The following is a 56,539-nucleotide window of genomic DNA, read 5'->3' as shown; positions in this document are numbered from 1 at the left end:
GGGATACCAGGCAGTAGCCTCGCGCGGAAGCGCTCATGCCAAGGACATTGACGGGCCGTCTGATAGCGCAGAAGTGAACTACCCCCAACCGAGCGTGAGTTCGCCCAGGTGGGTGCGGGTGTATGTCGACGCTCGTCGGTCATCGCGTGTAGACAAAAAACTTCCGAGAAGTCGGCTCGCCGTCAGCCACCGGTCAGCCTACGGCCGTCGGTGCGTCAGTTCCGCGCCCGCCGCCGGACGGCCCCGATCCTGGCGCGGCGCGCCGCCAGACAGCCCCGTCCCCGGATGCGGCGCGCCGCCGGTCGCGTTCCGTGGGCCCGGCTCAGTACCGCGGGACGCCTCCGCCAGCCGGGTACACCGGGCCGGGGAAGACCGTGCAGCCCTCGACCGGGAGCTCCTCGATCTCCTCGTTCGCGGCAGCCGGCACGCCGAGCCAGTGGACGGCGGTGGCGACCGCCGCCCGGGCCTGGCGCAACCCCGGCTCGCCCCAGCCCAGCAGCTCGACCGCGAGCCCCGGCGCGACCAGCAGCCGCCGGTAGTGCCGGCCCGAGGCCGGATCGGCCGTACTCGGGCCGACCGCCCGCAGCGCCGCCGCCATCCGGACCCGGGCGCACTCGTGCCCGCCGTTCGCCGAGCCGACCCGGTCGTACAGGTAGCCGAGGTAGTACGGCCGGCCGATCACGGCCTGGGCCTCCTCCCCCGCCTCCCGGGCCAGGGCGGCGGCCGGGTCGCCGTCGTCCTCCGGCTCCAGCGAGCCGCCGGGCAGCGAGCAGATCCCGTCCCTGGGGTTGACCAAGGTCAGCACCCGGCCGTCCGGGGCGAACAGCCAGCCCCAGGACTGCTTCATCGGCAGCCCCTCCGGCACCTGCTCGCCCGGCCGCCACGGCCAACCCGCCGTGGGACGCCGGCGCACCTTCCCGAGCAGCTCGGCGATCTCCGCCGTGAACTCGATCCGGCCCATGCCGCGCGTCCCCCCTCTCGGTGTCGGGCTCGCCGGACCCTACGGAGCACGGTACGGAGCGGAGCGACCGGAGTGGCGGCGTGGGGTACCGCGCACTCCTGCTGTTGATCTTCTCCGATCTTCCCCGAACAGGCGGTCGATGAACAGTCCCCAGCGCCGCATGGTGGATGCGGCGGCCGCGAACGCCCTGATCACCCCAGCAGCCCACCCCCGCCCCCGGCCTCCGGGAGGCCCGGCAGCGGGAACCCCGGCTGCGGGACCGCACCGGGCGGGAAGGGCAGCCCGCGCGCCGCGTCGTCGGCCAGCTCGTCGAACACCTCGTGGGCGGTCATCGGCCGCAGCCGCCCACCGGCCAGCGCCCAGCCCCGCACCCGGGGCCCGCTCGGCGGAAGGTCCGGCGGAAGGTTCGGCGGAGCGCCCGAAGACCGGTCCGGGGATCGGTCCGCCGATCGGTCAGCCGCCCGGTACGGCGACGCGGCCGGATCGCCGTGCAGCAGCAACGCCCCCGCCCCGCCCGAGGCCACGCCGGCCGCGAGCGTGACGCAGAACGCCTCCACGTCCCGCCCGGCGGGTTGCAGGTGCCCCGCCTCCACGCAGACGTCCACCGCCGAGGTGAGCTGCTCGCCGCCCTCCGGGCCGTGGCAGCGGAGCGTCAGCAGGTGGCAGCCCTCCCCCGCGCCCTCGGCCAGCGCCAGGTACACGGACGTCACGTACCGCATCACGGCCGCCATCCGCCGCTGCCCGGCCAGGTCGTCGCCCAGCGCGTCGAGCAGGGCCGCGCAGGCGAGGGACATCCGCACCCGCGCCCGGTGGTCGTCCAGCAGCACCGGGAGGAGGTCGGCCATCGGCTCCCCCGCGTAGACGAAGGGCTCCCCGGCCAGCTCCGGATCCCCCGCGTACGCGACCCGGGCGGCCGCCGCCCGGGGATCGAGACCGAGCGCGGCGCAGTAGTCCTCGAAGTCACCCGCCTCCAGGACGCGCAGGTGCACCTCCAGCCCCTGCTGGTACAGGCCCCTGAGCTGCCCCTCCGCCCGGACCAGGTACTCCTGGTGCCCGAGCGCGCCGAACAGCCCGTACTCCGCCAGCACGGCGAAGTCCTCCGCCTCGACGGCCAGCGCCACCGCCACCGGCTGCGGCGGCGCCCCGCGGGCCCGGCCGCCGCGCCGCCCCCGCGCCCCGGTCCCCCCGGCCCCGACGGCCCGCGCACCCGGCGGTCGCCCCGCGCCCGGCGGCGCGGCCCCACCGGGCCCACCGGCCGGCCCCCGCCCGAACCCGGGGCCGGCCCAGTTCCCGGCCCCGTTCCCGCCCCCGGGCCCGGAGCCCGGCCTCCGCCCGCCGAACAGCAGCGCCCCCGGCTCCCGCAGCCGCTGCTGCCGCTGCCGCACCACCACGACACCCAACACCTCGTACACCGACTCCCGCACGGTCATGGTCTGCTCCTGTCCGTCGGCCTCCGACCCCCGGATCCGCCGACGCCACGGAACATACACAGAGCCACTGACAATCCACCCCGAGTAATCGAACACCGACGCCCGAGGCTCCGCGAAGGAGCAACATTTGCCCCCTGCGGCCACCCCTCATGGCCTACCAAGGGGCACAAATGTGCCCCTCGCCCGCAACGCAGCAGGTCAACGCAGAAACGGCTCGGACACTCTTCGGAGTGTTCCCAGCCGTTTCCGTGCATGTGCGACCACCGCGCTGAGTTCGCGCCGACCCCGGAGAGGCCCGGGAGGTAGTCCAGCTACCCGGCGGGCGGTCCGGCCGGAGCCGCCGGCGCTGCCGCGGCGGCTTCTCCGTCTCGTCGTCCACAACGTCGTCCACCACGTCGCCCACCACGGTCAGAGTCACGACCCATCCGAAGGTGAACGCCCACTCCTCACAATTCCGCATCTTCGGCGTGTGACCTGTTCGGAATCACTACCGCAGCTCCCCAGGGCGCTCGATCCGTGTCCTGGAACAGGCGGCAGGACATGGAGGAGCACTGTCGGCATCAATGTCAGTGCACCAGCGTGCCCCTGAGCGTCCATCACCTCGGCCGAGGAGTCGCGTGCTCTGCGGACCCGCGCATCCATTCGATGGGGGTGATGTACGCCTCCCACATGGTGCCTCCTCGGAGCGTTAGTCCCCCCTGTCTCCGCATTCGTACAAGACCTCCGACCTTGCCCGAATCGCCTGACTGTCCCCAGCGTCCTGGGCGTACCAATTCCTCAATAGAGTGTCTTGATATGCCTCGAGGTGGGATTTTATGCCATCGTGAAGCTCTGGGAGAATCAGGGCATCTTTCGCCTGATTGATGATCTTCTGTCGATTCTGATATGTGGTGTAGCCATTCGGCTCATACTTGACAAGTGCGCTCTTCATCCATCCGCAGGCCGTATCGTCCGATATTTCCGGAACAGCCCAGAACATCGCCACAAGCAGAACTGCGGCTGCTGTCACTCCGACTACTGAATTGAGGGTGTTTTTACTCAGTCGCCCGGTTGCACTGCTTGCACCGTCCTGGCCTTCGGGCTTCCCCTGCTCCTGTTCGAGCGTTTCGCGCGTGTTGACGGCGGCCACCGACGTGACAGGTGACGATCTATTGGGCAGTGATTCCTCAACCTGTCGTTGCCGCTCGAGCTCTATGGCTGCTCTCAAGAAAGCTTGGTGATCCTTCTTCGGTGGTAAGACCTTGGGCTCGGTCTGCGTTCCACCGGGGTTCTGCGAGTGGGGCGGTTCAGCGAGGAAGACCGAAGCTGTTGAAATGCCGAGCCGCTGTTCGGGCTTCTTCTCGAGCAGCAGGCGGACGACCGTTCTGAGCGGGTCACGGGCCTTCACGAGCGGTGGCGGATCATCCATCAGCACCGCGGACATGGATGCCATTGCCGTCTCCCTCCTGAACGGGGAGATTCCTTCGATGGCTTGGAAGAGCGTGACTCCGAGGGAGAAGAGGTCACTGACCGGCAGGTCGGCCCGTCCCCGGATTCGCTCGGGCGCCATGTACTCCGGGGATCCGATGACCGTCCCCGACGCGGTCAGCACCGTGTCGTTCTCGTGACGGGCGATCCCGAAGTCGGTGAGAAGGATCCTTCCGTCGGAAGCCATCATGACGTTGGCCGGCTTGACGTCGCGGTGCAGGACACCGGCCCGGTGAGCAGCGTCGAGGGCTTCCAGGAGTGCCCTGGCAACCTTGAGCGCCAGGTCTCGGGGCAACGGGCCATGCTGCCTGACGTATTCGTCCAAAGAGCAGCCGCTGACCAGTTGCATCACGATCCACGGGCGGCCGGCATCCACGACGACTTCGTGAACGGTCACGATGTTGGGGTGATCGCGGAGCTTCGCGGCGTTTCGGGCCTCACGTGCGGCGCGCTTGAGGCGCTCGTCGTACTCCTCCTCGAACTGCGCGGGCGGGAGCCAGATCTCCTTGATCGCTATGTCTACGTCAAGGTGCTCGTCGTGGGCCTTCCAAACCCGTCCGAAGCCGCCTGACCCCAGGCTGGAGACCAGCCGGTACTTCCCACCGATGATCTGGCCAGGGCTTGCCTCTCGAGCCATCGTCTCCCCCGGGGCCCTAGTGATGGCTAGCAGTCGGGTACGAGCGTACGCAGTGTGTACATGACCGGACTAGTCTCCCGTTGGCCCGGGCAGTCCACGATTCGGATCACCGCCGACATCTACGGGCGCCTCCCCGCATCTACGGGCGCCTCCCCGCTGATGCGGGTGAGAGGCTGAGGGCCGTGATGGACGAGGCTCTGTCGGTGGGTCCTGTGATACTCGGTACTGACCAGGCACTGGCCGCGTGACCCGTGCTGACTCGGTGCCGACTCGGAGGACATGGAAGTGGCAAACGTGCAGGTAGGAGCGCCGTAGTGAGACTGCTGCACACCTCCGACTGGCATCTCGGGCGCTCGTTCCACCGGGAGAGCCTGCACGACGCCCAGCGCGCCTTCCTGGACCACCTCGTGGACGTGGTCCGGTCCGAGGGCGTGGACGCCGTACTGGTCGCCGGGGACGTGTACGACCGGGCGCTGCCGAGCCTGGACGCGGTCGCGCTGTTCGACGACGTGCTGCACCGGCTGGCGGAGCTCCAGGTGCCGACGGTCTTCATCAGCGGCAACCACGACTCGGCCCGCCGCCTCGGGGTCGGCGCCGGCCTGATCGGGCGCGCCGGGATCCACCTGCGGACGGATCCGGGCGGGTGCGCCGAGCCCGTCCTGCTGGCGGACGCGCACGGCCCGGTGGCGGTGTACGGGCTGCCCTACCTGGAGCCGACCCTGGTCCGCGAGCGGTTCGGGCTGGCCAAGGGCGGGCACGCGGCGGTGCTCGGTGCGGCGATGGAGCAGGTCCGGGCCGACCTGGCGGCCCGCCCGGAGGGGACGCGGGCGGTGGTGCTCGCGCACGCCTTCGTCACCGGCGGAGCACCGAGCGACAGCGAGCGGGACATCGCTGTCGGCGGGGTCGCCGCCGTCCCCGCCTCGGTCTTCGACGGGGTGCACTACGCCGCGCTCGGCCACCTCCACGGCTGCCAGACCCTCGCCCCGCACCTGCGCTACAGCGGCTCCCCGCTCGCCTACTCCTTCTCCGAGGCCCGCCAGCGCAAGACCATGTGGCTGGTCGACCTCGCGGCCGACGGCGCGGTGACGGCCGAGCGGGTCGACTGCCCGCAGCCGCGCCCGCTCGCCACCCTGCGCGGCACCCTCACCGAGTTGCTCACCGACGAGAAGTACGCGGAGGACGAGCAGTCCTGGGTGCAGGCCACGCTCACCGACGCCGCCCGCCCGAGCGAGCCGATGGAGCAGCTGCGCCGCCGCTTCCCGCACACCCTCCAGCTGCTGTTCGACCCCGAGGACGGAGGCACCGAGCCGCCGCGGTCGTACGCCTCCCGGGTCAGCGGCCGGGAGGACCTGGAGATCGCCGAGGGCTTCCTGCGGCACGTCCGCCCCGGGGCCGAGCCGGAGCCGGACGAGCTCGGCTGGCTGCGCGAGGGCTTCGAGCACGTCCGCACGGACGCCGACCGGAAGGCGGATCTGCCCCGATGAGGCTGCACCGGCTCACCGTCACCGCCTTCGGCCCGTTCGCGGGCAGCGAGACGGTGGACTTCGACGCGCTCGCCGCCGGCGGACTGTTCCTGCTGCGCGGGGCGACGGGCGCGGGCAAGAGCAGCGTGCTGGACGCGGTCTGCTTCGCCCTGTACGGCGAGACGCCGAACGCCCGCCGGGCCAACCGGCTGCGCAGCGACCACGCCGACCCCAGACGGCTGACCCAGGTCGAGCTGGAGCTGACGCTGGGCGGGCGCCGGCTGCAGATCACCCGGCTGCCCGAGCAGCGCCGGCCGAAGAAGGTCGGCACCGGCACCACCGTCGAGCGCCCGCAGACCCTGCTGCGCGAGTGGGCCGCCGACGCGGGCGAGGGCTCCCCCGGCTGGCGGCCGGTCAGCAAGTCGCACCAGGAGGCCGGGGAGGAGATCCACCGGCTGATCGGCATGAGCCGGGAACAGTTCTGCCAGGTGGTGCTGCTGCCGCAGGGCGACTTCGCCCGCTTCCTCAAGGGGGACTCCGAGGAGCGCGGCAAGCTGCTGCGCCGCCTCTTCGACACCGAGCGCTACGGGCACGTCGAGTCCTGGCTGGCCGACCGGCGCCGCGCCCAGGAGACGGCCGTCCAGGCCGGACGCCGACGCCTGCGGGACCTCGCCAGCAAGGCCGAGCAGGCCGCCGGGCCCGGGGCCGAACCCGCCGGGGCGTGGGTACCGGCCGAGGACGGCGACGCCGACCTCGCCCCCGGACTGCTCGGCTGGGCCGCGATCCTGCGCAGCGGCGCGGCCGAGCAGCTCGCCGTCGCCGAGGCCGCGCTCGCGGGCGCCGAGGCCGCGCACCGGGCCGCCCAGCACGGGCGCGAAGCCGCCGAGGAGCTCGCCGCCCGCCAGCGCCGGTACCGGGAGGCACTGGCCGAGGCCGACCGGCTGGCCGCCTTCGAACCGGCCGCGGCGCGGGACCGGCAGCGGCTCGCGGCCGCCCAGGAGGCGGTCGGCGTGGAGTCCGCGCTGCGCCTGCGGGAGAGCGCGGCCGAGGCGCTCGGCCGGGCCCGGGAGACGGAGCAGCGGCGCCGGGAGGCGCTGGCCCGTACCGGGATCGCGGAGCACGTCCCGGCCGGGGCGGGGGCCGGCGCCGCCGAGCTGGCCGAGGCGGAGCTGCGGCTGCGCGCCGAGGTGGTCCGGCTGGAGACGGCCCGGGTGGAGGAGCGGCGCTGCGCCGAACTCGCCCGCGAGCAGCTCGCCCTGGCCGGGGAGCGGCGCGGCGCCGAGGAGCGGGCCGAGGAGGCCGAGGACTGGCTGGCCGAGTTCGACGGCGAGCTGGGCCGCCTGGAGGAGCAGCAGGAACGGGCCCGGACGGCGAGCGCCCGGGTCGAGCAACTGGACGGGCAGCGCGCCGAGTTGACCACCCGCCTGGCCGCGGCCCGGGAGCGGGACGGCCTGCGGGTCGAGATCGCGGCGGCCGGGCCGAGGGTCGCCGAGCTGCGCACGGCCGCGCTGGACGCCCGCGAGTTGGGCCTGGACCTGCGCGACCGCCGACTGGCCGGCATGGCCGCCGAGCTGGCCGAGCAGCTCCGCTCGGGCGAGGCCTGCCGGGTCTGCGGCTCGGCCGAGCACCCGGCGCCCGCCGAGGCCGCCGCCGGCGGCCGGGTGAGCGCCGAGGACGAGGAGCGGGCCGCTCGGGCACAGGCCGCCGCCGAACGGGCCTGGAGCGAGGCCGACCAGGCGCTGACCGCGCTGCGGGTGCGCGAGGCGACGGCCACCGGCACGGCCGGCCCCGAGGCCGCGGACGGGCTCGCCCGGTCGCTGGCCGAGCTGGAGCAGGAGCACCGCGCCGCGCTGCACGAGGCGGAGGCGCTCGGCCGGGTCGGCCGGGAGATCGCCCGGCTGTCGCAGGACCGCACCCGTCGGCTGGACGAACTGAACGAGGCCAAGGAGCGCACCGCCGTCCTCACCGACCGGCTGCGGGCCCTCGCGGACGAGCAGCGGGCGCTGACCGCCAGGGTGTCGGCCGCGCGCGGTGCGGCCGCCTCGGTCGCCGACCGGGCCGCGACGCTGGGCCGGCTCGCCGAGGCGGTCGCCGCGGTGGCCGGGTCCGCGCGGGCGGCGGCGGAGGCGCGGGAGCGGCTCGACGGGGCCGAGGAGGAGCTCGGCAAGGCCGCCGCGGCGGCGGGGTTCCCGGACGCCGGGGCCGCGCTCGCCGTCCTGCTGCCCCGGGAGGAGCGGGACCGGTTGGAGGCCCGGCTGGAACGGCACCGCGCGGAGTCCGCCGCCGTCCGGCACGAGTTGGCGCTGCCCGAACTGGCCGAGGCCGCCGCCCGTCCGGCGGTCGACCTGCCCGCCGCCGCGGCCGCGCTGACCGCCGCCACCGACCGCCTCGGCCGGGCGCACGCCGCCCGGTCGGCCGCCCGGGAGCGCTGCGCGGCACTCGCCGGGATCGGGCACCGGCTGAACGAGCTGGTCGCCGAGCTGGCCCCGGCCCTGGAGCGCTACGGGCGGATCAACCGGCTGGCCGCGCTGGCCGCCGGCACCTCCACCGAGAACCGGCTGCGGATGCGGCTGGAGTCGTACGTGCTCGCGGCCCGGCTGGAGCAGGTCGCGGCGGCGGCCAGCGACCGGCTGGTCCGGATGTCCGGCGGCCGCTACACCCTGGTCCACAGCGACGACCGCGGCACCGGCAACAAGCGCTCCGGACTGGCCCTGCGCGTCGTCGACGCCTGGACGGGCACCGAGCGGGACACCGCCACCCTCTCCGGCGGCGAGAGCTTCTTCGCCTCGCTCTCCCTCGCCCTCGGCCTGGCCGACGTGGTCACCGACGAGGCCGGCGGGATGCCGCTGGACACCCTCTTCATCGACGAGGGCTTCGGCACCTTGGACGAACAGTCCCTGGAGGAGGTGATGGACGTGCTCGACGGCCTGCGCGAGCGGGACCGCGCCGTCGGCATCGTCAGCCACGTCGCCGACCTGCGCAGCCGCATCCCGGCCCAGCTCCTGGTCCGCAAGGGCCGCCACGGCTCCACCCTCGCCCTGGCCGGACGGGAGGACGCCTGACACCCGCCCCCGCTCGGCTCATCCGGCTCATCCGGCCCATCCGGCCGAGCCGACCCGCTGAGCCGGAACGGCACACTCAGCCCGAGCAGCCCGCTCAGCCCGCTCAGCCCGAGCAGGCGATCCGCTGGGCCTGCTGCCAGGCGCAGGTCGGGCACAGGGTGCTGCCCGGCTGATCGGCGGGCAGCAGCGTCGGCTCACCGCACAGCACGCAGTCGGCCCGCGGCCCCTCCGCCCCCGGGTCCTCCCGCAGCGCCGCCTCCGTCGCCCCCACCGGCACCGGCCCACAGACCGCCGCGTCCCCGCCCGCCACGGCGCCGTCCGTCCTGGTCTCACTCATGCCGCCTTCCTACTCCCCGCCCCCACCCCGCCGCAAGGCGGGCCCGCGGCCTGGGGCTAGCGTGACCGGCATGGTTGGCACGGGTGGCACGGGTGGAACAGTCGGCACGGTCGGCGGGGCCGGGGATCTCCGGCGGCGGCTGCGGGATGCCCGGGCGAGTGGGCCGACGTACGCCGAGGTGGGGGCGACCCGGGGTGGGCGGTTGCCGGAGGGGTACGCGCACCTGCGCCGGCGGGTGCACCTCGGGCGGGGGCCGGAGGTGCTGGAACGGGCCGGGCGGTACGTGCTCGGGTGGGGCAGCCAGTTGGGGACCGGGTTCGCGGTGTACCCGGGCGGGCCGGTCCGGGACGGGGCCACCGTGCTGCTGCGGCTGAGCCCGCCGGGCAGCCGGTGGCCGAGGCTGGTGATCCCCTGCCGGGTGGTGTGGACGGTGGCCGAGCCGGACCGGATCGGGTTCGCGTACGGGACGCTGCCGGGGCATCCGGAGTGCGGGGAGGAGTCGTTCCTGGTGTCGATGGACGCCGACGGCGAGGTGTGGTTCGAGGTGGCCGCGTTCTCCCGCCTGTCCGCCTGGTACGCCCGGCTGGGCCGGCCGGTCGCGCTGCTCTGCCAGTACCTGGCGATCGAGCGCTACCTCGCGGCCGTGGCCGGCCACGTCGCGTAGCTCAGCTCGTGACTCAACCCGCACCTCAGCTCGTGGCTCAACCCATATCTCAGCTCGTGCCTCAACCCGTACCTCAGCTCGTGGCTCAGCCGAGGAAGGACAGCCGGACGGTGCGGCGCGGGTTGTCGCCGTTGGTGTCGATCAGCACCACGGACTGCCAGACGCCGAGGGCCAGTTGGCCGCCGAGCACCGGGAGGGTGGCGTGCGGGGCGACCAGGCCGGGCACCACGTGGTCCCGTCCGTGGCCGGGGCTGCCGTGCCGGTGGCGCCAGCGGTCGTCCGCCGGGAGCAGGTCGCGCAGGGTGGCGAGGAAGTCGTCGTCGCTGCCCGAGCCGGTCTCCAGGACGGCGATCCCGGCGGTGGCGTGCGGGACGAAGACGTTGAGCAGCCCGTCCCGCCCGGGGGCCCGCTCGTCGAGGAACGCGGCGCAGCGGTCGGTGATGTCCAGCGCGACCTCACGGTTGCCGGTGGTGATCTCCAGGGTGGTGGTCTGGAAGGACCCGGTCGCCCCGGTTGACGTGGAGTGGTTGTTGTCCGCCATGGCGCCATCCTGACCCAGGCCGACCGGTCGGGCGTACTGCCTCGCCGTCTGCCCACGCCGGGGCGGCCGCCTCGCGTAGGGTGAAAGGTTCAGACCAATGGGGCGGCCCGTTCCCGCCCCCGCCCCCCGGATACGCCGACGACCCGACGGGCCGGTGGTCCGCCGGGTCGTTCGTGAGCAGGCCACGGACCGAGGCCCGGTGCCCTGCCCGAGGGTCTCAGCCGCGCCCGCCGAAGAGGCTGCGGCGCAGCCGGCGCAGCGGCGCCAGCAGCGAGACCCTGGTGTGGCGACGGCGGGCCGCCGCCGGGGTGTCGGCGCCGCGCGGCGTCAGCTCCCTTATCAACCCGAGCGCCTCGGCGGTGTCCACCGCCGGGAGCGCGGGCGCGCCGAGCACGGCCAGGTGTCGCTCGATCCGGCGGCCGGTCGCGCCGACACCGCACTGGATCGCCGGCACACGGGGCCGAGTCCGCACTTGCATGTGTTCCATCAGTTTTCCCACCCCTACGAGGCGCCAGGGCCGTGAGGCGAAGACTATCCGTGAGGGACGGCCTTCGCGCAACCGTCCTCGGTGTTGTGCCACCGTACCGTGCGGCGTCAACTGACGATGCACCAGGGGCAGCTCGGGCGGTCACGACTAGGCATCAATGATGGTGCACGACCCGCCATCCGTCACCAGGGCCAGGAGGCGCGGCCCCGGCGCCCGTCCGCGCGCCGTGCGCCGGGCGCGGGCGGGCGTGAGCGGGCGTCCGGCAGTCGACCGGCGGGCGACCGGCGGGCATTCCTGCGGTGTCGACGAATCGCTCCCATATAGGGGACAGTCGCAAGGTCGACAAAACGATCACCGGCGGGTGGTCGACCCCGGGCGAGCAGATTCATGAAGTGAACACATACGAGGGATTGACTCGCGTCGATCCTCCAAGCAATATCTGAGGCAACGCACCGGTGCCCGCACCGCACGCGGGTGCGTGTTCGAGTCGTGAAGCGACTCGATCGAACTCCGGCTCCTGGCGGGCCACTGCCCGGTCACCTCGACGCTGCGGTGACCAGGCCCGCACGGTGCCCGGACCGGCGGTCGGCCGTAGAGGGTCGGCCCGGCCGCCACCAGACTGCCGGTGCCACCCCGTTCCGGGGCCAGGCACCGGCGGTCCCGGACCGGTGAGCACCCCCCGTCCGGCGCCCGTCCCTCCCCCGGCTCCACCCGAGTCCCGCCCCCGGGCCGCCCCGTGACGGCCCCCGATCCACCCCGTGGCCGCCCCCGTCCCGTCCGGCCGGACGTCCCCGCAGGTCGCACCGTGTGGATCGGTAGACTCGGCCAGCGTGTCCCTCCTCCTCAGCATCGTGCTCCCGGTCCACGGCGTGGAGCGGTACCTGCCGCGCTGCCTCGACTCGATCCTCGGCGAGACCCCCGCCGCCGAGACCCGCTTCGAGGTCATCGCGGTCGACGACCTCTCCCCCGACGGCTCCGGCGCGATCCTGGACGCCTACGCCGCCCGCGACCCCCGGCTGCGCGTGATGCACCTCACCGAGAACCAGGGCCTCGGCGGCGCCCGGGCCGCCGCCCTGCCGCAGGTGCGCGGCGAGTACGTCTGGTTCGTGGACAGCGACGACTGGCTGCCCGAGCGGACGGTCGGCGTGATCCTGGACGAGCTGGCGCAGGAGCGCCGCCGCGAGGCGCCCGCCGACGTGCTGCTCACCGACTTCACCCACGTCTACCCGGACGGCGGGAGCGAGCCCAACCCCTGGCGGCACGTGCTGGTCGGCTCCCCGCTGGTCGAGGGCTGCACGGTGGCCGAGCACCCGGCGCTGTTCCAGACCGTGATGTCGGTGTGGAACAAGGTGTTCCGCCGCGCGTTCCTGGAGGGCCTCGGGGTCTCCTTCGGCCGCGGCTACTACGAGGACATCTCGGTCACCTACCCCGCACTGCTGGCCGCCGGGCGGCTGCGCTACCTCGACCGCCCCTGCTACAACTACCGGCGCGGCCGGGACGGCGCGATCACCGCCACCGCCTCCCCCAAGCACGCCGACGTGTTCGCCCAGTACGACGCCATCTTCGCCTTCCTCGACCGGTGCGAGCGCCCGGACGGCCCCGGCCGGCCCGTCCCGCCGTCGCTGCGCACCCTGGTCTTCGACCGGACCGTCCGCCAGGCGCTGAACGTCTACGACACCCCCGGGCTGGTCCCGGTCGAGCGGCGCCGGGACTACTTCCACCGGGTCGCCGTGCACTTCGAGCGCCACCGCCCGGCCGACTACCGCTTCCCCGGCGGGGTGCGCGGCGTGCAGTACCGGCTGGCCTCGCGCGGCGCCCGGATCGCGTACGCCGAGCTGCGCCGCACCGGCCGGCTGCCGCGCGAACTCAAGCGCGGGGCACGGGCGGTGGCCCCGGCGGTGAAGAAGGGCGTGCGCAGCGGCGCCCGGTTCACGGCGTACAACGCGTTCCGCCGCCTACCGCTGGACGAGCACCTGGCGGTCTACGCCGCGTACTGGCACCGGGGTTACGCGTGCAACCCGGCGGCGATCTACGAGAAGGCGAAGGAACTCGCCCCGCAGATCCGCGGCGTGTGGGTGGTGGAGAACCGCCGGCAGGCCGACGCGATGCCGCCCGGCGTCCCGTACGTGATCGTCAACACCCCGGCGTACCTCAAGGCGATGGCGACCGCGAAGTACTTCGTGAACAACGTCAACTTCCCGCGCACGATGGCGAAGCGCCCGGGTACGGTGCACGTCCAGACCCAGCACGGCACCCCGCTCAAGGCGATGGGGATGGACCTGCGGGGCCGCCCCGAGGCCGTCGCCGAGGGGATGGACTTCGACCGGCTCCAGGAGGCCGTCGACCGCTGGGACTTCCTGGTCTCCTCCAACCCGCACACCAGCGAGCACTTCGCCCGGGCCTTCCCGGGCCGCTACGAGATGCTGGACACCGGCTACCCGCGCAACGACCGGCTGGCCGGCACCACCCCGGCCGAGGTCCGGGCCATGCGCGAGCGGCTGGGGCTGCGGCCCGGCACCACGTCGGTGCTGTACGCGCCGACCCACCGCGGCGGCAAGGGCGGCTACCTGCCGCTGCTGGACGTGGCCGAACTGGCCCGGCTGCTGGGCCCGCGGTTCACGCTGCTGGTGCGCACCCACTACTTCCACGCCGACGGCCCGGGCGACCTGACGGCCGGTGAGGACGCGGCGGAGATCGTGGACGTGTCGGCGCACCCGGTGGTCGAGGACCTCTACCTGGCGGCCGACGCGCTGGTGACGGACTACTCGTCGATGATGTTCGACTACGCGGTGCTGGACCGGCCGGTGGTCGTCTTCGCCCCGGACTGGGAGGAGTACCAGCGCGAACGCGGCGTGTACTTCGACCTGTTCGCGCAGCCGCCGGGCGCGGTCACGGTCGACGTGGCGGGGCTGGCGCGGGCGCTGCGCGCGGGCGATCCGGAGCCGGGGGCGCGGAAGCGGTTCCGGGAGAGGTTCTGCGTCTGGGACGACGGCGGGGCGGCGGAGCGGGTGGTGCGCCGGGTGTTCCCGGTGGCGCCGACAGACGGGCCGTAGGCAGACGGGCTGTAGGCGGACGGCGTGTAGACAGACGGGCCGGAGGACGAACGACGGGGCCTGTGGACGGGGCCGGTGCCGCCGGTACGGCGACCGGCCCCGTCCGCGCGGGCTCAGCGCTGGCGGGCGGCCAGGAACTCCTCGAAGTCCAGGTAGCCCTGGTGACGGGTGTCCATCGCGTGGATCAGCGCCTCGGCCATCGAGATGGTGACGCTGTGGTCGCCCATCTCGTTGGCGGCCAGCGCGTACTCGGCCGGGGTGATCTTGCCGTCGCCGTTCTTGTCGAAACGGTCGAACATCTCCTTGATGGCCGCGACGCTCTCCATCGTTCCTCCTGGGTACTGCAAAGTCTTGCTCGGTTCGGACGGCCGTACCCTACCCGGCCGTGGTGTTCGCCACGGTCGGCGGGAGTGGACGGGCGCCCGGGTGGGTGTCGTAGTCTGCGGGTCTGATTGCTGGCCCGGACTCCTCCGGGGCGGTCGTTCGTCCAGGGAGGGAACCCGTGCTCGACCTCGCCACCAGGCTGGTGCTGAAACCCGTTTCACGGGGGATCTGGCGCCCGGCCATCGAGGGCATCGAGAACGTGCCGCGCAAGGGCGGGGTGATCCTGGCCAGCAACCACCTGTCGTTCATCGACAGCGTGGTGATCCCGCTCACCGCCCCGCGCCGGGTCCACTTCCTCGCCAAGGCCGAGTACTTCACCGGCACCGGGCTCAAGGGCCGCCTCTCCAAGGGCTTCTTCGAGTCGATCGGCGCGGTTCCGGTCGAGCGCGGCACCTACCGCTCCGCCCAGGCCTCGCTGGAGTCGGCGTTGGAGATCCTGGAGGACGGCAAGGCCTTCGGCATCTACCCGGAGGGCACGCGGTCGTTGGACGGCCGGCTCTACCGGGGCAAGACGGGCGTGGCCTGGCTCGCGCTGACCGCGGGCGTCCCGGTCGTCCCGGTGGCCCTGGAGGGCCCGGAGCAGATCCTGCCGGTGGGCAAGCGGCTGCCGCGGATCAAGAAGGTGACCGTCCGCTTCGGCGAACCGCTGCACTTCGACGAACTGCACGGGCAGGCCCGTTCGTTGAAGGCCCGCCGCCAGGTGACCGACGAGGTGATGGCGGCGATCCAGCGGCTCTCCGGCCAGGAGGTCGTGGAGAGCTACAACGAGGTGCCGAAGGCGGCCTGAGCGCCGCGCCGAGTGCCGAACGCCGAACGCGCCGAGTGCCGAGCGCCGTAGCTGCTCCGCGCCACCGGCGATCCGCCCGGCCGGCGGTCCGCGCGGCCGGTACGGCTACGCGTGACCGAGGGCGGCGTCCGTCAGGGACGCCGCCTCCGGCGTCTCCCGGCGCAGCAGCGCCGCGTACCGTCCGTCCCGTTCCACCAGCTCCTCGTGGGTACCGAGTTCGACCACCCGGCCGCGGTCCAGGACGGCGATCTGGTCGGCGGAGCGGACGGTGGAGAGCCGGTGCGCGATGGTGATGGTGGTCCGGCCGGCGGCCAGGGTGTCCACGGCCTGCTGGACGGCGTGTTCGGTGCGGTTGTCGAGCGCGCTGGTGGCCTCGTCGAGGATGAGCACGGGCGGGTTGCGCAGGATGGTGCGGGCGAGCGCGAGGCGTTGCTTCTCGCCGCCGGAGAAGCGGTAGCCGCGTTCGCCGACCAGGGTGTCGTAGCCGTCCGGGAGGGCGGAGATGGTGTCGTGGATCTGCGCGGCCCGGGCGGCCTCGACCAGTTCGGCGTCGCTGGCGCCGGGCTTGGCGAAGCGCAGGTTCTCGGCGACCGAGGCGTGGAAGAGGTAGGTCTCCTGGGAGACCACGCCGACCGCGCGGGCCAGGGTGTCGAAGGACAGCTCGCGCACGTCCACGCCGTCCAGGGTGACCCGGCCGCCGGTGGCGTCGTACAGCCGCGGCACCAGGTAGCTGAGGGTGGTCTTGCCCGAGCCGGTCTCGCCGACGACGGCCAGCGACGTCCCGGCCGGGACCTTGAGCTCGACGCCGTCCAGGGTGGGGCGCTCCTGCTCGGGGTCGTACCGGAAGTCGACGGCCTCGAAGCGGACCTCGCCGCGGATGTCGGCCAGGGTGACCGGGTGCGGTGGTTCGGCGATCTCCACCGGCAGGTCGAGGTACTCGAAGATGCGCTGGAAGAGCGCGAGCGAGGTCTGCACGTCCACGCCGGTGGAGAGCAGGCTGACGGTCGGGCGGAACAGGCCCTGCTGGAGGGTGACGAAGGCGACCAGGGTGCCGACCGAGACGATCGGTGCACCGGCGGCGGAGGTCAGTCCGGCCGCCCAGTAGATCAGCGCGGGCATCGCGGCCATCACGATCATGATGGTGTTCATCCGCCAGCGCCCGGCCATGCTGGAGCGCACCTCCAGGTCGGCGAGCTGGTCGGACTGCTCGGTGAACTCCCGGGCCAGCGAGTCGGAACGGCCCATGGTGCGGCCGAGCAGGATGCCGCTGACCGACAGTGACTCCTGGACCGCCGAGCTCATCGCCGCCAGCTGCTTCTGCCGCTCGGTGGTGATCTTCTTGCGCTCCTGGCCGACCCGGCGGCTGATCCAGACGAACAGCGGGAGCAGGACCAGCGAGACGACGGTCAGCCGCCAGTCGAGGGCGACCATGGCGACGATCGAGGCGACCACGGCGGTGAGGTTGGAGACCAGGCTGGTCGCGGTGGAGGTCACCGTGGACTGCATGCCGCCGATGTCGTTGGCGATCCGGGACTGCACCTCGCCGGTGCGGGTGCGGGTGAAGAAGGCCAGCGACTGCCGTTGCAGATGGCCGTAGACGGAGGTGCGCAGGTCGTGCATGACGCGCTGGCCGACGGTGGTGGAGATCAGCGTCTGCAGCACGTTGAAGACGCTGTTCACCACGGCGGTGAGGATCATCCCCAGCGCGAGCAGGCTGAGCAGCCCGGTGCGGCCCTGCGGGATGGCGGTGTCGAGCACGGCCTTGAGCAGGAACGGCGACACGACGGACACCACGGCGGAGGCGGCGACCAGCAGCCCCACCGTGGTGAGCCGGCCCCGGTACGGGCGGAAGAGCGCGAGGATGCGGCGCCACTGGGCCGGCGGGCGGGGGTCGCCCTCGGCGCGTTCGGGCGGGGTCCAGTTGATGGCGGGCCTCACGTACGGGCCTCCCTGGGTCGGGCGCGCCGGGGTGCGGGCGCGGACGGGGGTGCGGCGGCCGGATGGACACCAGCATAGCGAGAGTAGCTCATAGTTAGGCAAGCTAATAGTGAGGGTGGCTCTATTCCCTCCCGCCGGAGCCGGCTCCGTCCGGCCGCCCCAATCCGTCCCGCCGTCCCGCCGTCCCGCCGTCCCGCCGTCCCGGTCCGCGCGCCCGTCTCAGTTCGTGCGGTACGTGCGCGCCGCCTTCGAGGACAAGCCGCCGAGCTTGCCGGACGGCAGCACCCGGGCGACCGCCACGGCCAGCTTGTAGCGCTTGCCCGGCACGGACACCGAGCGACCGCGGGCGAGGTCACGCATCGCCTCGTCCACCACCCGCTCGGCCGAGAGCCAGGACCAGGAGGGAATGTTGCCGGTCCCCATGCCCGCCCGCTGGTGGAACTCGGTCCGGGTGAAGCCCGGGCAGAGCGCCATCATCCGCACGCCCGTCCCACCGAGGTCGCGCAGCACGCCCTGGGTGAAGCTGACCACCCAGGCCTTGCTCGCCCCGTACGTGCCGCGCGGCAGGAAGGCCGCCACCGAGGCGACGTTCACGATCGCGCCCCGGCCGCGCTCGCGCATCCCCGGCAGGGCGGCCGTGGTCAGCCGAAGGATCGCCTCGATGTGCACCTTGAGCATGTCCAGCTCGTCCTGGAGCGGGACGGTCCCGAAGGCGCCCTTGTTGCCGAAGCCGGCGTTGTTGATCAGGAGGTCCACCGGGCGGGAGGCGTCCGCGAGCCGGGCCTCGACGGAGGCGATGCCCTCGTCGGTGGCCAGGTCGGCGGTCAGCACCTCCGTCTCCGCGCCGTACTTGAGCTGCAGGTTCGCGCTCGCCCGCTCCAGGCGCTCGGTGTCGCGGGCCACCAGGACGAGGCGGTAGCCGCTACGGGCGAGCCGGCGCGCGAACGCGGCTCCGATGCCGGCGGTCGCGCCGGTGATCAAGGCTGTGGTCATGCCCAGACCGTACCGACTCACCGAAGCCGCGCCCACACCCAGGGCAACGTCCCAGCTCAGCGAGGTGCGGATGCAGGCACCGGATCGTGCTCGTAGTGTCGAACAGGGGCATCGCCCGACCGGGTGATGAAAACCAGACGAGGAGGCGCATCTGATGCTTACTCAGTTCAGGACCGAAACCACTTCGGCGTCACGCAGCGCGACGCTCGCCGAGGCCGAAACACTCGCGAGCCTGATGGTGGAGGACGAGGCCGTCGTGTCCGACGCGCCCACGTACTCGCCCGAGGCCGTCGGTGGTGGGCTCCTGGCCCTGGGGCTGCTGCTGTCGCCGAAGCCGCCGAAGGAGAAGCCGTTCCGGTAACCGGTCGATCCGATCGCTGGGCCGGGCCGCACGCGGACCGGCCCGGCTCCCCACGAGGAGGCAGGACGGATGCCGTTCGCCGACACTTCACTGCGCGACGAGTACGCCGCCGCCGTCGAGCGGGTGGCCGGCCGGACGCTCGACGCCCTCCGGGAGGGTGGCGCGCCGACCGCGCTCGCGGACCCGGACACCACCGCGCCGCGGCCGTTGCTCGCCGCGGTACGGGTGGTCGGCGCCGACCTCTTCGCCCCACAACTGCTCAGCGGCGGCGAACCCGACGGTGCCACCGCCGCGATGCTGGCCGAGGCGCGGCGGGTCCTGCCCGCGCCCACGGCCCCGTCCGAGGACGCCGCCCTGGTGATCGGGTGGCAGGACTGGGCGGTCGCCCGGATCCTCGGCCGCACCCCGTACGGCGAGGCCGTCACGCGGCCGGCTCCGCCGCCCGGCCCCGACGCCGTCGGCTGGCAGACCTGGTCGGTGCGCACGGCCCAGCTGTCCCGCCTCGCACTGCCCGGCCTCGACGGACCGGTGCACGAAGCGGTCCGTTCGAACCTGCCGGCGCTCGCCCGTGGCACCGCCCGCTCCCTGCTGCGCAGCGACCTCCCCACCGCCGCCCGTCTCACCCGCTGGCTCGCCTGGGCCGCGGCCGAGGGCCGACGCCCGGGCCTGGAACTGGAGCCCGCGCTGGACCGGATCCGGCTGGCCGGTGACGGCAGCGCCCGCACCGGACTGGAGCTGGCCATCGCCCACCGGCTGCTCTCCCGCTCCCGCCCGCCGACCACCGACGGAGGGCAGCCGTCATGACCGACACCCAAGTGCTCACCACCGCCCAGCACCTCGGCACCCGCGCCCTGGCCTGGCTGCGCGCCGCCCACCGGGACGGCCTCGGCCGGCTCCAGGACAGCACCCTGATCGACATGACCGACGCCGACAACGCCTACAAACCGCTCGGCGAACTAGCGCTCGCCTCCTCGCTGGTCCTGCGGGACGGCGTCGCCGGCCCCCGCGACGGCCGCGCGGCACGTGAACTGCTCGACCAGTCCTGGGAGCAACTGCACGAGGGCGACCTGCTGTACGAGCGGCAGCTGCGAAACCCCACCATGACCGACCCGCTGGAGACCTACGCCCACTTCGCCCGGGCCGGGTACCGCCACCGGGCGCTGGAGGAACTGTTCGACTCCCTCAGCCGGCTACGAGCGGTGCACGCCGAGGAGATCCGCGCCAGTCGACGGCTGGGCGTCGCCAACGCCCGACGGGTGGTGGGGCTCGCCCACCGGCCCGACTGGGCCGCGCTCGCCGCGGGCACCTGGCTCGGCGCCCTGCCCGAACCGTGGGCCGTCAACTGGATGACCGGCTACGACATCACCCACACCGTCTTCCACCTCACCGACTGGGGCGCCCGACCGGACGACCTCCCGGAGCCGATGCGCGACTACGTGCGCGCCTGGCTGCCGGTCTGGCTCGACAGCTGGCTGGAGGTCGGGCAGTGGGATCTCGCCGGCGAACTGCTGGCGGTCGACGCGTGCATCGGCGAACCCGCCACCGGGCGGCAGGGTTGGGAGGCACTGGCCGCCGTCCAGCACGAGGACGGGCTGACCCCCCGCGACACCGACCCGGTGGACGAGGACCGTGAGCGGGCCTTCCACGACCACCAGCACACGGCCGTCGTGGCAGTGGTGGCCGCCGACCTCACGCTCGCCCGGGCCCTCGGTGCCACTGCGGCCGTCACGTGAAGGAACCGGCCGCGGAGATGACGGCGTTGGTGCGGGCGGCCCGGCCGTACGCCACCGCCGTCACGGTGGCGGTGGTACAGGGGGACCGGGAGTCCGTCCGGTGCCACGGTCGGCTCGGACACGGGGCGACCGCCCCCGCGTGCACACCCGAAAGCGTCTTCGAACTCGGCTCGGTGAGCAAGACGTTCACCGCGCTGCTGCTGGCGGCGATGGCCGCGCACGGTGAACTCACCCTGGACGACACCCTGGAGAGCCACCTGCCCGCCGACTGGCCTCCGGCGAGGGTGCGTTCACCCGAGCCGATCCGGCTGCTGCACCTGGCCACCCACACCTCGGGCCTGCCCCGGCTCCCCCCGGGACTGCTCGCGAGAGCCGCACCCGTCTGGTTCAGCAATCCGTACGCCGGCTACGGCGACGAGCAGTTGGCGGCGGCACTGGCCCGAACCACCGTGCGGGTCGCGCCCGGTAGCCGGTTCAGCTACTCCAACTACGGGGTCGGCCTGCTCGGCCGGGCGCTCGCCGAGACGGGCGGGCTGCCGTACGGAGACCTGCTCGCCGAGCGGGTCTGCCGACCGCTGGGGCTCGCCACCACGAGCTGCGCGCCGGACGCGCCGGGCCTGGCCGTCGGGTACCGCCGCGGACGGGCGCTGCCGCCATGGCTGATCCCCGGACTGCCGGGGGCGGGCGCGGTACGGTCTTCCGGGGCCGACCTGATGCGCTACCTGCGCGCCCATGCCGAGGGCCGGAACGGGCGGCTGGGCACGGCCCTGGCAGATGTCCGGCGGCTGCGGCTGCGGCTGCCGCGCTCGACGGACCGGCTCGGCCTGGTCTGGATGCACCGCGACTCCGGCGGCCGGGACCTCTACTTCCACTCCGGCGGCACCCGGGGGTTCACCGCCTTCGTCGGCTTCTCCCCCGCGGGCCCGACCGCGGTCGCCGCACTGGCCAACACCGGGCCCGCGCTGGACGGACGCTTCGTCCAGGCGGGTTACGAGGTGCTCCGGGCCGCTGCCCGAGGCGGTTAGCCGGCCGTGGTCGGGTGGCCTCGGCTAGACGGCCACCGCCTTGGCCCGGTCCGCGGCGATGTGCACCGCCAGACCGGCGAGCACCGTGCCCATCACGTACCGCTGGACGCGCAGCCAGGCCGGGCGGCGGCCGAGGAAACCCGCGATGCCGCCCGCGCTCATCGCGATCAGGCCGTTCACGCCGACCGCGATCACGATCTGGACCAGGCCCAGCACCAGGCTCTGCAGGGCGATGTGCCCGCGCTCGGGCGCCACGAACTGGGGCAGCAGCGAGACGTAGATGATGGCGATCTTCGGGTTGAGCAGGCAGGTCAGGAAGCCCATCGCGAACAGGCGGCGCGGCGGGTCCGGCGACAGCTGCTGCGGGGCGAAGACCGCCGTGCCCCCGGGCTTGACCGCCTTCCAGGCCAGCCAGAGCAGGTAGCCGGCACCGGCCAGCTTGATCCCGGTGTAGAGGGCGGGGACGACCGAGAAGACCGCGGCCACTCCGGCCGTCACGGCGACCAGGTAGACCAGGAAGCCGGTCGCCACGCCGGTCAGCGAGACCAGGCCGGCCCGGCGGCCCTGGGATATCGAGCGCGACACCAGGTAGATCATGTTCGGCCCCGGCGACAGCGCCATGCCCAGCGCCACGGCGGCGATGCCGAGCACGGCGTGGCCGTCCACGGCGGATGTCAACGTGTCCAACGTGTCCAACGTGTCCAACGTGTCCAACGCATCCAGCTCGTCCATGCGAGGAGGCTAGGGCGCGGAGCCGTCTCGATGCAATGATGGCTTTGCACTCGGTGCAATGACCGCCGCCCGGGGCGCGGAGGAGTTGGGGACCGATGGACGACTACCGGCTGATCGCGGACGAGGTCGCCGCCGACATCATGACCGGACGGCTACGGCCCGGCGGACAGCTGCCCACCCAACGCGCCTTCGCCCGCAGCCGGGGCATCGCCGCCTCGACCGCGACCCGGGTCTACCGCGAACTGGCCCGGCGCGGGCTGACCGTCGGCGAGGTCGGACGGGGCACCTTCGTCCGGGCCGGGCGCGGTACGGCGGCGGACGACGGGCGGATCCCACTCGCCGAACCGGCCGACGCGCCGATCGACCTGACGCTCAACTACCCGACCGCGCCCGGACAGTCCGAACTGCTGGCCGCCGCACTGGCACCGCTGCTGCGGGCGGACGCGCTCGGCGAGGCACTGCGGCCGGTCGGCGCGGCGGGGACGGCGGCCGCCCGGCGGGCCTTCGCCGACCTGCTGTCGACGGATGCGGGCGGCTGGGGCGCCCACCCGCGGGAGCTGCTGTTCGCGGGCAACGGGCGGCAGGCGGTCGCGGCGGCGCTCGCCGCGCTGGTGCCGCCCGGGCAGCCGCTGGGGGTCGAGGCGCTGACCTACCCGGTGGTCAAGGCCGTGGCCGGACAGCTGGGCATCCGGCTGGTGCCGCTCGCGGTCGACGAGCACGGGCTGCGGCCCGACGCCGTGGCGGCGGCCCACCGCGCGGCGCCGCTGAGCGCGGTGTACGTCCAGCCCCGGCTGCACAACCCGCTCGGCACCAGCCTGCCGCCCGAGCGGGCGGCGGCCCTGGCCGGGGAGCTGCGCCGGCTGGACCTGCCGGTGGTCGAGGACGCGGTCTGGTCCTTCCTGCGGCCCGGGTCGGCTCCGCTCGCCGCACTGGCGCCCGAGCGGACGGTGCTCGTCGACAGCCTCTCCAAGCGGCTCGCCCCAGGACTGACCACCGGGGTCGCGGTCGTCCCGGACGGGCTGCGCGAGCGGGTCGCGGGGGCGCTGCGGGCCGGCGGGTGGACGCCGAACGGCTTCGCGCTGGAGGCGGCGGTGCGCTGGATCGGGGACGGGACGGCGACCGCGGTGGCGGCGGCGAAGCGGGCGGACGCGACCGCCCGGCAGGCGCTGGCCCGGGAGGTGCTCGCCGGGCAGCGGCTGCGGGCGGACCCGTGCTCGTACTACCTGTGGTGGGAGCTGCCGGGGGCCTGGCGGGCGGAGACCTTCGTCGCCGCGGCCGCCCGGGCGGGCATCTCGGTCACACCCGCGGCCGCCTTCGCGGTGGACCCGCGGAGCACGCCGTCCGCGGTGCGGGTGGGGCTGGCCTCGCCGCCACCGCCGGTGCTGGGGTGGGCGTTGGGGGTGCTGGCGGGGATCGCGGGTGGCGGGTGACAACTGACAGCCAACAGATGACAGCTGACAGATTTCGAAAGTTGTCATCTGTTATCTGTTAGCTGTTACCCGTCATCTGTCAGTTGTCCGCTGTTGCCCGTTGGCTGTCAGCCGTGGGTCGTCAGCTGACACGCGCCGCCCGCCCCCGCCCGCCGTCAGTCTCCCGACCCCGCCCGCTCCCTCCGCACCGCCGTGTCGGCGGCGCCACCGGCCCCGACGGCTCGCAGGCGGGAGGCGGCCGTGGCCGCGAGCTGCGGGGCGAGCTTGGCGACGTCGCGGGAGCCGACCACGGCGATCAGGCTCGGCAGCAGCCAGCGCACCGGCTGCATCCCCCGCAGCCACGCCTGGGCGTACACGTGGGCGGAGCGCCGGGCGATCCCGGCGACGATCCGGTCCACGGCCGGCTCCAGCGGGTACGTCTTGTTGGCCGGCCACGGCAGCCGGCTGCGCATCTGCTTGAGCACGGCATCCTCGTCGGCGCCGCGCACCATGTCGGTGTCGGTCCAACTCAGGTACCCCACGCCGACCTTGACCCCCTGATAGGCGACCTCGGCACGAATCGAGTGGGCGAAGGCCTCCACCCCGGACTTGCTGGCGCAGTAGGCGCTCATCAGCGGCGCCGGGGTGAGCGCGGCGAGCGAGGCGATCTGCAGCAGGTAGCCGCGACTCTCGGTGAGGGCCGGGAGGAAGGCCCGCGCGGTGGCGACGCTGCCCAGCAGATTGACCTCGATCACCCGGCTGAACGCCCGGTGGTCGCTGTCGGCGAGCGGTCCGCCGATCGCGATCCCGGCGTTGGCGACCACGGTGTCGATCCGCCCGTAGTGCTCCTTGATCCGCTCGGCGGTGTCGCCGAGCGCCTCCAGGTCGGTGACGTCCACCTCCCAGGCGGTGGCGGCCGCGCCGCACTGCGCCGCGACGGCCTTCAACTCCTCGGGCTCCAAGCCCAGTAGCGCGACCTTGGCCCCGCGTCGGGCCAGCTTCCGGGCCAGCGAGGCGCCGACTCCACGGGCGGCCCCGGTGACCACCACGACCTGCGCGGACAGCGGCGGGATGGCGTTCATGCGACGGTGGTCCTCTCGACGGCGGGGTCGACGGCAGGAGCGGAGGCAGGAGCAGGGACGGAGGCGGTCTCGGTGGGCGCGCCCGCCAGGTGGGCGGCGGCCACCCGGTGGATCTCGGCCGCGACCTCCACCGGCCGCTCCAACGGCGCCATGTGACCGACCCCCGGAAGCAGCAACAACCCCTGCGGGTCGGCGAGTTCGGCGACCATCCGGTGGGCGTGCACCGGCGGGGTGAGCCGGTCCGCGGTGCCCACCACCACGGCGGTGGGGGCGGTGATCCGGCCGAGCCCGGCCCGTACGTCCAGCCGGTCGAGCACTCCGGCCCAGTGGTAGCGGACCGCCGTCGGGCAGGCGTGCACGATCCGGGCCGTCGCCTCGACCTGCCCGGCGGGTGAACTCGGCCCCATCGTGGCGTACTTGAGCGCGGCCCGGCTCATCCCCGAGACCGGACCGAGCGGCATCCGGGAGCGCAGCAGCTGCCGGTGCAGGAAGCGCCGCAGTCCCGGGGCGCGCACACCGTCCGGCAGGACGGTGAGCTCGGCGACGAGGTCGGCCGGGCCGGTGGAGATCAGGACGTTCGCGGCGGTGCACTCGGCGACCTCGGGGCGTCCGCCGGCGGCCATGATGGTCATGCCGCCCATGCTGTGCCCGGCCAGCACGGCCCGCTCCCCCGCCGGGACGGTCCGCGCGAGCACCGCGGCCAGGTCCTCGGCGAGCGCCCGGGTGGAGTAGCGGGCCCGGCTGGGCGGGACCTCGCTCTGCCCGTGGCCGCGCTGGTCGTAGGCCACCAGCCGGTAGCGGTCGGAGAGTTCGCGGATCACCGGGGCCCAGAAGGCGGTCGAGCAGGTCCAGCCGTGGGACAGCACCACGGTGGGCGCGCCGGGTTGGCCGTGCACCTCGACGTGCAGTCGGATGCCGTCCGCCGAGCGGATGCTCAACTCCTCGACGGGCGTGGGCGGAACGTACTCGGCGGGCAGCTGGACGGCGCTCATGCGGTGGCCTCCTGGGCGGCGGTGGAAGCGACGGGACGGGCGGCGCTCGGCCCGGTGCGCATGATCAGCTCGTACTCGCCCAGGTCGACCTTGCGGGTCGCGCGGCGGAAGGAGGTGGTGGAACCGGGCCAGAGCACGGTGTTCTTGCCGTTCGGGTCCAGGTACCAGCTGCGGCAGCCGCCGGTGGTCCAGACGGTGCGGTCCATCCGGTGCTGGAGTTCCAGGTTCCACTGCCGCTGGGCCCGGACGGTGGGCTGCATGGCGGCGGCGCCCACCGTGTCGAGCGTGGTCAACGCGTCGATCATGTAGTTCAGTTGGGACTCGATCATGAGGATCATCGAGCTGTTGCCGAGGCCGGTGTTGGGGCCGATCACGAAGAAGAGGTTCGGGAAGCCGTGCACAGCCGAGCCGCGCAGCGCCTCCATGCCGTCCTTCCACTCCTCGGCCAGGCTGGTCCCGTTCGCCCCGAACACCCGGGCGCCGATGGGCATGTCGGTGACGTGGAAGCCGGTGCCGAAGACGATGGCGTCGACCTCGTGCTCGCTGCCGTCGGCGGCCACCAGGGTGGAGCCGCGCAGTTCGCGCAGGCCGGAGGAGACCACCTCGGTGTTGGCCGCGGCGAGCGCCGGGTAGTAGGTGTTGCTGAGCAGGATGCGCTTGCAGCCGATCCGGTAGTCCGGGGTGAGCCTGGCGCGCAGCGCCGGGTCGGCGACGCCCTGGGCGATGTGGCGTTCGGCGAGCTGCTGGACGACGCGCAGCAGCCCGGGGCGGCGCACGAAGGCGTCGACCTGCATCTCGCGGAGCGCGAACAGGGTGCCGCGGCGGATCTTGGCGGTGACCGGCAGCCGGCCGTGCAGCCACCTCTCCAGCTGGCTGATCTCGCGGTCGCGGCGCGGCAGGACCCAGGCGGGGGTGCGCTGGAAGACGGTCAGCTTGCCGACCTTCGGCTGGATCGACGGGATGATCTGGGCGGCGGAGGCGCCGGTGCCGACCATCGCCACGCGCTTGCCGGCCAGGTCGAAGTCGTGGTCCCAGCGGGAGGAGTGGAAGACCTTGCCGGGGAAGGTGCTCAGGCCGGGCAGGTCGGGGATCTGCGGGTCGGCGAGCGGTCCGGCGGCGGAGACGACGGCGTCGGCGGTCCAACTACCGGCCGAGGTGGTGATCCGCCAGCGGGTCCGCTCGGCCTCCCAACGGGCCTCCTGTACCTCGGCGTTGAAGCGCAGGTGGGGGCGGATTCCGAAGACGGTGGCGACCTTCTCCAGGTAGGCGCGGATATCGGGCTGGCCGGAGAAGCTGCGCGGCCAGTCGGGGTTGGGCGCGAAGGAGAAGGAGTAGAGGTGCGAGGGTACGTCGCAGGCGCAGCCGGGGTAGCTGTTGTCGCGCCAGGTGCCGCCGACCGAGTCCGCGCGCTCCAGGACGACGAAGTCGGTGATGCCGGCCCGGCGCAGCCGGACGGCCGCACCGAGGCCGCCGAAGCCGGAGCCGATCACCGCCACCCGCACGTGCGGTACGGCCTCCGCCACGGCGCCGGGGTCGGGCGCCGGGGTCGCGCCGGGGCGGGGGCGCTTACTGCTGGATGCCATGCGGCTTCCTCCTGAGGGTGGGGCGGTGGTCTTCACGCTCTTCCGGGGGCGGCGCCCTCGGAAACCTCCGGGGCCGCGCCCCGGAACCCTGCCGATCGCGCCAGTAATCACTGGCATGGTTGGCAGGGTAGTCCTTGCTGACACCGGATGGAAGAAGCACGACAGCCCGGATCCACCGGAAATCCCCGGACTTCCCGGAGGGCCCGCCGCCGACGTGACGGACCTATGCTGATCGCCGTGGACAAGGTCAGAGCTGCTGCGGACGACAGAAAACGCGAGTACCGGGTGGAGGAACTGGCCGAAGCGGCCGGGATCACCACCCGCACCCTGCGCTTCTACCGTGAGCGCAAACTGCTCCAACCGCCCCGCAAGGAGGGCCGGATCGCCTGGTACGGCGAGGAGCACCTGACCCGGCTGCGGATGATCGGCGAACTGCTCGACCGTGGCCACACCCTGGGCGGGATCGCCGAACTGATCGGCGCCGGCGAGAGCGGGCGGGACGTCGCCGAGCTGATCGGGCTCGAAGCCGCGATCGTCGCCCCCTGGTCGGACGAGACTCCGGTGCGCCTGGAGTGGGAGGAGCTCAAGGCCGCCTTCGGGGACCAGCTCACCGAGGAGAACACCGCCGAATCCATCGCCCAGGGCTACATCACCGTCGAGGAGGACGGGATCACCCACGTCAGCCGCCGGCTGATGGACGCCACCACCAAGCTGGTCGCCGAGGGCGTACCGCTCTCGGCCGTACTGGACGCCAGCCGGCGCACCCGCGAACACGTCGACGCCATCGCCGAGATCTTCATCGACGTGGTCAGCGACCACCTGCTCAGCGTGCTCTCCGCCGACACCCCGCTGGCACCGGGCGAGGCGGCCCGACTCACCGAACGCATCCTGCGGGTACGCCCCCTCGCCCGCACCGTCGCCGACGCCCAGTTCACCCTCGCGATGGACCGCCGGGTGCGTGCCGAGTACGCCGAACTGCTGCGCCAGCGAAGGGAGTACGGCTCCGAGGCGTAACGGGACGGCTGGGCGGGCAGGGATTTCCGCGCCCCGTCAGTCCGTTGAGGAGCCGCCGATGACCCGCCCCCTCGGCCGTCGAGCCCACGACCGCAGAACTCTCGGTCGCCGTGCGGCACTCGGCCTCGCCGCCGGGCTCGCCCCCGGCCTCGCGCTCGCCGCCTGCGGGTCCGACTCCCCCACGCCGGGCGGTGGTTCGACCGGCTCCGGCGGCACCCGGGCCGTCCAGCACGCGCGCGGCACGAGCGCCGTACCGGACCGGGCCGCCCGGGTGGTGGCACTGGACACCGACGCCCTCGACTCGGTGGTCACCCTAGGACTGAGCCCGGTCGGTGCCACCACCGTCAGCGAGGGCGCGCCCTTCCCCGGGTACCTCCCCGCCGAGCGGCTGGCCGGGACGAAGCCGGTCGGCACGATCGGCCAGCCCAACCTGGAGGCGATCGCGGCGCTGCGACCCGATCTCATCCTCAGCAACCAGGTCCGCGACGACAAGCGGTACGACCAGCTGTCCAGGATCGCTCCGACCGTACTGTCCAGGACCACCGGCCCGACCTGGAAGGAGAACGTCCGGCTGCACGCCGAGGCGATGGGCCGCGCGACCGAGGCCGAGGCGGCGGACGCGGCGTACCGGACCAAGGTGCGGGACCTCGTGACCGCACTGGGCGGGCCGACCAAAGCGGCGGCCACCCGGATCGAGATGGCCCGCTTCCTGGCCGGCGCGCCCACCCGGCTCTACCTCGACGACACCTTCGTCGGCTCGGTGTTCAAGGACCTCGGGCTCGGCCGCCCGGCCAACCAGGGCAAGCCGGGGTTCTCACTGGAGATCAGCCCCGAGCAGGTGGACCAGGCGGCGGCCGACGTCATCTTCTACTCGGTGTACGGGGACCCGGCGAAGTCCGACCGGACCCGGATCACCGAGGGGGCGTTGTGGAAGAACATCGACGCCGTCCGCAACGGCCGGGTGTACCAGGTGGACGACAGCCTCTGGATGCTCGGCATCGGCTACACCGGGGCCGGGCTGATCCTGGACCAGATCGGCAAGAACCTGGCGTGACGGCCGACGGGTGAGGGCTGACAGTTCACAGCTGACGGCTGACAGATGACAGATGACAGCGAACAGATAACAGATGTTGAAAGCTGTCATCTGTCATCTGTTCGCTGTCATCTGTTCGCTGTCATCTGTTCGCCGTCACCGGCCGGCCGGCCCCGTCAGCCGTCCATCACCCCCGGCGCCAGCGCGGGCGCCGGGAAGACGTGCCGGGCCTCGCCGCCCGCCCACCACACGCCGATCGCGAACACCGCCGCCGCCTCCAGCAGCCCCGCCCGGTCCAGGCCGCCGCAGTGCACCGGCGTGCAGCCCATCGAATCCACCAGCTCGGCGGTCAGATCGGCGGCCGACCGATCGTCCGCGCAGTACGGGACACCGAGCGGCGCCCCCTCGAACCGGGGCCGCGGCAGCGACCAGATGCTCTCGTGGCAGATCCCGAACACCTTCACCACCCGCGCAGCCGGGGCCGCCGACGCGAGCCGCCGGGCCATGGAGTCGGCGGCTCCCCCCGTGGTCAGCGCCGGCCCGTCCGGGCCCGGGGCCATCGGGACGGTGCAGTCCAGCAGGACCCGTCCGGCCAGTTCGTCCGCCAGCGACGCGACCACCGGCACCGCCGCCCCGGCCGGAAGCGCGGCCAGCACCACCTGCCCGAACCGCGTCGCCGACGCGGGTTCGCCGCCGCCCGCGGCCCCGATCGCGTCGGCGAGCTTCCGCGCCGCTGCCGCGTCCCGACCGCCCACCACCACCTCGTGCCCGGCCCGTACCCACGCCCCGCCCAGTGCGCCCGCCATGGCGCCGGTACCGAGAATGCCGATCCGCATGGTCCATCCACTCCTCGTCACGTGCAATGCCGTGCTCCGGACGCTAGCCAGGTCGATGCACACCACCGGGTAGGCAACGGACGGGGCAGGATGGACCCATGCGGAACGAGGGCGTCAGCGACGAACGGTCGGACGGCGAGCCGGGCGGCGCCCCGGGCGGCGATGCGGAGGACTTCGCCGCGGACTGCCGCGCCCGACTGGCCTTCGAGGTGATCGCCAACCGCTGGGACAGCGTGGTGCTGTACGTCCTCGGCGAGCGCGGACCGCTGCGCCCGCGCACGCTGCTGGACCGGATCGGCGGGCTCAGCCCGAAGGTGCTCAACGAGACGCTGCGTCGACTGGAGTACAACGGCCTGGTGGAGCGCCACCGTTACGCCGAGGCCCCACCGCGCGTCGACTACGCCCTGACCGGTGCGGGCGCCGCCCTGCTCGACCCGATCCGCGCCCTCGGCGCCTGGGCCGAGACCCACGCGGAAGCCGTCCTCGCCGCCCAGGAGAGGTACGGACAGAACTGAAATTGACGAGACGTCAGCTCTGGTCTCGCTGTCGGTCCCGCGTGCCATCCTCCTCGTGCACCCACGGCACCCGGAGGCACCCGTGCACACCGATCTGGACGAACTGGAAGTCCTCACCCTCTTCGTGGCGGACGTCCCCGCCGCGAGGACCTTCTACCAGGAGGTCTTCGGCCTGCCGGTGGTCCACGAGGACGACGTCTCGGCCGTCCTCCGGCTGCGGAACCTGCTGCTCAACCTGCTGGCGGTGGACCAGGCGCCCGAGTTGGTGGAGCCCGCGCCGGTAGCAGCGCCCGCCGTGGGGGTGCGGGCGCTGCTGACCGTCCGGGTCCCGGACGTGGACGCGGTCTGCGCCCAACTGGCGGAGCGCGGCGTCGCGTTGCTCAACGGTCCGGTGGACCGCCCGTGGGGCCGGCGGACGGCGGCCTTCGCCGACCCGGCGGGTCATGTGTGGGAGGTCGCCCAGGACCTCACCTGAACCGCCCGCCCTACCTGCCCCGCACGACACGCACGACACGAACGACACGCACGACACGCACGACGGCGGGGGCGACGGTGGTCCGCACACCGTCGCCCCCGCCGTCCGACCCGGCCGTTCGGCACCCACAGTCCGACCGGGCCCCGCTCGGACGCGCCCAGGGTCGGGCCTGCCCAACTCAGGCCCGACCCGGTTCAGGCCCGAGTCAGTTGACGTTGACCGCGGTCCAGGTGGCCGCGACCGCGTTGTACTCGGCGCTGTTCGCGCCGTACAGGTCCGACGCCGCGCTCAGGGTGGCCGCACGGGCGCCCGCGTAGTCGGTCGTCGAGGTGAAGTACGCGGTCAGCGCCCGGTACCAGATCTGCGCGGCCTTGTCCCGGCCGATGCCGGCGAGCGAGGAGCCGTCCGCCGTCGGGCTGTTGTAGTCGAACCCGTTGATCGACTTCGCGCCGCTGCCCTCGGACAGCAGGTAGAAGAAGTGGTTCGCCACACCGGACGAGTAGTGCACGTCCAGGTTGCCCACGTTGGCGTCCCAGTAGTCGGCCGAGGAGCCGTCCTTGCTGGGCTGGTCCATGTAGCGGAGCGGGCTGCCGTCGCCGCGCAGGTTGATCAGCTCGCCGATCTGGTAGTTCGGCGGGTTGGAGGGCAGGTTGGCGTACCACTCCACCATGGTGCCCATGATGTCGGAGGTGGCCTCGTTGAGGCCGCCGGACTCGCCCGAGTAGTTCAGGTTGGCGGTCGCCGCGGTGACGCCGTGGCTCATCTCGTGGCCGGCCACGTCGATCTCGGTGAGCGGCGCGCTGTTGTTGTTGCCGTCGCCGTACGACATGCAGAAGCAGTCGTCGCTCCAGAACGCGTTGACGTAGTTGGAGCCGTAGTGCACCCGGCTGAGGGCGCCGACGCCGTCGTTGCGGATGCCGTTGCGGTTGAAGGTGTTCTTGTAGAAGTCCCAGGTGGTGGCGGCGCCGAACTGGGCGTCCACGGCGGCGGATTCGCGGCTGTTGTTGGTGCCGTCGCCGAAGCTGTTGTTCGGGTTGGCGAACAGCGACCCGCTGCCCGACTCGCTGTTGTTCATGTCCGTGGTGGACTGGCCGCCACGGCTGGTGTCCTTGAGCTCGAACTGCGAGCCGTTCTGGTTGGTGTTGAGGGGGACCTGGCCGACGAAGATGCCGGTGCCGGTGCCGGCGGCGGTCTCGATCTTCTCGTGGGTGGAGAGGACCTTGCCGTCGGCCGCGTCCGTGACCAGGATCTGGGCGCTCGGGGTGCCGTCGGCGCGCACGCCCTCGACGGTGGTCCGGTACGCCAGGCGCGGGTTGCCATCGGTGGCCCAGACGACCAGCTCGGCCTTGCCGACCTGGTGGACACCGGTGATCGGGGACTGGTCGGAGTCGATGGTCTGGCCGATGGTGGCCTTGACCGTGCCGGAGGCCTGGTCGGCGGCCTTGTCCGCGGGGATCTTCGGGGTGAGGCTCGGCAGCGCGATCCGGGCGGAGACGGCCTTGTCGACCGACTTCACGGCGCCGTCCGACTTCTGGTGGACGACCAGGTCGCCGCCGATCACCGGGAGGCCCGCGTAGGTGCGCTCGAAGCGCAGGTGCTTGGTGCCGTCCCGGTCGACGACGGCGTCCTTGGCCACCAGCTTCTCCTGGCCGCCGAGGCCGAGTGCCTGGGCGAGCGGGGCGGACTGGCCGTTGGCCACGGCGAGCACGGCCGCGTGCTGCGAGGCGGCCTGCGCCTGCAGCGACGGGGACGCGGGGGCGGCCTGGGCGGTGGTGGTGGCCACCTGGATGACACCGGTCAGCATGGCCGTGGCCGAGAGCACGGCGACAGCAGCGAGCTTACGCTTCAACGTAAGAGTCCTTCCGGGAAACCGCGTCTGGGCGCGGTCGCGCCGCGCTCCGGGGGCCGGGGTCGGCACCTGTGGGGCGGAGCGGGCGCTGACGTGCAGGAACCCCGTGCGGTCGAGCGGCTTGCCACCGAGGGGTGGGGGTGGGGGCTACCGCTGGGGGGTGACCAGAAGCATGACAATCCAGCAGATGAATTGACAGGTCTGCATCAGTGATTGGCCAGGTCCCGCCAGTTGGTAAAGGAATTCAAAAAGCGGTCGAATCGGGGCAATCCGACCTGTCGCGCAGGGGGTTCCGATCCGCATCAGGCCCGACCGCCTGCGCCGACGGCGGATCGGCCACCGACCGCCGGTCGGGGTGTCAATACCGATGACCGGCCGATCGACTTTTACATCCTTGTAGAAGTTTCCATACACACCCTTGACGCCCCATTGGCGAGGTCCCGCCATCGAACGCCCTTGCCCGCCGAGGTGACGGCCTGATAGGACCGGCGGCCCGGTGACCGACCGCCTACGCGCCGTACTCCCGTGCGGCGGCCAGCAGTTGGCGCAACGAGGGGTTCACCAGCGGACGGCCGGCCACCCGCACCGTCGGCACGGTCTCGTTGCCGTCCGCGACCGAGCGCACGAAGGCGGCCGCGTCCCGGTCCTTCCAGATGTTGACCCGGGTGAAGCGGCGGCTGTACCGCAGGCGGGTGAAGAGCAGCCCGAACCGCAGCTTCATGCAGTAGGTGCACAAGGGGCGCCAGTAGAGCACCACTTCACCGCTCCCGGCCCCCTCGTCCGTCGCCGCACCGGTCGCCGGTTCCGTCACTGCAACCTCCATTCCTGCGCCGTGTTGCCGGGTGTGCACGCGACCATGGTGAGCTCGTTGCCGGGGCCGTTGTCCGTCATGCACGACTGGTTCTGGTAGTCGCCCAGCGTGTACGAGCCCGGGGTGCTGCCGTTGCGGACCGTCCACCGGGTGAGGAAGCTGTACCCGTTGCTCAGCACCACCTTGCCGTCCATGGTCTGGACGAGCTGCGGGCCGCCGTTGTTGCAGGCGTTGAACAGGATCCAGCTGCCCGGGTCGGTGGCGCGCACCCAGCCGTACTGCGAGGCGCCGCCGAGGACGATCGGGTTGTCGCCGTTCAGGTTGTCGTTGCGCATCCCGATCGGGCGGCCGTCCTTGACGCTGACGATGGTGCTCCAGCTGTTGCCGCCGCAGGACGGGGGACGGCCGGCCGCCGGTGGGGCGGGCGGGTTGCCGCCCGCCGACGAACCGGCCGAAGCGCCTGAGCCGCCTGAGCCGCCCGAGCCGCCGCCCGAACCACCCGAACCGCCGCCCTGGGAGGCCGGGTTGCCGGGCTTGGACGGCGGCTGGTCCGCCGCCGCACCCCCGCCCGCGGACTGGCCGCCCGAGGCCCCGCCGGCGGCCGCGCCGCCACCGGGGTTCGAGCCGCCGCGCCCCTGGGAGCCGCCGTTGCCGCCCTGGGCCGGTACGGGTACGGGCAGTTGGGTGCCGGGCGGTAGCCCGCCGCCGGAGGCGTGCTGGTCGGCGGTCGGGGCGGCCGACGGGGTGTCGGTCGGTGGCGGCGTGACGGGTCCGGAGCCGGCCGCGGCCGGGGTGGTGGTGGCCGGCACCGCCGGGACCGTCACCACCACGGTGGGCTGGGCGGCGGGCGGCACGGCCGCGTCGGACCGGCCCGGGCCCCGGTCGACCAGCAGCACCGTCGCCGTGCCCATCGAGATCACGATCGGGACGACCACCGGGAGCAGCAGGGTGCGGCGCGAGCGGCGTCGGCCCGGCTCGGTCTCCGCCTGCGGGTCCGTCCGCACGACCTGCTCCGGACCGGCCGGGGCGGCGGCAGCGGCCCCCGCCGGGACGACGGCGGCGCCGCGGTCCGGCGCACCGGCCGCGGCACCGGCGGCCGCACCGGCGGCCGCACCGGCCGGGTCAGCGGGCGCGGCACCGGGCGCGGCACCGGTCCCGGCCACGCTCCCGACCCCGCCCGCCCGGGCCGCGCCGGCGTCCGCCCGCAGGTCGATCGTCCCGCTGTCCGCCGCCTTCCGGGCCGCCCCCGGCAGCCCGATCGCCACCCGGGCCGCCGCCGCCATCCCGGCAGCGCTCTCGAAGCGGTCCTCGGGCTGCTTGGCCAGCGCGGTGGCGATCAGTGCCCGGACCGCCGCCGGGAAGGTCTCCGGCAACTCCGGCACCGGCTGGTTGACGTGCTTGAGCGCGACCTGCAGCGGCCCCTCGCCCTGGTACGGCACCCGCCCGACCAGCAGCTCGTAGCCGACCACGCCGATCGAGTACAGGTCGGAGGCCGGGCCGGTGGTCTCCCCCGAGGCCTGCTCGGGGGACATGTAGGCCGCGGTGCCGATGACCGCGTACGGCGCGGTGAGCTTGGTGCTGGCGACGGCCCGGGCGATGCCGAAGTCGGTGATCACCACCCCGCCGTCCTCGCGCACCATCAGATTGGAGGGCTTGAGGTCACGGTGCACGATCCCCCGCCGGTGGGCGGCGTGCAGCGCGTCGAGGGCGTCGGCGAGCAGGCGCAGCGCGCGCTCGGCGCTCATCGGACCGTCGTCCTCGAGCACCCGGTCCAGCGGCCGGCCCTCGATCAGGTCCATCACGATGTAGGCGCAGCGGGCGTCGTCGCCGTCCCCGCCGCTCTCCCCGTAGTCGTGCACGCCCACGATGCCTGGGTGGTCGACCGCGGCGACCAGCTGGGCCTCACGGCGGAACCGCTGGAGGCCGGTGCCGTCCTCGAACAGGTCCGCGCGGAGGATCTTCACGGCGACCGGCCGCGCCAGCACCCCGTCCTCGGCCCGCCAGACCGACCCCATCCCCCCGCCGCCGACCTTCTCGACCAGCGTGTACCGCCCGCCGAGCACGGTGCCCGCGCTACTCATCTCCCCTGCCCCCAGGTGTCATGACCCTCCCCGCCGGGTCGTCGGCACACAGTGTGCCAGAGCGTGCCGTGGGCCCAGCAGCCGCTGTGAGGAGGGGGATTGCCCCTGGAAGTCAGGCCTTCCGGGCGATTCGGACCTGCCAGGACACCGCGCGGACGGCCTCGGCGACGACCTCCGGCCGGTCCTGGTGGACGGCGTGCCCGGCACCGGGCACCACCAGGTGGACGCCGAGGGCGGCACCGGCCGTGATCCGCGCCTGCGCGGCGGTGAAGCGGGCCCGCAGCCCGCGGGGCAGCCCCAGCGTCGCGCTCAGCACGGTGACCGGCACCTCGGGCGGCGGCCCGGCGGCCCGGCGACGGCGGAGCTGCCCGGTCGCCCGGTTCGACAGCCGGTTCTCGGCCAGTACGGCCCGCCGCTGGTGGGGGTGGGCGAGGACGGCCGCCTCGGCCCGGGCCGCCGCGTCGCCCGGGCCCGGTGCATCACCTGCGCCCGGCGCGTCACCTGTGCCCGGCGCGGCGGGCGCCCGCGTCGCCCGGAGCAGCCCGATCCGGAGCAGCCCGATCCGGAGCAATCCGATCCGGAGCAGCAGCGACTCGATCACGCTGATCGACCGCGGCCGGAAGTCCTCGTGCGCCGGATCGACCAGGACCAGTCCGGCCACCAGCCCCGGCCGTTCCCGGGCCAGGAGTTGGGCCAGTTGCCCGCCCCAGCTGTGCCCGACCAGCACGGCCGGCCCGGCGTCCAGGTGCCGGACCAGCGCGGCCAGGTCGCCGACCTGCGTGTCCAGGGTCGGAGCCGGTGCGCGGTCGGGTTCGCTGGCGCCGATCCCGGCCCGGTCGTACGCCACGACCCTGGCCTGCCCGGCGAGTTCGGGCAGCAGCGGGGCCCAGGTGAGCGAGCTGGTGCCCATCCCGGCGACCAGGACGACCGGCAGGCCGTCGTCCGGCCCGGAAGTCTCCCCCGAACCGCCGTCCGACCCCGCCCCCGCCCCCGCCTCCGCACCGGGCCCCGGATCCGCACCGGGACCGGCCTCCAGCCAGCGCAATGCCCGCCCGCCACGGTCGAGTTCACCCCGCCGCACGCCGCCGGGCAGGTGCTCGGCCAGGGCCTCGGCGATGACCTGCTGAACTCCGGTCAGGGCCGGCGCCCGACCGGTTCGCGCACGCCACCTGCTGGTTGCCACATCCCGCTCCCCCCGGTCGGCCGTCACGGCGGGGCCACTCTACGTCGCCACGCCCACGGCCGGACGGGGTGCCGGGGCGGTGAACCGGAGCGCTACGCCGGCAGGTTGCGCTGCAACAGGTCGAACAGCGCCGACCAGTGCCGGGCGTCACCGCCCGCGTGGTACCGGGTGGTGTCGGCCTGGGTGTAGCCGTGCCCGGCGCCCTCGTACACCTCCGTCCGGTGGCGGACCCCGGCGGCGGCGAGGGCCTCGTCGAGCCGGGCGATCTGCTCGGGCGGCATCGACTCGTCCTGGTCGGCGTGGCCGAAGTGCAGCTCCGCGGTGATGCGTTCGGCGCGCAGGTGCGGGCTCTCCGGGCGGTCGGTGGCGAGGTGGCCGCCGTGGAAGGCGCCGACCGCGGCGATTCGGCCCGGGTGGCTGACGGCGGCGCTCAGGGCCAGGTAGGCACCGAGGCAGTAGCCCGTGACGCCGATCGGGCCGTCCTGGACCAGCGGGGACTCCTCGAACCAGGCCAGGAAGCCGTCCGCGTCACGCGCGGCCGTCTCCGGGTTCCTGGCACCGAAGAGCAGCGGGCCGAGCTGGGCGAAGATCTCGTCGCACTGCTCGATGTCGATCATCTCGGGCAGTTCCACCAGCGGTGCACGGCCGCTGCGGTAGTACAGGTTGGGGACGAGGACGGTGTACCCGGCCTCGGCGATCCGGTCGGCCATGGACTTCAAGTGGGGCCGGAGCCCGAAGGCGTCCTGGTAGAGCAGCACGCCGGGGTGGGGCCGGTCGTCTTCGGGGTGGGTGAGGTAGGCGTCGGCGGTGCCGTCCGCCGTCGGAATGTCCACGAGGGTTCCGCGCACGGTCATGGGTGAGGGCTCTCCTTAGGGTCCGCGGGCAGCGTAGCCGGTGCGGGCCCCGAGCCGGGAACGCTGCTGCGGGGGCGAAGCGTTGGGCCGGGCATGGGGCTGATCGTGGGATTGGTGTGCGTGATCGCGGCGGCGGTCGGACTGGTGGTACTGGCGGGCTTGCAGGTCCGGGCCGAGTCCTCGCCGCGCCGTCGCGAGCGCGGGCCGGGGGTCGGGGTCGGCGGCGGTGGCGGCGTGCTGGACGAGATGCACGCGATGTTCAGCCCGGGCAAGCGGATCCAGGTCGAGCAGAAGCGGGAGCAGGCGGAGCGCCGGGACGACACCCAGGCCGGGGCCCCACCGCACTTCGGGGTGGACCTGGACCGGGGCGTGGCGGTGCTACGACGGCCGGACGGCGACGGCTCGGATCGGTAGGAGCGGCAGGAGCGGTAAGCGGCAGGGGCGGTAGGGGCGGCTCCGCATGCGCGGACCGTCCGTCAGAACCGCCGCAGCCGCTCCTCGTCGGAGGTGCGCGGGCAGGTCAGGCAGGCGAGGGCCCCGGGTTTGACGGCGTAGTAGAGGCAGCAGCCCAGCCGGGTGCGGGTGTGGTGGGGGCGGCCGTCCGGGGTGCGCAGCCGACGGAAGTCGGCGGCCCCGGGCAGCGGCAGGGTGCCGCCGGGCAGCAGGGCCCCGGCGGCGGCGACGGCGGCGTCCTCCGCCGCGGCTCCGCCGAACTCGCCGTCCTCGCCGTCCTCGCCGCGGCCGACCGCAGCGTTCTGGGCGTTCTCGGCGTCGAGCATCCGGCCGAGGTACCAGACGGCGGAGGCGAGGTCGTCGGTCACCATGCCCCAGAGCGCGCGGTCGCGGCGCCGGGTCGGCCCGGCGAACACGGCGAGCACCGGTTCGAGGTGGGCCACCACGGCGGCCCGCAGTTCGGCGCGCAGTTCGTCGTCGCCGGGGAGGGTGACGTGCCCGCGCGGGCGCAGCGCGAGGTCGCCGGTCGGGGCGTGCAGCCAGAGGTCGGCGGGGTCGACGGCGGGGACGCGCCGGGCGAGGTGCCAGGGGCCGGCGATGAGCAGGCAGACGGACCAGGCGTAGTGGTGCAGCAGTCGGGAGGCGGTGACGTGCGGGCGGGGCGCGCGGCCGTGTTCGGCGACGATGCGGGCCTCCGCCCCGGCCAGGACGGCAGCCAGGGCCCGTTCGTCGGTGGCGAGTCGGGCGCCCGAGCACCAGCCGTCGGCGGCCGAGGGGTCGGGTTCGGCGGGTTCGAGCAGGTGCAGCCGGAGCGCGGGGCAGAGTTCGCGCAGCCGCTCGTAGTCACCGGTCAGGGTGGCCGGCCGGCCCCCGGGGCGAACGGGCGCGGCGCAGACCGGCGGGGCAGGGACGGGCGGGGCGCAGGCCGACGGGGTGCAGGCGGGTGCGACGGGCAGGGGTGTTCCGGGGACCATCGGCACTCCCGAGATCGACTCCGAGTGATTGTTAAGGTGAGGCTCACCTTACAATTCCTCAGAGGGTGCACCGACCATCCGGCCACGCCGCCGGGTGTGACATACGACCATCGGTACGATCTTGACGAATTTAGGCAAACCTAACCTAAGATGTCGACTCGTGCTGAGAACCGACCCACCCTCCACCACAGCCCCGGCGACGCCCCGCCCCGCGGCGGCGCTCCGGCGGCCGTTGCTGCTGGTCGCCGGTGTGGCCGCACTCGTGCTGTGCGCGGCCCTGAGCCTCGCGCTGGGCTCCCGCGCGATCCCGCTGTCCACCGTCGTCGACGCCCTCACCGGCGCCGCCCACGGCGGGGACGCCGACGTGGTGACGGGCCTTCGGGTCCCCCGCACGCTCATCGGCCTGGCCGTCGGGGCCGCGCTCGGCGTCGCCGGGGCGGTCGCCCAGGGCGTCACCCGCAACCCGCTGGCCTCCCCGGTCACCCTCGGCATCAACGCCGGCGCGAGCCTCGCCGTGGTCGCCGCGATCTACGCGCTGGACCTCTCCCGTCCCTCCCAGTACGTCTGGTTCGCCTTCGCCGGGGCGGCCGTCGCCGCCGTCTCCGCCTACGGCATGTCCCGGCGCGGCGGGGACCTCGACCCGGTCCGGCTCGCGCTCGGCGGCACCGTGCTCACCGTGGTGCTCACCTCCTGGACCTCCGCGCTGATGCTGGCCAGTCACCGCACCCTGGACGAGGCCCGGTTCTGGCTGGCCGGCTCGATCGCCGGACGCCACCTGGACACCCTCACCCCGGTGCTGCCGTTCCTGGCGGTCGGCCTGGTCGCCGCCTTCGCGATCTCCCCCGCCCTCAACGCGCTGGCCCTGGGCGACGAGACCGCCCAGGCGCTGGGCGTGCCGGTGGCCCGGATCCGGGTGGTCGGCGGACTGGCGGTGGTGCTGCTCGCGGGCAGTGCGGTCGCCGTCTCCGGACCGGTGGCGTTCATCGGACTGGCCGCGCCGCACCTGGTCCGCGCCCTGCTCGGCAACGACCACCGCTGGCTGCTGCCCGGCTGCCTGATCGCCGGTCCGCTGCTGCTGCTCGCCGCCGACGTGCTCGGCCGGCTCGTGGTGCGGCCCTCCGAGATCGAGGTCGGCATCGTCACCGCCTTCCTCGGCGCGCCGCTGCTCGCGGTACTGGCCCGGAAGGTGGCCAAGTGAGCGCGCGCAACGGGCGGACCGCCGCGCTGGGCGCGATCGGCCGCCGCCGGGCCCGTACCGCCGCCTGGTCGCTGCTGGCCGTCGCCCTGCTGGTGGTGCTCACCGGCATCGCGCTCGGCACCGGCCAGGTGAGCATCCCGGTCTGGGACGCGCTGCGCGCCCTGTTCGGCCAGGGCCAGCCCGGCGACGTCCTGGTGGTGCAGCAGTTCCGGGCGCCGCGCGTGGTGTCCGCGCTGATCGCGGGGGCCGGGCTGGCGATGGCCGGTTCGATGCTGCAGCGGCTGTTCCGCAATCCGCTGGCCGCCCCCGACACCATCGGGATCACCGGCGGCGCCTCCTTCGGCGCGGTGCTGATGCTCGCCACCGGCGCCTCCCAGCAGCTGATCCCGCTGGCCGCGGTCGGCGGCGGGCTGCTCGCCGCGCTGCTGCTCGGCGGCCTGGCCTGGCGCTCCAGGATGGCCGTGACCCGGCTGGTGCTGGTCGGCCTGGCGGTCCAGCAGGGCCTCGCCGCCGCCGTGAACCTGATGATCGTACGGTTCCCGGCCGAACTGGCCTCCTCCGCCATGCAGTGGACCACCGGCTCGCTGTACGGGCGCAACTGGACCGAGGTGTGGATCGGCGGCACCGCCATCGCCCTCACCGCCGGAGCCCTCGCGCTCTGCCAGCGGCGGGTCGCCGTCCTCGACCTCGGCGACGACTCGGCCGGCGGCCTCGGCCTCGACCCCGCCCGGGACCGGCTCTGGCTGCTGCTGCTCACCATCACCCTCGCCTCGCTGGCCGCCGCCCTCACCGGACCGGTCGCCTTCGTCGCCCTCGCCGTCCCCCACCTGGTCCGGCTGCTCGCCGGGCCGCCCACCCCCGGCACCCTCGGCCTCACCGCGCTCACCGGCGCCGTGCTGCTGCTCGCGGCCGACCTCCTCGTGCTGCACGTGATCCCCGTCCACGGCCTGCCGGTCGGTGCCGTCACCGCCACCCTCGGCGCGCCCTGGCTCCTGGTGCTGATGATCCGCCAGGGCCGGCTTCCCCAGAGGAGCAGCTGATGACCTCCCTCCCGGCCCCCTCGACCGCCAACCGGCTCGCCGCCCGAGGCCTCGGACTGCGCTACGGCGACCGGACCATCGTCGACGACCTCGACCTCGAACTGCCCGGCGGCGCCGTCACCGCGATCGTCGGACCGAACGCCTGCGGCAAGTCGACCCTGCTGCGCGGCCTCGTCCGACTGCTCGACCCGGCCGCCGGCACGGTCACCCTGGACGGCGCCGACATCCACCGGATGCCGGCCCGCACCCTCGCCAAGCGGATGGGCCTGCTGCCGCAGCAGCCCGTCACACCGGAGGCGGTCACCGTCGAGGCGCTGGTCCGGCTCGGACGCTACCCGCACCAGCGGATGCTCAGCCCGTGGTCCAAGGCCGACCAGGCGGCGGTCGAGGAGGCGCTGGAGCGCACCGGGACCGCCGAGCTGCGCGACCGGCAGGTCGACCGGCTCTCCGGCGGGCAGCGCCAGCGGGTCTGGATCGCGCTCGCGCTCGCCCAGGAGACCGACCTGCTGCTGCTCGACGAGCCGACCACCTTCCTCGACCTGCGGCACCAGCTCGACGTGCTCGACCTGGTCGCCGACCTGCACGCCGAGGCCGGACGCACCGTCGTCATGGTGCTGCACGACCTCGGGCAGGCCGCGCGGTACGCCGACCACCTGGTGGTGCTCAAGGACGGGCGGCTCGCCGCGGCCGGTCCGCCCGCCGAGGTCCTGACGGCCGACCTGGTCGAGGCCGTCTTCGGCGTGCCGTGCCGGGTGGTGCCCGACCCGGAGACCGGCACTCCGCTGGTCGTGCCGCGGGCCCGGGTTCGCGCCGCCGCCGCCGCGCCCGCCGCTCCCACCGCCGTCTGACCCCACCCCACCCCCTTCCCTCCTCTTCCGTCTCCCCGTTCGACCCGATCCAAGGAACTCCGATGAACCGCCGACTCCCCGTCGCCGTCCTCGCCGTCACGCTGTCCGCCACGTTCCTCGCCGCCTGCGGCAGCAACGGGGACGGCGCCAAGTCCGGCGGTGACTCCGGCTCCGCCGCCGCCTCGGCCGGCACCGCCGCCGGGTTCCCCCGCACCGTCAAGCACGCCGCCGGGACCGCCCAGCTCAAGTCCCAGCCCAAGCGCGTCGTGGTGCTGGACAGCGGCGAGCTGGACGACGTCACGCTGCTCGGCATCACTCCGGTCGGCGCGGTGTCCCCGCACATGAAGACCGAGGGCGGGTTCCCGAACTACCTCAAGGACAAGATCAAGGACACCAAGGACGTCGGCCCGATGAACGAGCCGAACCTGGAGCTGATCGCCTCCCTCAAGCCGGACCTGATCCTCTCCTCCAAGGTCCGGCACGCCAAGGTGTACGACCAGCTGAACGCGATCGCGCCGACCGTGCTGGCCGAGACCACCGGCTTCCCGTGGAAGGAGAACCTGGCGCTGTACGCCCAGGCCCTCGGCAAGGAGGACGAGGCGAAGAAGGCGCTGGCCGACTACGAGGAGCGGGCCCACAAGCTGGGCGAGGCGATCAAGGCCAAGTACAACGGGACGATGCCCACCGCCTCGGTGGTCCGCTTCGTGGCCGGCCCGACCCGCCTGTACGCGAAGGCCTCCTACAGCGGCGTGGTGCTCAAGGACGTCGGCCTGACCCGCCCGGCCCCGCAGGACGTGGACAAGAACATCATCGAGGTCAGCGCCGAGCAGGTCAGCCAGGCCGATGCCGACCTGGTGTTCGTCACCACTGCTGACGACCCGTCCAAGACCAAGGAGAGCGAGGTCCAGCAGACCCCGGTCTGGAAGGGCCTGAACGCCGTCAAGAACAACAAGGTCTTCACCGTGCCGGACGAGACCTGGATGTCCGGCATCGGCGTCCAGGCCGCGGACGCGATGCTCGTCGACATCGCCAAGGCGGCGGGCGTGGACGCGCCCAAGTAGCCGTCGCCCCACGAACAGCTGACGGCGAACAGATTTCAGAATTCAACTTTCAGAGTTCATCTTTCAGACGACAGATAACAGATAACAGATTTCGAACTCTGTCATCTGTTCGCCGTCCTTCGTCTGCCATCCACGCTCCGAGGACCCTCCCCATGCGGCTCTACCTGCTCGCCCTCAACCCCACCGACTCGGTCACCCGCGGCTTCCTGCCCGCCGCCGCCCGGCTCGGACTCGACGTCACCGTCCTCACCGACCACGCCGAGGCCCACCAACGCGCTTACGCCAGAGCGGAGTTCGCCTGCGAGGTGGTGGAGTGCGACGTCCAGGACTTCCGCGAGGTCATCGGCCTGATATCCCAGCACCACACCCCGGCCGCGGTGTTCAGCAACAGCGACCACCTGCAGACCCAGACCGCCCTGGTCGCCGAGTACTTCGGCCTGGCGGGCAAGGACTGGAAGGCCGCCCTGCGGGCCAAGAACAAGGGCGAGCTGCGCCGCCACCTCGCCGACCGCGGCCTGGACGCGGTGGAGTCCGCCGAGCTGGCGCCCGGGCAGGACCCGAGCGGCCTCACCCCCTCGTTCCCGTGCATCGTCAAGCCGCGCGAGGGCGTCGCCAGCGAGGACGTCACCCTGGTCGCCGACGCCGCCGAACTCGCCCTGCGGGTCGAGGAGATCCAGCAGCGCCGCCCCGGCGCCACCCTGGTGGTCGAAGAGTTCCTGGCCGGCGAGCTGTGCACCCTGGAGACCCTGGGCGACGGCCGGACCAGGCGCGTCCTCGGCGGCTTCCGCACCCGCCTCTCCCCGCCGCCGGACTTCATCGAAGAGGTGCTGACCTTCACCCCGGCGCACCCCCGGCCGGTGGTCGAGCAGGTACTCGCCCAGCTCGACGCCCTCGGGGTCGGACTCGGCGCCTGCCACACCGAGTTCGTCCTCCAGCCGGATGGCCGCGCCCGCATCATCGAGGTCAACTACCGCGCCATCGGCGACCAGTGCGACCTGATGCTCGCCGAGATCCTCGGAATCCCCTACTTCGAGCTGGTGCTGCGCGCCCACCTCGGCGAGGAGCTGCCCGCCGACCTCGGCGCCCGCGGCGACCAGCGGGCCCGCCACGAGCGGGTCTGCGCCGAGCAGGCCGGCACCCTGACCGCCGCCCCCGGACCGCACTTCGAGCGACGGGCCGACGGGATCACGCTGTCCTACCTGCCGGTGCGCGAGCTCGGCGCCCGGCACGAGCTCTACCGCACCAACCGCGACTACCTGGGCATCGTCTGGGCGGTCGGCCCGGACCAGGACGCGGTGGACGGCGCGGTCGCGGAGTTCATCGCCGCCAACCGCTGGGAGATCACCTCATGACCCCGGCCGATCATCCCGCCCCCGCCGCCTCGACGCCCACCGACACGGTCCCCACCGCGTCGACCCCCGCCGCTTCGGCCCCCGCCGCTTCGACGCCCGCCGCTTCGGCCCCCACCGCTTCGACGCCCGCCGAGCAGCTCACCCTGCGGGTGCTGTCCGCCCTGCTGCGCGAGGACGTGCTCGGCCTGCGCACCCGCGGCACCCTGGAGCAGCGCCCCGACGGCCCCTGGCTGAGCGACGGTTCGCTCGCCCTGCCGGTCGCCCCCGACGGCTTCCAGGCCGACCACGCCGCCCGGCTGCCGGAGCTGGAGGTCGACGGCGCCCGGATCACCGAACTGACCGCCGTCCTGGCCCTGCTGGCGGAGCGGGCCGATCCGCTGGACCGCCCCGGCCACCTGGCCTTCGCCGAGGAGTGCCGGCAGACCCTCGCCACCATGGAGCTGCACGACCGGGTGCAGCCCGAGGTGCAGGCCGAACTCGCCGAGCGCTACGGCAAGGACGTGGCCGGCTGGGTCGGCCCGCGCTCCGCGCTCGGCTTCGAGACCCTCGCCGCCTTCCTGGACCACCCGGTCTACCCGACCGCGCGCGGCCGCTCCGGCCTGAGCGCGGCCCAACTGCGCTCGTACGCACCGGAGTTCAACCCGAGCTTCGCGCTGCGCTGGCTCGCCGTCCCGACCGGCCGGCTGACCGTACACGGCAGCGGCCCGCTGCCCTCCTGGTGGCCGAGTGCCGAACAGCTCGGCGTGCCGGGCGAGTTCACCACCATCCCGGTCCATCCGCTCACCGCGGACGAGGACTTCGCGCGGATCGTGCCTGGCGCGGTGCTTGCCCCCGAGCCGTACCTCGACGTGCTCCCCACGCTGTCGATGCGCACCGTCGCCGTGGCCGCCGACCCGTCCTGCCACCTCAAACTGCCGCTCGCCACCGCGACCCTGGGCCTGCGCAACCGCCGCACCATCAAGCCGGTCACCCTGGTCAACGGCGCGGTCGGGCAGCGCCTGGTGGAGGCCGTGGCCGCCCACGAACCGCGCTTCGCCGGGCGAATCCTGCACGCCGACGAACAGCACTACGCCCATGCCGAGGACGAGCTGCTGGCCGTCCTGCTGCGCCGCTACCCGGACGGCCTGGACGACGCCGTCACCGTCCCGCTGGCCGCCCTGCTCGCCGAGGCGCCCGACGGCCGGCTGGTGATCGACCACCTGGCCGACCGCTTCCACCACGGCTCTGTCCCGGCGCTGTACGAGGAACTGCTGCGGCTGCTGGTCGACTGGCAGACCACCCTGTTCGGCCACGGCATCGCCCTGGAGTCGCACCAGCAGAACACCTCGCTGGTCCTCGACGGCACCGGCCTGCGGCTGCTCTACAAGGACAACGACGGCCCCCGGGTCAACACCACCCGGGCGGGCCGCTCCCCGGTCCGCGAACTGGCCGCTCTGGTGGCCGAGTTCCGCGACCCGAGGATCATCGGCGAGCAGGACCGCGCACTCACCGACCTGTTCACCACCATCACCGGCCACCTGTGCACCGCCTCGCTCGCCTTCGGCCTGGCCGCGCACGGCCGGATGCCGCTGGCGCGGAGCCTGGAGCTGCTGCGCACCGTCCTCTCCGAGGCGGTCGACCGACTGGGCCCGGCCGGACAACCGCTTCGCGCCGATCTGCTGGACGCCGAACGCCTGCCGGTCAAGGCCATGGTGAGCGCCGGGACGCTGCTCAGCAAGGAGCGCAGCGGCGCCGCGGACATCAACAAGCACTACACCGACGGCCCCAACTACCTCCTGCCCGAGGACCGTTCGTGACGACCGTCGAACCCCTGTCGCGGCCGACCGGGACCGCGGGGCTGGACCGGCGCCAGGTGCACGCGGTGGCGGCCTGCTACTTCGTCGCCTCCTTCGCCGCCCTCGGCCTGCCGCCGTACCTGACCGAGATCCTCCCCACCCTCGGCGACCACAGCGGCCACTGGGCCGGTCTGCTGTACGTCGTGCCCACCGTCTTCACCGCCCTCGGTGCTCCGCTGTGGGGCCGGCTGGCCGACCGCTTCGGCCAGAAACGGCTGCTGCTGCGCGCCCAACTCGGCCTCGCGGTCTCCTTCCTGCTCGCCGGGGCCGCCGACAGCCTGCCCGCGTTCACCGTCGCGCTGGTGCTCCAGGGCTTCCTCGGCGGCACCTTCTCCGCCACCAACGGCTACCTCGCCGCAGCCCTGGACGGCTCCCGGCTGTCCAAGGCGCTGACCCTGATGCAGGGCAGCGCCCGGGCGGCCCTGGTCGCGGCGCCGATCCTGGTCGGCGTACTGTCGCCGTGGATCGACCCGCACCGGCAGTACCTGGTGATGGCGGTACTGCCGCTGACCGCCGCGACGCTGCTCAACTCCCTGCCGGAGCCGGTCCGTCCGACCCTCGCCCCGGCGGGCCGCGACGCCGGCACGAGCGCCCCGGCCGCCCCGGCCGACCGGCCCGGCTCGCTCCGGCTGCTCTACACCTTCGAGTTCGCCTTCGTCTTCGCCACCATCATCTCCTTCCCGTACCTGATCACCCTGGTCCAGCAGCGGCTGCCGGGGGCCGGCGGCACCCTCGCGGGCCTGCTGTTCGCGCTGCCGCACCTGGTCTACCTGGTCGGTGCCGGCCGGGTGCACGCCGCCGTCGAGGCGCGCCCGCGCAGCGGACTGGCCCTGGGCTTCGCCCTGGTGGCCGTCGGACTGGCCGGCCACGCCCCGGCCCACTCGCTGCTCACCTTCGCCCTCACCCGGGCAGTGCTCGGACTCGGCATGACCTTCGGCCTGGTCTGCCTCGCCGTCCTCGCCGCCGAAGCCGCCCGCGGCCGCGCGCCGGGCCGGATGTTCGGCACCCGCGAAACCGTCTCCAAGTGCGGCGCCGTCGCCGCCGGACTGGCCGCCGCGCTCGCCAACGGCAGCGGCGGACCGGCCGCCCCGGTCGTCACCGGCACCGTCGCCGCACTGGCCGCCGCCCTGCTCGCCCTCCTGACCCGTAGGAGTTCCCGATGACCGCCCGGCCCACCACCCTCCCCGCCACACCGTCGACCACGGACCCCGCCGAACTGCCCGGCGCGGACGAGGCGGTGGCACACACCCTGCTCAACTGCCTGCTGCGCGAGGTGTCCGCCCCCGAGCACCAGACCGCCGTCGACGACGGGCACCTGCTACTGCGCCTGCCCCGCCGCGGCACCCTGCTGCGGGTCGCCCTGCGTCGCACCTCGCTGCTCGGGGCGCACCGGTTCACCGGCCCCGTACACGAGGAAACCCCCGACGGATGGCGCGAGTTGGGCTGGCGCGAGCTCGCCGGGTACGCCCAGGACGAGCTGGAGCTGCGCACCGGCACGGTGAACGAGGAATTCCTCGACCAGGTGGCCTCCAGCCACCAGGGCGTCGGCGCGGGCCTGGCCGACCGGCCGGCCGCCGGGGCGGACCGCTACCTGGAGTCCGAGCAGGCCCTGCTGTTCGGCCACCGCTTCCACCCGGCCCCCAAGTCCCGCTCCGCTGCCCGGGGCGACTGGCGCCATTACGTGCCCGAGTCCCGCGCGGCCTTCCCGCTGCGCCACCTGGCCGTACGCGCCGAGCTGCTGGCCGAGGAGTCCGTCACCCCGGGGGCGAGCGCCGTCCTGGACGGCCTCGGCGAGGTGCCCGACGGCTACCGGCTGCTGCCCGCCCACCCCTGGCAGTACCAACTGGTCGGCGACCACCCGCTGTTGCGCGCGGCTCTGACCCGCGGTGACGTCCTGGACCTCGGCCCGCGCGGCGAGCGCTTCGCCGCCACCGCCTCGGTGCGCACCCTGTACGGCGCGGACGCCTTCCTCAAGTTCAGCCTCAACGTCCGCATCACCAACTGCCTGCGGAAGAACGCCGCCTACGAGCTCTCCGGCGCCGTCCGGCTCACCCGCCTGCTGGACCCGGTGCTGACCGACCTGGCCGGGCGCTTCCCGGACGCGGCGATGCTGCGCGAACCCGCCTTCCGCACCCTCGCCCTCCCGGGCGCCGACGGCCACCCCGACCGGGCCCTGTTCGAGGGCTTCGGCCTGATCCTGCGCGACGGCTTCGGCGGTCTGCTGCGGCCCGGTGTCACCCCGCTGCTCGCCGGCGCCGTCGCCGACGAGCACCCGACCAGCTCGGCCCACATCTCCCGTCTACTGGAGGGGAGTTCGGGCGGAGCGGCCGCCCTCGACTGGTGGCGCGACTACCTGCGGCTGCTCCTCCCGCCGGTGCTGGCGGCCTACTTCGACCACGGCGTGGTGCTGGAGCCGCACCTGCAGAACGTGCTGATCGGCGTGGACGCGGACGGCCGGCCGGCCCAGGTGCTCTTCCGTGACCTGGAGGGCACCAAGCTCGTCCCCGAGCAGAACGCCGGACTGCTCGCCGCCCTGCCGCCCGAGGTGGCCGGCCCGATGACGTACGACGCCGAGCGCGGCTGGGACCGGGTGGTCTACTGCCTGCTGGTCAACCACGTCGCCGAACTGCTCGCCGCCCTCGCCGACCGCCACCCCGAGTCGGAGGGTGCGCTCTGGCAGGCCGTCCGGGACGCCCTGGAGGAGTACGCGGCCGCCCACGGTCGCCCGCCGCGGCTGCGGGCACTGCTGGCCGGCGTCCCGCTGCCCGCCAAGGCCAACCTGCTCACCCGCTGGGAGCGCAAGGCCGACCGGGAGGCCGGGTACGTCCGGCTGCCCTCCCCGCTGGCCGGCTCGGTGCTCGCCGAGGCCGCCCGCATGACCACCCACCTTCCGACCGGGAGCGCCGTCCGATGAGCCACACCCCGACCACCGGCACCCCGACCACGGACGCCCCGACCACTGGCGCCCCGGTGACCGACACCGTCCACCGCCACGTCGCCTCCCTCGCACCCGACCAACTGCCCGCCTACGTCTACGACCTGGCCGCCCTGCGGGAGCACGCCGCCGCCGTCCGGGCCGCCCTGCCCGAACGGGTCGAGCTGTACTACGCCGCCAAGGCCAACCCGGACGCCCCGCTGCTGACCGCGCTGCGCGACGCCGTCGACGGCTACGAGGTCTCCAGCGGCGGGGAGTTGGCGCACGTACGGGCCGCCGTCCCGGACGCGCCGCTGGCCTTCGGCGGGCCGGGCAAGACCCCCGCCGAGATCCTCGCCGCCGTGGACGCCGGAGTGCACCGCTGGCACGTCGAGAGCGAGCAGGAACTGCACCGGCTCGCCGCCGTACTGGCGGAGCGCCCGGCAGCGGTCGTTGACGTCCTGCTGCGGGTGAACCTGCCGGTGGTCACCGACGCCCTGGACGCGGTGCCGCTGGCGATGGGCGGCCGACCGACCCCGTTCGGGCTCGACCCCGACCGGGCCGAGGAGTGCGTCCGGCTGCTCACCGACGGCGGCCCGCTCGGGCACCGGCTGCGGCTGCGCGGGGTGCACGCCCACCTGGCCAGCGGGCTGGCGCCGGACGAGCAGTTGGCGGTCGCCGAGCAGATCGTCACCTGGTCGGCCGAACTGGCCGAGCGGCACGGCTTCCCGCTCGCCGAGGTCAACGTCGGCGGCGGGATGGCGGTGGACTACGACGACCCGGCGCGGCGCTTCGACTGGACGACCTTCGGCGAGGGCCTGGCCAAGCTGCTCGACGCCCACCCCGGGCTGACCCTGCGGATCGAGCCAGGGCGGGCACTGACCGCCTACTGCGGCTGGTACGCGACCGAGGTGCTGGACGTGAAGCGCAGCCACGGCGAGGACTTCGCGGTGGTCCGCGGCGGCACCCACCACCTGCGCACTCCGGCCACCCGCGGGCACTCCCAGCCCTTCGCGGTGCTCCCGGTGGACGCCTGGCCGCACCCCTGGCCGCGCCCCGCCGTCACCACCGGCCGGGCCACCCTGGCCGGGCAGCTGTGCACCCCGAAGGACGTCCTGGCCCGGGCGGCGGACGGCGCGGCGGGCCTGCGGACGGCGGACCGGGTGCTGTTCGCGATGGCGGGCGCGTACGGGTGGAACATCTCGCACCACGAGTTCCTGATGCACCCGCGACCCGGGTTCCACTACCTGGGCGACTGACCGGCGGCCGACCGAGGGCAACTGGCCGGAGGCCGGCTGGCGGCTGGCGGTTGGCGGCGAGCTGCCGGGGAACCGGCGGACGGCGAACGACTGACAGATAACAGATGACAGATTTCGAAATCTGTTATCTGTCAGCCGTCATCTGTTCCCTGTTCCCTGTTCTCCGTCAGCCGTCACCGGCCGGCCGACACCCCCTCCACCCAGTCGTGCGAGAGTGGTAACCGGCGAAGGGAGCGCGAACGTGCTGATGGACAAGGTGGCGGAGATACTCGCCGAGGCGTCGGCCGAGGCGGTGGAGCCGCGCTTCCGGGCGCTGACCGCCGGCGAGGTGATGGAGAAGGCGCCCGGCGAGGTCGTGACCGTCGCCGACCGCGAGGCCGAGGCGATCATCGCCCGCCGCCTGCACGAACTGCTGCCCGTCCCGGTGGTCGGCGAGGAGGCGGTGGCCGCCGACCCGTCGCTCGCCCTGGCCATCCACGACGAGCCAGCCGTCTGGCTGGTCGACCCGGTGGACGGCACCGCCAACTTCGTCGCGGGCCGCCCCGACTACGCCGTGATGTGCTCGCTGGTCCGCAGCGGCCTGACCGTCGCCTCGTGGATCTGGCAGCCCGCCACCGCGACCGCCTACCGCGCCGAACTGGGCTCCGGTGCCTGGCGGGACGGCGAACGCCTCACCCGCCGCCCCGCGCCCGCCGACGCCGGGAAGCTGACCGGCATCCTGAAGAGCCGCTTCCTCGACCCGGCCGACCGCCACCGCCTGGAGTCCCACTGCGCGGCCTTCGGCGAGCTCTCCCCCGGCCGCAGCGCCGCCGGGATGGAGTACCCCGACGTCGTCGAGGGCCGGACCGACTTCATCTTCTACTGGCGGACCCTCCCCTGGGACCACGCCCCGGGTTCGCTGCTGCTCTCCGAGGCCGGCGGCGTCGCGGCCCGCATGGACGGCGCCCCGTACCGCCCCGAGGCCCCCGGCTGCGAGGACGGCCTGCTGGTCGCCGCCGACCCCGACACCTGGGAACTCACCCGCGGCATCCTGCTGAACGGCTGACCGCACCGGAGCCGTCCACCGACCCCCCCCGCCCGGGCACCGGCATCTGCCCGCCCGGGCCGCGGCGCCTGCCCGCCCGGGGCGGGGGGCGCCGCTACCCCGCCCGCTCCCCGGCGACCTTGCGCCCCGCGCCGACCACCTCCCGCAGCAGTGCCCCCACCTCGCCCGCCGTCGTGTGCGGGTTGAGCAGCGTGAGTTTCAGCCGCACCCGCCCGGGCCCGTCCCCCGGCAGCTCGGTCCGCCCGACCACCGCCCGCCCGGTGCGCAGCAGCAGCCGGCGCAGCTGCCCGTTCAACTCGTCCACGGCGGTCTCGTCCGTCATCCCGGGCGGCCGGTAGCGGAACAGCAGCGCGGTGAGGACGGGCTCGGCGTGCAGTTCGAGCGAGGGTTCGGCCCGGACGGCGTCCGCGGCCGCCAGTGCCAGGTCGTGGCAGGCGTCCACGAGCCGGCCGAGCCCTTCCCGGCCGAGGGTGCGCAGCGTGACGGCGAGCTTGAAGGCGTCGGCCCGCCGGGTGGTGCGCAGCGAGCGGCCGAGCAGGCTGGGGTAGCCGGCCCGCTCGTCGTCCACGGGGTTGAGGTACTCGGCGCGCCGGGCCAGCGAGACGTACGTCTCGGCCCGGCGGACCAGGAAGACCCCGGCGGCCGCGGGCTGCCAGCCGAGCTTGTGCCAGTCCAGGGAGACCGAGTCGGCGCGGGCGATGCCGTCGAGCAGTGGGGCGAGCCGGTCGGAGAGCAGCGCGCCGCCGCCGTACGCGGCGTCGACGTGCAGCCAGGCACCGTAGCGGCCGGCCAGGTCGGCGGCGGCGTGCAGCGGGTCGATGGCGCCGGTGTCGGTGGTGCCGGCGGTGGCGACAACGGCGATCGGGGTGCGTCCGGCCCAGCTGGCCTCGGCCAGGGAGCGTTCCAACTCCTCCGGGGGCATGCGCAGTCGGCGGTCGACGGGGACGGCGAGGACGGAGCGTTCGCCGAGTCCGAGCAGGGCGGCCGCGCGCTGGACGGAGAAGTGGGCGGCTTCGGAGGCGAGGATGCAGGGCCGGGCGCCGGCCGGGATGCCGTCCAGTTCGACGATGCCGTCGAGCTTCTGGTCCCGTGCCAGCATCAGGCCCATCAGGTTGGACTCGGTGCCGCCGGAGGTGAGCACCCCGGCCGCGCGGCGCGGGTCGTAGCCGACCAGGGTGGCGAGTTCGGCGAGCAGGGCGGTTTCCAGGGCGGTCGCGGCGGGGGCCTGGTCCCAGGAGTCCTGGGAGGGGTTGAGCACGCTGACCGCGAGGTCGGCGGCGGCCGCGACGGCGAGCGGCGGGCAGTGCAGGTGGGCGGCGCAGGCCGGGTCGGCGGGGTCGGCGGCGCCGTAGGCGAGCAGTTCGGTGAGCCGGGCGAGCGCCCCGCGTCCGCCGGCACCGGAGAGGCCGTCCGCGACCAGGGCGGCGATCTCGGCCGGGCTGCCGGCGGGCAGTGGCCCGGAGCGCAGCGCGGTGCCGGTGTCGAGGGCGTCGAGGACGGTGGCCAGCAGCGGGCCGAGGGCGCCGGGCCCGGCCGCGCCGCCCGCGAGGGCGTCCAGGTCGCCGCCCTCGCCGGGCAGTTCGGGCGGTACCGCCCCGGAGTCGGTGCCGGTCACGCCCCACCCCCCGCCGTCGAAGCCGGACCCGAATCCGGACCCGGAGCCGGAGCCGTGGCGTGGGCGTGGGCGTGGGCGTGGGAAGTGGTCCGGTCCGACGAGGCCGCCGCGATCGCCTCCGCCAGCCGTTCCAGCACGGCCGCGACCTGCTCGTCGCTGATGGTCAGCGGCGGCAGCAGCCGCAGCACCGCGTCGTGCCGCCCGCCGAGTTCGACGATCAGCCCGCGCGCCAGGCAGGCCTCGCGGACCCGTACGGCGAGCGCCGGATCGGCCGGGCGGGCGCCGCAGGCGTCGGGGGCGGCGTCGGGGTCGACCAGTTCGACCCCGATCATCAGCCCGCGCCCGCGCACGTCGCCGATCGCGGGCAGTTCGGCGGCGAGTTCGCGCAGCCGGGAGGTGATCCGCTCGCCCGCCACGGCGGCCCGCTCGGCCAGTCCGTGCGCGGCGACGTACCGCAGGGTGGCGGCGCCGGCGGCCATCGCGAGGGTGTTGCCGCGGAAGGTGCCGGTGTGGGCGCCGGGCCGCCAGCCGTCGTAGTCCTCGCGGTAGACGACCACGGCGAGCGGCAGGCTGCCGCCGATGGCCTTGGAGAGCACCATCGCGTCCGGGACGATGCCGCTGTGCTCGACGGCCCACATCGCGCCGGTGCGTCCGACTCCGGTCTGCACCTCGTCCACGATCAGCGGGATGCCGCGCTCGGCGGTGATCCGGCGCATCTCGCGCAGCCAGCCGTCGGGGGCGGGCACCACCCCGCCCTCGCCCTGAACGGCCTCCAGGATCATCGCGGCGGGCGGCACCACGCCGCCGGAGGGATCGTCCAGCAGCCGCTCGACGTAGGTGGCGCCGAGTTCGGCGCCCGCCTCGCCGCCGACCCCGAACGGGCAGCGGTAGCCGTACGGGTAGGGCAGCCGGACGACCTCGCCGCCGCCGGGCAGCGGTTCCTTGACGGCGACGTTGCCGGTGAGCGCGAGGGCGCCGGCCGTCATGCCGTGGTAGGCGCCGGTGAAGGCGAGGGCGCCGGAGCGACCGGTGGCGGTCTGCATCAGCTTGAGGGCGGCTTCGACGGCGTCCGTCCCGGCCGGTCCGCAGAAGTGCACCCGGGCCCGGGAGGCGAACTCGGGGGGCAGGCTCTCGAACAGCGCGCTGGTGAAGTCGTCCTTCTCGGCGGTGGCCAGGTCGAGCAGGTGCAGTGGGGCGCCGCTGTCGAGGGTGCGGCGGATCGCCTCCAGCACCACCGGGTGGTTGTGCCCGAGGGCGAGCGTCCCGGCACCGGAGAGGCAGTCCAGGTAGCGGCGACCGTCGGCGCCCTCGACGGTCATGCCGTGGGCCCGCACCGGGACGATCGGGAAGGACCGGGCGTACGTCCGGGCGGCGGACTCGCGGACGCGCTGGCGGCGCAGGATCGCCTCGCCGGAGGGCGGGGCTGCGGCGGCGGTGGCCCCGGAGGCGGCCTGGGCGGGTACGGCGGCGAGCGACAAGGCGAACCCCCAGAAGAAGTTAGGTAAGCCTAACTTTATCTTCCGTGACCTGCCGGAATGCCGCCGGGGCATTCAGAACCACCCGAGTGAGTGAACCTCCCCCGACGGCGCCGGCGGCGCACCCGCCCGGTCCAACGAACGAGGGCGCCGAAAGGTAACGGGCAGCGCCCCTCCCGCATCCGCGCCCCACCGCCACCACCCCGCCGCCACTGCCCGGCCATCACCGCCCGCCCGTCACCACCACGTCACCACCCCGCCGTCAGCGCCCCTTCCAGCGGTAGCAGAGCTCCGGCCGCCCCACACTCCCGTACTGCGGCTCGCGCACCGCCCTCCCGGTGTCCACCAGGTGCTCCAGGTACCGCCGCGCGGTGATCCGGGACACCCCGGCAGCGGTGCCGGCGGCCGCCGCCGACAGGCCGGTCGAGGCCTCCCGCAGCACCGAGGCCACGGCGTCCAGGGTCGGCGCGCTCAGCCCCTTCGGCAGTGAGTTGCGCTCGGGCGTGCGGAGCAGCGCGAGCGCCTGGTCGACCTCGTCCTGCCCCGTCGCCTCGCCGGTACGCCCGAGGCTGTCCCGGTAGCGGGCGTAGCGCTCCAGCCGGTCGTGCAGCGCCGCCGCGCTGAACGGTTTCAGCAGGTACTGCACGACCCCCGCCGAGACCGCCTGGCGCACCATGGCGAGGTCGCGGGCCGAGGTGACCGCGATGACGTCGGTGGCGTGCCCGGCCGCGCGCAGCGTGCGGCACAGCTGGAGGCCGTGGCCGTCCGGCAGGTAGAGGTCGAGCAGGGTGAGGTCGACGGGCGTCCCGGCGGCACGGGCCCGCTCCAGGAAGCGCAGCGCGTCGGCGCAGCTGTGCACGGTGCCGACCGCGCGGAAGCCGGGCTCGCGCTCGACGTACAGGGTGTGCGCGGCGGCGGCCACCGGGTCGTCCTCCACGACCAGGACGGAGATCCCGCTCCGGGCGGCACCGCCGGAGGCGTCCTCGGCGCCGGTGGCCCTCACGCCGGGGCCCCTTCCTGGTCGAGCTCCCGTGCCCGGCCGCCGGTCAGCGGCAGCCGTACGGTGAGCACCGCGCCGCGCTCGCGCCCGACCTCGACGGTGCCGCCGTTGCGCCGGGCGGCCTGGGCGACCAGCGCCAGGCCCAGGCCGTGTCCGCGGCCGTCCTGCTTGGTGCTCCAGCCGCGCCGGAACACGTCCTCGACGGCGGCCGGGTCGATGCCCGCACCGGTGTCGGCGACCCGCAGCAGCAGACAGGCGTCCCCTCCCCGGCCGTCACCGCGTGCGCCGCCGGTACCGCCGGCGCCGGCCTCTGCGCCACCGGCCGCGCCGTCGTCGATCCGCGCGGTGACGGTGACCTCCGGTGCGCCCGGGCTGTGTGCGGCCCCGGCGATCGCGGCGTCCACGGCGTTGTCGATCAGGTTGCCGAGGACGGTGATCAGGTCCCGCGCGGAGAGCCCGGGCGGGAGCACCCCGTCGTCGATCCGACTGTCCTCGGTGAGGGTCAACTCCACGCCCCGTTCGGCCGCCTGGGCCGCCTTGCCGAGCAGCAGCGCGGCCAGCACCGGCTCGCCGACCGCGGCGACCACCCGGTCGGTGAGCTGCTGGGCGAGGGCGAGTTCGGCGGTCGCGAACTCCACCGCCTGTTCGTGGCGCCCGAGTTCGATCAGCGAGACGACGGCGTGCAGCCGGTTGGCGGC

General features: G+C 74.0%; 49 protein-coding genes (1 of these 49 cut by a window edge). 25 read left to right on the top strand and 24 right to left on the bottom strand.

What is annotated here, in order from left to right; translation table 11 throughout:
- Positions 1-322 precede the first annotated feature (322 nt).
- The 3 genes from ACZ58X_RS04515 to ACZ58X_RS04505 form a co-directional block, all read right to left on the bottom strand.
- Entirely contained in the window at positions 323-961 is a 639-nt protein-coding gene (locus tag ACZ58X_RS04515; protein ID WP_470332191.1) for a hypothetical protein, read from the bottom strand.
- Between the two features lie 191 nt (positions 962-1,152).
- A complete protein-coding gene (locus ACZ58X_RS04510) occupies positions 1,153-2,391 on the bottom strand; it encodes a hypothetical protein (RefSeq protein ID WP_470332190.1) in 1,239 nt (412 codons plus the stop codon).
- A 688-nt stretch (positions 2,392-3,079) separates the two neighbouring features.
- Positions 3,080-4,495: a serine/threonine-protein kinase gene (locus ACZ58X_RS04505; RefSeq protein WP_470332189.1), complete on the bottom strand. Its 1,416-nt coding sequence runs from the start codon at positions 4,493-4,495 to the stop codon at positions 3,080-3,082.
- Between the two features lie 314 nt (positions 4,496-4,809).
- On the opposite strand from ACZ58X_RS04505, the gene ACZ58X_RS04500 reads away from it, so the two are divergent.
- Together ACZ58X_RS04500 and ACZ58X_RS04495 are read left to right on the top strand one after the other, a co-directional pair.
- Positions 4,810-5,979 (top strand): exonuclease SbcCD subunit D, encoded by a 1,170-nt coding sequence (locus ACZ58X_RS04500; protein ID WP_470332188.1) that lies wholly within the window; start codon positions 4,810-4,812, stop codon positions 5,977-5,979.
- Positions 5,976-9,020 carry an AAA family ATPase gene (locus ACZ58X_RS04495; protein ID WP_470332187.1) on the top strand — a complete coding sequence of 1,015 codons (3,045 nt, stop codon included), beginning with the start codon at positions 5,976-5,978 and terminating at the stop codon, positions 9,018-9,020. The genes ACZ58X_RS04500 and ACZ58X_RS04495 overlap by 4 nt, the downstream gene beginning before the upstream one ends.
- Before the next feature lie 103 nt (positions 9,021-9,123).
- On the opposite strand, the gene ACZ58X_RS04490 is transcribed toward ACZ58X_RS04495, so the two are convergent.
- Positions 9,124-9,357: a hypothetical protein gene (locus tag ACZ58X_RS04490; RefSeq protein WP_470332186.1), complete on the bottom strand. Its 234-nt coding sequence runs from the start codon at positions 9,355-9,357 to the stop codon at positions 9,124-9,126.
- A gap of 178 nt (positions 9,358-9,535) precedes the next feature.
- Here ACZ58X_RS04490 and ACZ58X_RS04485 point away from each other — a divergent pair, with 178 nt between their 5' ends.
- Positions 9,536-10,021, top strand: a complete 486-nt coding sequence (locus ACZ58X_RS04485) for a DUF1990 family protein (RefSeq protein WP_470332336.1) — start codon at positions 9,536-9,538, stop codon at positions 10,019-10,021.
- 85 nt (positions 10,022-10,106) lie between these two features.
- Here the strand turns inward: ACZ58X_RS04485 and ACZ58X_RS04480 are convergent, their stop codons facing one another.
- Together ACZ58X_RS04480 and ACZ58X_RS04475 are read right to left on the bottom strand one after the other, a co-directional pair.
- Entirely contained in the window at positions 10,107-10,562 is a 456-nt protein-coding gene (locus tag ACZ58X_RS04480; protein ID WP_470332185.1) for a YjbQ family protein, read from the bottom strand.
- Between the two features lie 217 nt (positions 10,563-10,779).
- The gene (locus ACZ58X_RS04475) at positions 10,780-11,049 is read right to left on the bottom strand and encodes a hypothetical protein (RefSeq protein WP_360229746.1); all 270 of its coding nucleotides are present in this window, start codon (positions 11,047-11,049) and stop codon (positions 10,780-10,782) included.
- Positions 11,050-11,879: 830 nt separating this feature from the next.
- Here ACZ58X_RS04475 and ACZ58X_RS04470 point away from each other — a divergent pair.
- Entirely contained in the window at positions 11,880-14,102 is a 2,223-nt protein-coding gene (locus tag ACZ58X_RS04470) for a bifunctional glycosyltransferase/CDP-glycerol:glycerophosphate glycerophosphotransferase (RefSeq protein ID WP_470332184.1), read from the top strand.
- 113 nt (positions 14,103-14,215) lie between these two features.
- Here the strand turns inward: ACZ58X_RS04470 and ACZ58X_RS04465 are convergent, their stop codons facing one another.
- Entirely contained in the window at positions 14,216-14,428 is a 213-nt protein-coding gene (locus tag ACZ58X_RS04465; protein ID WP_375891373.1) for an EF-hand domain-containing protein, read from the bottom strand.
- 176 nt (positions 14,429-14,604) lie between these two features.
- Between ACZ58X_RS04465 and ACZ58X_RS04460 the strand changes: the two genes are divergently transcribed.
- Positions 14,605-15,273, top strand: coding sequence for a lysophospholipid acyltransferase family protein (locus tag ACZ58X_RS04460; protein WP_470332183.1), 669 nt, complete (start codon positions 14,605-14,607; stop codon positions 15,271-15,273).
- A gap of 105 nt (positions 15,274-15,378) precedes the next feature.
- On the opposite strand, the gene ACZ58X_RS04455 is transcribed toward ACZ58X_RS04460, so the two are convergent.
- Both ACZ58X_RS04455 and ACZ58X_RS04450 read right to left on the bottom strand, forming a co-directional pair.
- Positions 15,379-17,211 (bottom strand): ABC transporter ATP-binding protein, encoded by a 1,833-nt coding sequence (locus ACZ58X_RS04455; RefSeq protein ID WP_470332182.1) that lies wholly within the window; start codon positions 17,209-17,211, stop codon positions 15,379-15,381.
- Positions 17,212-17,430: 219 nt separating this feature from the next.
- Entirely contained in the window at positions 17,431-18,204 is a 774-nt protein-coding gene (locus ACZ58X_RS04450; RefSeq protein WP_470332181.1) for an SDR family NAD(P)-dependent oxidoreductase, read from the bottom strand.
- 154 nt (positions 18,205-18,358) lie between these two features.
- On the opposite strand from ACZ58X_RS04450, the gene ACZ58X_RS04445 reads away from it, so the two are divergent.
- The 4 genes from ACZ58X_RS04445 (at position 18,359) to ACZ58X_RS04430 (ending at position 21,323) form a co-directional block, all read left to right on the top strand.
- Complete coding sequence (locus ACZ58X_RS04445; protein ID WP_470332180.1) at positions 18,359-18,565, top strand: hypothetical protein; 207 nt, start codon at positions 18,359-18,361, stop codon at positions 18,563-18,565.
- Between the two features lie 69 nt (positions 18,566-18,634).
- On the top strand, positions 18,635-19,369 hold the full coding sequence (locus ACZ58X_RS04440) for a hypothetical protein (protein WP_470332179.1): 735 nt from the start codon (positions 18,635-18,637) through the stop codon (positions 19,367-19,369).
- On the top strand, positions 19,366-20,298 hold the full coding sequence (locus ACZ58X_RS04435) for a DUF6895 family protein (RefSeq protein WP_470332178.1): 933 nt from the start codon (positions 19,366-19,368) through the stop codon (positions 20,296-20,298). The genes ACZ58X_RS04440 and ACZ58X_RS04435 overlap by 4 nt, the downstream gene beginning before the upstream one ends.
- 17 nt (positions 20,299-20,315) lie before the next feature.
- Complete coding sequence (locus tag ACZ58X_RS04430) at positions 20,316-21,323, top strand: serine hydrolase domain-containing protein (protein WP_470332177.1); 1,008 nt, start codon at positions 20,316-20,318, stop codon at positions 21,321-21,323.
- 24 nt (positions 21,324-21,347) lie between these two features.
- Here ACZ58X_RS04430 and ACZ58X_RS04425 read toward each other — a convergent pair whose 3' ends face one another.
- On the bottom strand, positions 21,348-21,944 hold the full coding sequence (locus ACZ58X_RS04425; RefSeq protein WP_470332335.1) for a LysE family translocator: 597 nt from the start codon (positions 21,942-21,944) through the stop codon (positions 21,348-21,350).
- Positions 21,945-22,150: 206 nt separating this feature from the next.
- Here ACZ58X_RS04425 and ACZ58X_RS04420 point away from each other — a divergent pair, with 206 nt between their 5' ends.
- Positions 22,151-23,485, top strand: a complete 1,335-nt coding sequence (locus ACZ58X_RS04420) for an aminotransferase-like domain-containing protein (protein ID WP_470332176.1) — start codon at positions 22,151-22,153, stop codon at positions 23,483-23,485.
- Positions 23,486-23,640: 155 nt separating this feature from the next.
- Here the strand turns inward: ACZ58X_RS04420 and ACZ58X_RS04415 are convergent, their stop codons facing one another.
- The 3 genes from ACZ58X_RS04415 to ACZ58X_RS04405 are packed head-to-tail and all read right to left on the bottom strand — an operon-like array spanning position 23,641 to position 27,121.
- Complete coding sequence (locus ACZ58X_RS04415) at positions 23,641-24,546, bottom strand: SDR family oxidoreductase (protein ID WP_470332175.1); 906 nt, start codon at positions 24,544-24,546, stop codon at positions 23,641-23,643.
- Positions 24,543-25,538 carry an alpha/beta fold hydrolase gene (locus tag ACZ58X_RS04410; RefSeq protein WP_470332174.1) on the bottom strand — a complete coding sequence of 332 codons (996 nt, stop codon included), beginning with the start codon at positions 25,536-25,538 and terminating at the stop codon, positions 24,543-24,545. Before ACZ58X_RS04410 ends, ACZ58X_RS04415 begins: the two co-directional genes overlap by 4 nt.
- Positions 25,535-27,121, bottom strand: a complete 1,587-nt coding sequence (locus ACZ58X_RS04405; RefSeq protein WP_470332173.1) for a flavin-containing monooxygenase — start codon at positions 27,119-27,121, stop codon at positions 25,535-25,537. Before ACZ58X_RS04405 ends, ACZ58X_RS04410 begins: the two co-directional genes overlap by 4 nt.
- A gap of 225 nt (positions 27,122-27,346) precedes the next feature.
- On the opposite strand from ACZ58X_RS04405, the gene ACZ58X_RS04400 reads away from it, so the two are divergent.
- Entirely contained in the window at positions 27,347-28,135 is a 789-nt protein-coding gene (locus tag ACZ58X_RS04400) for a MerR family transcriptional regulator (protein WP_470332172.1), read from the top strand.
- Positions 28,136-28,193: 58 nt separating this feature from the next.
- Entirely contained in the window at positions 28,194-29,189 is a 996-nt protein-coding gene (locus tag ACZ58X_RS04395; RefSeq protein ID WP_470332171.1) for an ABC transporter substrate-binding protein, read from the top strand.
- 155 nt (positions 29,190-29,344) lie between these two features.
- Here ACZ58X_RS04395 and ACZ58X_RS04390 read toward each other — a convergent pair whose 3' ends face one another.
- On the bottom strand, positions 29,345-30,004 hold the full coding sequence (locus ACZ58X_RS04390) for an NADPH-dependent F420 reductase (RefSeq protein ID WP_470332170.1): 660 nt from the start codon (positions 30,002-30,004) through the stop codon (positions 29,345-29,347).
- 98 nt (positions 30,005-30,102) lie between these two features.
- Here ACZ58X_RS04390 and ACZ58X_RS04385 point away from each other — a divergent pair, with 98 nt between their 5' ends.
- The gene (locus ACZ58X_RS04385; protein WP_470332169.1) at positions 30,103-30,519 is read left to right on the top strand and encodes a winged helix-turn-helix transcriptional regulator; all 417 of its coding nucleotides are present in this window, start codon (positions 30,103-30,105) and stop codon (positions 30,517-30,519) included.
- Between the two features lie 82 nt (positions 30,520-30,601).
- Positions 30,602-30,994, top strand: coding sequence for a VOC family protein (locus ACZ58X_RS04380; RefSeq protein WP_470332168.1), 393 nt, complete (start codon positions 30,602-30,604; stop codon positions 30,992-30,994).
- A 205-nt stretch (positions 30,995-31,199) separates the two neighbouring features.
- On the opposite strand, the gene ACZ58X_RS04375 is transcribed toward ACZ58X_RS04380, so the two are convergent.
- The 5 genes from ACZ58X_RS04375 to ACZ58X_RS04355 form a co-directional block, all read right to left on the bottom strand.
- Entirely contained in the window at positions 31,200-32,798 is a 1,599-nt protein-coding gene (locus ACZ58X_RS04375) for a M4 family metallopeptidase (protein WP_470332334.1), read from the bottom strand.
- A 553-nt stretch (positions 32,799-33,351) separates the two neighbouring features.
- Positions 33,352-33,654, bottom strand: coding sequence for a glutaredoxin domain-containing protein (locus ACZ58X_RS04370; RefSeq protein ID WP_470332167.1), 303 nt, complete (start codon positions 33,652-33,654; stop codon positions 33,352-33,354).
- The gene (locus tag ACZ58X_RS04365) at positions 33,651-35,735 is read right to left on the bottom strand and encodes a serine/threonine-protein kinase (protein ID WP_470332166.1); all 2,085 of its coding nucleotides are present in this window, start codon (positions 35,733-35,735) and stop codon (positions 33,651-33,653) included. Before ACZ58X_RS04365 ends, ACZ58X_RS04370 begins: the two co-directional genes overlap by 4 nt.
- 112 nt (positions 35,736-35,847) lie before the next feature.
- Complete coding sequence (locus ACZ58X_RS04360; protein ID WP_470332165.1) at positions 35,848-36,918, bottom strand: alpha/beta fold hydrolase; 1,071 nt, start codon at positions 36,916-36,918, stop codon at positions 35,848-35,850.
- A 92-nt stretch (positions 36,919-37,010) separates the two neighbouring features.
- On the bottom strand, positions 37,011-37,772 hold the full coding sequence (locus ACZ58X_RS04355) for a dienelactone hydrolase family protein (protein WP_470332164.1): 762 nt from the start codon (positions 37,770-37,772) through the stop codon (positions 37,011-37,013).
- Between the two features lie 93 nt (positions 37,773-37,865).
- Here ACZ58X_RS04355 and ACZ58X_RS04350 point away from each other — a divergent pair, with 93 nt between their 5' ends.
- Positions 37,866-38,186, top strand: coding sequence for a DUF6191 domain-containing protein (locus ACZ58X_RS04350; protein WP_470332163.1), 321 nt, complete (start codon positions 37,866-37,868; stop codon positions 38,184-38,186).
- A gap of 62 nt (positions 38,187-38,248) precedes the next feature.
- On the opposite strand, the gene ACZ58X_RS04345 is transcribed toward ACZ58X_RS04350, so the two are convergent.
- Complete coding sequence (locus ACZ58X_RS04345; RefSeq protein WP_470332162.1) at positions 38,249-39,199, bottom strand: (2Fe-2S)-binding protein; 951 nt, start codon at positions 39,197-39,199, stop codon at positions 38,249-38,251.
- A gap of 160 nt (positions 39,200-39,359) precedes the next feature.
- Here ACZ58X_RS04345 and ACZ58X_RS04340 point away from each other — a divergent pair, with 160 nt between their 5' ends.
- The 10 genes from ACZ58X_RS04340 (at position 39,360) to ACZ58X_RS04295 (ending at position 51,751) form a co-directional block, all read left to right on the top strand.
- A complete protein-coding gene (locus tag ACZ58X_RS04340; protein ID WP_470332161.1) occupies positions 39,360-40,397 on the top strand; it encodes a FecCD family ABC transporter permease in 1,038 nt (345 codons plus the stop codon).
- A complete protein-coding gene (locus ACZ58X_RS04335) occupies positions 40,394-41,437 on the top strand; it encodes a FecCD family ABC transporter permease (RefSeq protein WP_470332160.1) in 1,044 nt (347 codons plus the stop codon). Before ACZ58X_RS04340 ends, ACZ58X_RS04335 begins: the two co-directional genes overlap by 4 nt.
- Positions 41,437-42,285 carry an ABC transporter ATP-binding protein gene (locus ACZ58X_RS04330; protein WP_470332159.1) on the top strand — a complete coding sequence of 283 codons (849 nt, stop codon included), beginning with the start codon at positions 41,437-41,439 and terminating at the stop codon, positions 42,283-42,285. Before ACZ58X_RS04335 ends, ACZ58X_RS04330 begins: the two co-directional genes overlap by 1 nt.
- Before the next feature lie 62 nt (positions 42,286-42,347).
- Positions 42,348-43,346, top strand: coding sequence for an ABC transporter substrate-binding protein (locus ACZ58X_RS04325; RefSeq protein ID WP_470332158.1), 999 nt, complete (start codon positions 42,348-42,350; stop codon positions 43,344-43,346).
- A 152-nt stretch (positions 43,347-43,498) separates the two neighbouring features.
- Positions 43,499-44,698 carry an ATP-grasp domain-containing protein gene (locus ACZ58X_RS04320; RefSeq protein WP_470332157.1) on the top strand — a complete coding sequence of 400 codons (1,200 nt, stop codon included), beginning with the start codon at positions 43,499-43,501 and terminating at the stop codon, positions 44,696-44,698.
- The gene (locus ACZ58X_RS04315) at positions 44,695-46,494 is read left to right on the top strand and encodes an IucA/IucC family protein (RefSeq protein ID WP_470332156.1); all 1,800 of its coding nucleotides are present in this window, start codon (positions 44,695-44,697) and stop codon (positions 46,492-46,494) included. Before ACZ58X_RS04320 ends, ACZ58X_RS04315 begins: the two co-directional genes overlap by 4 nt.
- Positions 46,491-47,696 (top strand): MFS transporter, encoded by a 1,206-nt coding sequence (locus ACZ58X_RS04310; protein WP_470332155.1) that lies wholly within the window; start codon positions 46,491-46,493, stop codon positions 47,694-47,696. Before ACZ58X_RS04315 ends, ACZ58X_RS04310 begins: the two co-directional genes overlap by 4 nt.
- The gene (locus ACZ58X_RS04305; RefSeq protein WP_470332154.1) at positions 47,693-49,447 is read left to right on the top strand and encodes an IucA/IucC family protein; all 1,755 of its coding nucleotides are present in this window, start codon (positions 47,693-47,695) and stop codon (positions 49,445-49,447) included. Before ACZ58X_RS04310 ends, ACZ58X_RS04305 begins: the two co-directional genes overlap by 4 nt.
- Entirely contained in the window at positions 49,444-50,706 is a 1,263-nt protein-coding gene (locus ACZ58X_RS04300; RefSeq protein WP_470332153.1) for a type III PLP-dependent enzyme, read from the top strand. Before ACZ58X_RS04305 ends, ACZ58X_RS04300 begins: the two co-directional genes overlap by 4 nt.
- Before the next feature lie 247 nt (positions 50,707-50,953).
- On the top strand, positions 50,954-51,751 hold the full coding sequence (locus ACZ58X_RS04295) for an inositol monophosphatase family protein (protein WP_470332333.1): 798 nt from the start codon (positions 50,954-50,956) through the stop codon (positions 51,749-51,751).
- A 94-nt stretch (positions 51,752-51,845) separates the two neighbouring features.
- On the opposite strand, the gene ACZ58X_RS04290 is transcribed toward ACZ58X_RS04295, so the two are convergent.
- The 4 genes from ACZ58X_RS04290 to ACZ58X_RS04275 all read right to left on the bottom strand — a co-directional run.
- Positions 51,846-53,330: a pyridoxal phosphate-dependent decarboxylase family protein gene (locus ACZ58X_RS04290; RefSeq protein ID WP_470332332.1), complete on the bottom strand. Its 1,485-nt coding sequence runs from the start codon at positions 53,328-53,330 to the stop codon at positions 51,846-51,848.
- Positions 53,331-53,362: 32 nt separating this feature from the next.
- Positions 53,363-54,844, bottom strand: coding sequence for a diaminobutyrate--2-oxoglutarate transaminase (locus ACZ58X_RS04285; RefSeq protein WP_470332152.1), 1,482 nt, complete (start codon positions 54,842-54,844; stop codon positions 53,363-53,365).
- 259 nt (positions 54,845-55,103) lie between these two features.
- Complete coding sequence (locus ACZ58X_RS04280; RefSeq protein WP_470332151.1) at positions 55,104-55,844, bottom strand: response regulator; 741 nt, start codon at positions 55,842-55,844, stop codon at positions 55,104-55,106.
- Positions 55,841-56,539 carry the final stretch of an ATP-binding protein gene (locus ACZ58X_RS04275; RefSeq protein WP_470332150.1) on the bottom strand. 1,050 nt of this gene lie beyond the right edge of the window, so the window shows 699 of its 1,749 coding nt (coding positions 1,051-1,749); its start codon lies beyond the right edge, outside the window; the stop codon is at positions 55,841-55,843. Before ACZ58X_RS04275 ends, ACZ58X_RS04280 begins: the two co-directional genes overlap by 4 nt.

It is taken from the genome of Kitasatospora sp. NPDC040550, from assembly GCF_055594965.1.
Note: the sequence above shows the minus strand (reverse complement) of the source record. Positions and strands in the feature narration are given on the sequence as shown.

Coding starts and splice junctions, on each gene's coding strand:
- ACZ58X_RS04375 (WP_470332334.1), bottom strand. CDS start 32,798: ATGCTGACCGGTGTCATCCAGGTGGCCACCACCACCGCCCAGGCCGCC.
- ACZ58X_RS04305 (WP_470332154.1), top strand. CDS start 47,693: ATGACCGCCCGGCCCACCACCCTCCCCGCCACACCGTCGACCACGGAC.
- ACZ58X_RS04515 (WP_470332191.1), bottom strand. CDS start 961: ATGGGCCGGATCGAGTTCACGGCGGAGATCGCCGAGCTGCTCGGGAAG.
- ACZ58X_RS04385 (WP_470332169.1), top strand. CDS start 30,103: ATGCGGAACGAGGGCGTCAGCGACGAACGGTCGGACGGCGAGCCGGGC.
- ACZ58X_RS04320 (WP_470332157.1), top strand. CDS start 43,499: ATGCGGCTCTACCTGCTCGCCCTCAACCCCACCGACTCGGTCACCCGC.
- ACZ58X_RS04395 (WP_470332171.1), top strand. CDS start 28,194: ATGACCCGCCCCCTCGGCCGTCGAGCCCACGACCGCAGAACTCTCGGT.
- ACZ58X_RS04505 (WP_470332189.1), bottom strand. CDS start 4,495: ATGGCTCGAGAGGCAAGCCCTGGCCAGATCATCGGTGGGAAGTACCGG.
- ACZ58X_RS04315 (WP_470332156.1), top strand. CDS start 44,695: ATGACCCCGGCCGATCATCCCGCCCCCGCCGCCTCGACGCCCACCGAC.
- ACZ58X_RS04480 (WP_470332185.1), bottom strand. CDS start 10,562: ATGGCGGACAACAACCACTCCACGTCAACCGGGGCGACCGGGTCCTTC.
- ACZ58X_RS04410 (WP_470332174.1), bottom strand. CDS start 25,538: ATGAGCGCCGTCCAGCTGCCCGCCGAGTACGTTCCGCCCACGCCCGTC.
- ACZ58X_RS04345 (WP_470332162.1), bottom strand. CDS start 39,199: ATGGTCCCCGGAACACCCCTGCCCGTCGCACCCGCCTGCACCCCGTCG.
- ACZ58X_RS04330 (WP_470332159.1), top strand. CDS start 41,437: ATGACCTCCCTCCCGGCCCCCTCGACCGCCAACCGGCTCGCCGCCCGA.
- ACZ58X_RS04425 (WP_470332335.1), bottom strand. CDS start 21,944: ATGGCGCTGTCGCCGGGGCCGAACATGATCTACCTGGTGTCGCGCTCG.
- ACZ58X_RS04490 (WP_470332186.1), bottom strand. CDS start 9,357: ATGAGTGAGACCAGGACGGACGGCGCCGTGGCGGGCGGGGACGCGGCG.
- ACZ58X_RS04350 (WP_470332163.1), top strand. CDS start 37,866: ATGGGGCTGATCGTGGGATTGGTGTGCGTGATCGCGGCGGCGGTCGGA.
- ACZ58X_RS04450 (WP_470332181.1), bottom strand. CDS start 18,204: ATGACCACAGCCTTGATCACCGGCGCGACCGCCGGCATCGGAGCCGCG.
- ACZ58X_RS04295 (WP_470332333.1), top strand. CDS start 50,954: ATGGACAAGGTGGCGGAGATACTCGCCGAGGCGTCGGCCGAGGCGGTG.
- ACZ58X_RS04400 (WP_470332172.1), top strand. CDS start 27,347: ATGCTGATCGCCGTGGACAAGGTCAGAGCTGCTGCGGACGACAGAAAA.
- ACZ58X_RS04445 (WP_470332180.1), top strand. CDS start 18,359: ATGCTTACTCAGTTCAGGACCGAAACCACTTCGGCGTCACGCAGCGCG.
- ACZ58X_RS04325 (WP_470332158.1), top strand. CDS start 42,348: ATGAACCGCCGACTCCCCGTCGCCGTCCTCGCCGTCACGCTGTCCGCC.
- ACZ58X_RS04405 (WP_470332173.1), bottom strand. CDS start 27,121: ATGGCATCCAGCAGTAAGCGCCCCCGCCCCGGCGCGACCCCGGCGCCC.
- ACZ58X_RS04420 (WP_470332176.1), top strand. CDS start 22,151: ATGGACGACTACCGGCTGATCGCGGACGAGGTCGCCGCCGACATCATG.
- ACZ58X_RS04300 (WP_470332153.1), top strand. CDS start 49,444: ATGAGCCACACCCCGACCACCGGCACCCCGACCACGGACGCCCCGACC.
- ACZ58X_RS04415 (WP_470332175.1), bottom strand. CDS start 24,546: ATGAACGCCATCCCGCCGCTGTCCGCGCAGGTCGTGGTGGTCACCGGG.
- ACZ58X_RS04440 (WP_470332179.1), top strand. CDS start 18,635: ATGCCGTTCGCCGACACTTCACTGCGCGACGAGTACGCCGCCGCCGTC.
- ACZ58X_RS04390 (WP_470332170.1), bottom strand. CDS start 30,004: ATGCGGATCGGCATTCTCGGTACCGGCGCCATGGCGGGCGCACTGGGC.
- ACZ58X_RS04365 (WP_470332166.1), bottom strand. CDS start 35,735: ATGAGTAGCGCGGGCACCGTGCTCGGCGGGCGGTACACGCTGGTCGAG.
- ACZ58X_RS04355 (WP_470332164.1), bottom strand. CDS start 37,772: ATGACCGTGCGCGGAACCCTCGTGGACATTCCGACGGCGGACGGCACC.
- ACZ58X_RS04495 (WP_470332187.1), top strand. CDS start 5,976: ATGAGGCTGCACCGGCTCACCGTCACCGCCTTCGGCCCGTTCGCGGGC.
- ACZ58X_RS04475 (WP_360229746.1), bottom strand. CDS start 11,049: ATGGAACACATGCAAGTGCGGACTCGGCCCCGTGTGCCGGCGATCCAG.
- ACZ58X_RS04465 (WP_375891373.1), bottom strand. CDS start 14,428: ATGGAGAGCGTCGCGGCCATCAAGGAGATGTTCGACCGTTTCGACAAG.
- ACZ58X_RS04510 (WP_470332190.1), bottom strand. CDS start 2,391: ATGACCGTGCGGGAGTCGGTGTACGAGGTGTTGGGTGTCGTGGTGGTG.
- ACZ58X_RS04435 (WP_470332178.1), top strand. CDS start 19,366: ATGACCGACACCCAAGTGCTCACCACCGCCCAGCACCTCGGCACCCGC.
- ACZ58X_RS04430 (WP_470332177.1), top strand. CDS start 20,316: ATGACGGCGTTGGTGCGGGCGGCCCGGCCGTACGCCACCGCCGTCACG.